The following is a 45,727-nucleotide window of genomic DNA, read 5'->3' on the forward strand; positions in this document are numbered from 1 at the left end:
TTTTGACTTTGTTTTTTGGGTTGGGGGGGGGGGGGGGGGCGGGGGGGGGGCCCCCCCCCCCCCCCACACCCGTTCACGCCCCGGTGTCCGGAAGGGCCGGGCCGACCGGGCCGCTACCCGCGCCCGTGCCCCGCAGCGCCGCCGCCAGCTCGGCCAGGTCCTCGGGGGTGAGGCTGAGCGATCCGGCCGGCAGCCAGCCGTCCACCTGCTCCGGGGTGCGGGCGCCGACGATCGCCGCCGTCACCCCCGGCCACGCCGTCGTCCAGGCCACCGCGACCGCGCCGACCGGCACCCCGTGGCGTTCGGCGACCGGCCGCAGCGCCTCCTGGAGCGCCAGGTTGCGGGACAGGGCGGGCTCCTGGAACTCGGCCTCGCGGGAGCGCCAGTCGTCGGACGGCAGGGCGGCGGCCCGGTCCTCGGTGAACGTGCCGGACAACAGGCCGGCCGCCATCGGGCTGTAGACGATCACCCCCGTGCCGTGCTCGGCGCACCACGGGATCACGTCGGCCGCCGCGTCCCGATGGATCAGCGACAGCGGCGGCTGGAGGGTGGCGACGGGGCCGACCGCCGCGCACCGGTCCAGCAGGTCGACATCGAAGTTGGACACCCCGGCGTGCCGGACCTTGCCCTCCTTCACCAGCTCCAGCACGGTGCCCCAGGACTCCTCGATGGGCGGGCCCGCCGGGTCAGGGGCGTGGATCTGGTACAGGTCGACGTGATCGACGCCCAGGCGGCGCAGCGAGGCGTCGCACTCGCGCCGGATCGACTCCGGCGTGAGGTTGTTGCTCTCCACACCGTTCTCGTCCCAGACCAGGCCGCACTTGGTGAACAACAGCGGCCGCTCTGCGGGCGGCAGTGTGGCCACGGCGCGGCCGACGACCTCCTCTGAGTGCCCGAAGCCGTACACCGCCGCCGTGTCGATCCAGTTCACGCCGCCGGCGACGGCGCGGTGGATGGCGGCGATCGAGTCCTCGTCGGACTGCGTGCCCCAGCCCATCAGCCCCGGGCCGCCGGTGACCCAGCTTCCGAAGCCAACCGAGCTGATACGCAGCCCGGTACGGCCGAGCTCGCGGAATTCGTTGACGGACATCAGTGCTACCTCCGGTAGGGGCGCGTCGCGTCCGGGTCGACGACCGGCAGCACGAGGCGGGAGAGATGGGGGCCGGCGTGGTGGATGTTCTGCAGCGCGCTGACCATCTCGGCGGACGTGCCGGGCTGCTCGCCGGTGTTGGGATTGCGGTCGAAGTGCGGGAAGTTGCTGCTGGAGATCTCCACCCGGATGCGGTGCCCCGGCTGGAACACGTTGCTGGTCGCGCCGAGGTCGAGGCGGTACTCCACCACCTCTCCCGGGGTGACCGGCAGCGGCCCGGACTCGGGGTCGCGGTGGCTGGCGCGCAGGATGCCGTCGGTGATGTTGCGGGCGTAGCCGCACGGGCCGACGTCGACCAGCTTGGCGGTCCAGTCGGTGTCCGGCGCGGAGGTGCTGGCGTGCAGCACCGCGGTGACCGGGCCCGTGACGTCCAGCGGCTCGGTGAGCGGCTCGCTGGTGTAGACGAGGACGTCCGTGCGCTCCTCGATCGGGCGCTGGTCGTACACGCCACCCTTGGTGTGCACCGGGCTGCAGCACAACGCGCCGCCCAGGGTGGGGACCGGGTTGCGCGGGTTGTACACGTAGCTGTCCGGCGGCTGGTCGCCGGGGGTGTCCCTGGACAGGCGCCCGTCGCCGTGCAGCGTGTTGGCCCGGCCGCCGCTGTGCAGGTACCAGTCCTGGTAGTCGGTGCCGGGCAGCGGCCACGAGTCGGCGACCCGCCACTGGCCCGCCCCCATGGCGTACAGCAGCACCGGCGGGTCCTCCCCGGCCGCATCACCGCCGTCGCGCAGCCACCGGTCGAACCAGCGCAGTTGCAGGCCGTCGGCGTCGAGGGCGCCCCCGGTCGAGCGCCCGCCGAAGTTCCACGAGCCGACCGGGTTGCCGCTGAACAGGCCCTCGTGCGGCCACGGCCCGACGAGCAGCCGCTGCCGGTCACGCACCCCCTGGGGACCCCTGGCGCGCATGCCGGCGAAGTTCTCCAGGGTGCCGCCGAGGAACGTGTCGTACCAGCCGCCCAGGTTGAACGCGGCGACGGTGATCTCCGGGTAGGCGCGGGAGACGTCCAGCCGCTCCCAGAACTCGTCATAGCGGGGGTGCTGCAGCCACTCCCGGTAGTACGGCGCGACGCCGTCCAGGTACGGGTGCCGGTCCAGGGGCAGCACCAGCGCGGTGTCGGGCAGGCCGTCGGAGGCGTCGGTCAGCGCCTCGCGCACCTCGGCGGAGACCGACGGGTCGCGGGCGGCGTTGTGCGCGGCGAGCGACAGCGTCCAGCCCAAGCTGAAGCTGAGCTGGAACGCTCCGCCCCGGTACACCCAGCCGTGGTGGTAGCTGGACGCGGTGACGTTCGGGGCGATCGCCTTCAGCGCCGGGTGCCCGGACATGGCGGCCTGCCACTGGGTCACCCCGTCGTACGAGCCGCCGAACATGCCGACGTTGCCGTCACACCACGGCTGGGACGCGATCCAGTCGATCGAGTCGTACCCGTCCTCTCGTTCGTGGACGAACGGCGTGAACCGGCCTCCGGAGGCGCCTCGTCCGCGGGTGTCCTGCATCACGACGGCGAAGCCGCTGGACGCGGCGCGCAACGCGAACGTGCCGTACATGCCGAGGCCGGTGCGGTCGTAGGGCGTGCGGAACACCAGGGTCGGGCAGCGCTGCCCGACCGGGCGATACACATCGGCGCGCAGGACGGTGCCGTCCCGCATGGGAATGGCGACCATCCGGTCGACCGTGAGCGACTCAATCATTCTTACCCAGCCAGTGGTCGAGGACGTTGCGGGTGATCTTGGACACCCCGTTGTCGTAGCCGTGGGCGGACAGCCCACCGCTGAAGGAGATCGAGCCCGTTGCGAACACCGACCCGCCGCCGCGGGTGCGGAAGTACACGAGGTCGGAGCGCACGTCGGGATCCTCGGAGGCGCCGTGTCCCGGGTGCGTGCCGGTCAGTTCCTCGACGGCGAACTGGTAGCCGTCGAGGAGCCCCTCCGAGGTGGCCAGCACGATCGCGTCCGGCGGGCTGCCCAGCGCGGGATCGTAGCGGTCGATCTCACCGCCCGCCGCGCCCCCGCCGTCCAGGCCCGCGTCGCCGAACACCTCGGGCACGCCGTCCAGCAGGGACTTCAGCGAGTCGGGGACGGTGTCGGGGCCGATCCGGTACCGGCCGGACGGGCCGCCGCCCTGAGCGCTGAAGCCCACCCCGAACACCTTCTGCGGGGGGCGGCTGCGGTTCGCCCACAGGCCGCCGCGCTCGCCCGTGGTGGCGTGGTGGTGCTCGCCGGGACGAGCCTGCCAGCTGCGGGTGCCGTTCTCGCCGCGGCGCAACTCCATCACGTGCGGCAACTCGGGGTGGAAGGAGACCACCCAGTAGTAGCCGTTGCCGCCCAGGTAGGCGAAGTTGCCGCCGCCGTCCACGTACGACTCGATGGCGTCGATCATCTGCTCGGAGGCGTACTCCGGGTGACTCCCGCTGAGCACCCCGCGGTAGCGGCGCAGCAGGTCGGCGCCCTCGGCGTGCAGGTCGTGGTCGGTGATGACGTCGAAGGAGTAGTCCAGTTCGGTGAGCCAGTCCAGGATGTACAGGTCCGACGCCAGCATGAACGGCGAGAGGTGGATCCGGAAGCCCGGCGCCAGGGTGAGGATCGGGCGGCGCCAGGAGATGTAGCTCACGCCGCTGCCGTCGGTGTGCTTGGCGTACGCGGAGTGTCCCAGGTCGTAGCGGTGCTCCAGGAACACCGTGCCCGGCGGGACGACCGACACGTGGCCGAGGCCGCGCTCGTTGGAGTAGGCCAGGTAGGTGGCGGTGGGCAGGAGCAGCGCGAGCTTGCCGGTGGCACCTCCCGCGGGCGCGCGCACCACGAACGGGACGGCCTGCTCGCACGAGCCGTCGCCCGCGACGACCCGCAGGGCGTACACGCCGCTCGGCAGGTCGTCCGGCACGGTGAACTCGTGGCTGGGCGCCCAGTCGGCGTCGGCGAGCGCGTCGTCGTGGAAGTGAATCGCGGCGTACCCGCGTGGATCGGCGGCGTAGTGCTCGATCCGGCCGGTGAAGTGGCGCCCGGTCACGCCGCGTACCGGCAGGTTCACCAGCCGGCCGTCCAGGCCGGGGCGGCCGGCGCATGGCACAACCAGCGACGCCGCGGTCTCCCCGGGCTCGAACGACCAGCGCATCGGGGCGTCGTGGTCGTCCGACGCCGCGACCAGCAGCCCGGCCAGGGGCAGCGGGTACGGCCAGACGCCTGGCCGTTCGATCTTGCCGTTGTAGTGGCCGTCCTCCGGAGTGCGCGCCGCGAACAGCAGGTCCCCGTGCTCGGCCGGGGCGAACGCGCCCTCGACGTGCCGTTCGGTCACCTGGGGCCGGTCGTCCACCACGATCGGGCTCACCCGGCTGTTCACACTGGTCACCAGCGGCCGGGCCACCAGCGTGGCACGCCCGGTTGCGGGGTCGTAGGAGGCGGCGACGCCGTACCAGCGGTGGGGGTCGAGCGGGGCGTCGGCGTGGACCGCGCTCTCGCGGGCGCCGTCGCCGAGCCAGAGGGTCAGCCGCCCCGTCTCGTCCAGGCCGAGCGCGTACCCGCGCGGCCCCTGCTCCCAGCGGGCCAGCACGACCTGCGGCCGTCCTGTCACGTGGGTCGGGTAGATGTACGCGGCGACGGCGAAGCCGTCCGCGCCTGCGGTCGCGCCGTGGGGGTCGCGGACGGCGATGTGCGAGCCGAGCCGGATGCGCTGGGTGTGACCGGCGTACCGGCCGTGCCAGGCATCCGCGACCTGCTCGATGCGGACGCCCGGGCTGTCCGGGTTGTCGTCGGAGTGCCGCAGCCGGATCAGTTCCGTGGTGTACTCGGCGACCTGCTCGGCACTGACCATGAACGTGATCCGCTCACCGGGGGCGGCGCTCACCCGGTCCGCGTAACCGAGCAGGACCGGCCCCTCCTGCCGTAGCTCCGGCCCGTCGATCGCGTCCGCGGACGGCTCGCCCCACCCGAACACGTCGAACAGCTCGCGTCGCAGAGCCGCCTCGCGCGCCTGGTCAAGGCTGGCGAACTCCCGCCGGTCGGCGAGCCGGTAGGTCTCGCCGCGCCGCGCCGGAGGACGGACCAGCCGCCAGAGTTCGCGTGGGGTCTGCTCGTAGACGGACAGGCGCTCGGCCGCCGGGCGCTGGCCGAGGAAGCGCGCCACGAGGCTCAACGGTTCCTGGTGCACCGCTTGTGGATCGTGGATCCATGCGGTCACCAGGTCATCGGTGATCAACGAACGGAGCTGCTCGACGCGGCGTTCGGCCAATCGCGCCCGAATGGCCACAACTGAGGATTCCATGACTCGACGCTAGGCAACCGGTCGCGGCACGGGTAGCTCGTCAGGTCGGAGGCAGTGTCACTGAACGGAGGTAATCCGCCGCCCCGGCGCGCCGGCGGAACTCTCCCGGGCTCGTCCCGGTCTCGCGCTTGAAGAACCGGCCGAAGTACGACGGGTTGTCGAACAGCAGCCGCTGGGAGACCTGGGCGACGGTCAGGTCGGTGTGCCTGAGCAGCCGCTTGGCCTCGACGGTCAGCGCAGCGCGGATGATCTCCGCGGGACGCTTGCCCGTGGTGCGTTTCACCACGTCCGCCAGGTACTTCGGGGTGACTCCGATCCGGCTGGCGTAGCCGCTGACGCTCTGCTCGTACGGCAGTTCCTCGCTCACCAGCCGCAGGTAGCGGCGGGCCAGCGCGGTACCGCTGTCCTCCTCAACGGTCCGGACGTCCGCGCCCCGGCTCAGCCTGCGCATCTCCACCAGCAGGACGTGCAGGTACGCCTGGAGCACCGAGACGTCCGCGCCGCTGGGGCGCCGGTACTCCCTGGCCAGCGCGACCAGCAGCTCGGTGATCGGCTTGACCTCCTCGGCGGCCAGGTGCAGGGCGTGCCCGGTGCCCAGCGGGTCGAGCGCCAGCGACTGGCGCGGCGAAACGCGGTCGCCGTACTGGGGGACCAGGAACTCCTCGACGAACGTGACGATGTACCCCTCCAGCGGGGCGTGGCCCTCCCAGAACTGCACCTGGCCGGGGGCGACGAAGTACATCGTCATTGGGGCCACCTGGTACGGCACGAAGTCGATCACGTGGGTGCCCGAGCCGCGGGTCACGCACACCAGCTCGTAGAACTCGTGCCGGTGCGGGTAGGGGGCGTACGACCAGGGCGCCAGGTCGGCGAACGACCCGATGGCGAAGCCGGGCGCGCCCTCGCCGATGAGCGGGTCGTCGAATCTGTGGGTCGGGAACGAGACGGGGGCGAGCGGGACGGACGACACAGATGGCACGGCGGCTCCCAATGTCACTGGCGCGAACCTTCGATGCGCGCGTCTCCCGGCGACGCCGTGGAGGGGGTGAGGCCCGGGTTCGCCGCCAGCAGGGTGCGGGTGTAGTCGTGCTGCGGGTCGGCGGCGATGGTCTCCGGGGTGGCCACCTCGATCAGCCGGCCGTCCTTCATCACGCCGACCCGGTCGGCGACCGAGAGGATCAGGCTCAGGTTGTGGGTGATGAACAGGTAGCTCAGGTTGTGTTCGCGGCGCAGGTCCAGCAGCAGGTTCATCACCTGCCCCTGCACCGACACGTCGAGTGCGGAGGTGGGCTCGTCGGCCACGATCAGCCGGGGCTCCGGGGCGATGGCGCGCGCGATGGCGACCCGCTGGCGCTGCCCGCCGGAGATCTGCGCCGGGAGCCTGTCGATGATCGTCTTCGGCAGGCCCACCTCGTCGATCAGGCGTTCCACCCGGCGGCGCAGGTCCGCGCCACGCAGGTCGGTCAGCTCGCGCAGCGGCTCGGCGATGATCCGGCCCACGGTGTGACGCGGGTCCAGGGAGCTCTGCGGGTCCTGGAAGACCAGCTGCACGGTACGGCGGAACGCGCGGACGTCACCCTCAAGACCGCGCGGGGTGTGCCGCTGGCCGTCCACGGTGACCGTCCCCTCGGTGGGGTGATCGAGCGCCGCGACGAGCTGCCCGAGCGTCGTCTTGCCGCTGCCGGACTCGCCGACCAGCCCGAAGAACTCTCCCGGCCGGATGGTCAGGCTCACCCCGTCCACCGCGGCCATGCGCTCGCGGCGACGCAGCCTCAGCAGGCCGTCGGCGCGCCCGCTGCGGGTGACGAAGTCCCGGCGCACGCTGTCGATCACGAGGAGCGGCTCCTCCCGCGCCGCGTCGGCCGTCGCCGGCGTGACCGCCGGGGCGGGCGAGGACAAGATGACCGGGCCCGCGCCGGGGTTCCAGCAGGCGACTTCGGCCTGCCGGTTCTCCTCGGCCGGATCGGACCGTTCCACCCGCTCGGTCCGTTCCGCCGGGGCGGTGACGAGGGCCAGCGGCGGCTCCTCGGTGTGGCAGCGGTCCCCGGCGTGCGTGCACCGCGGGGCGAACCGGCAGCCGGAGAACCGGGCGGCCGCCTCGGGAACCGAGCCGACGATGGACGGCATGCTCTCCGTGTGGCGTACCCCCACCTGCGGCACGCACTCGACCAGGGCTCGCGTGTAGCGGTGCCGGGGCGAGCCGAGCACCTCGGCCGCGGGCCCGACCTCCACCAGACGGCCCGCGTACATCACCGCGATCCGGTCGGCGATCTCCGCCGCCACGCCCATGTCGTGGGTGATGAACACGCACGCCATCTGGTGTTCCCGCTGCACGGTGCGAAACAGCCGCAGGATCTCGGCCTGGGTGGTCACGTCCAGCGCGGTCGTGGGCTCGTCGGCCAGCAGGAGATCGGGACTGGACATCAGCGCCATGGCGATCATCACCCGCTGCTGCATCCCGCCGGAGAGCTGGTGCGGGTACAGGTTCGCCACCCGCTCCGGGTCGGCGAATCCCACCTCCCGTAGCAGCTCCAGCGCCCGGGCCTGGCCTTGCGCGCGGAGGTCGCCACGGCGCGGCGCGGCGCCGGCCGGCCAGTACGCCTCGCCGAGCTGCGCGCCGATCCGCTGTGCCGGGTTGAGCGAGTCGAGCGCCTCCTGGAAGACCATGCCGATCCGCCGGCCGCGGAAGGAACGCATCTGCGCCGGGCTCAGGGAGGTGAGATCGACGTCGTCGAGCCGGACCGTGCCGGTGGTACGCACCGGGGCGGCGAACTCCAGCAGACGGATGATGGACAGCACGGTGACGGTCTTGCCGCTGCCGGACTCGCCGACGACGCACAGGGTCTGTCCGGAATCGAGGCTGAGCGTGAGCTCGTGGACCAGGTCGGTGGTCGTCTCGTCGGTGAGCACTCCGACAGAGAGGCGGTCTATCTCCAATAGTGACATGGGTGTCATCCTTTCCGTCGGCCAGCGTGACCTCGGGTCCGGTGATTCTGCACCTCAAAGTCCTCGGTTAACAAGGCTGTTCGCACAGTGTGCCGATCTCGGGCCGCGTCTGTCCACAGTCACGGGCGGAGGCGGGGTGAGTTCGCATCAGTGACAGAAAAGCCGACACCGACGCCTATCCCGGACGCGCAGGGCAGGTTACGTTCTCGGCCACCGACCCGCGGAAATAGGTGCGAGGAGCTGCAATGGATAGCACCCGACAACGTCGTAAGCCCAAGATCGTCGCCCTTGTCGCACTAGGGCTTCTGCTCTCGGCTTGTGGCACCGCCACAAAGTCCTCGTCAACCCCGGCAGCTTCGGCCGCCCAGAACAACGCAGGTCAGAGCGACGCAGGTCAGCCCGTACGGGGGGGCAACCTGACCGTTCGCCTCGCCCAGGACCCGGGCTCGCTGGACACGGTGCAGAACAGCAACGCCGGGACCAGCTACCTCGGCCATGAGATCTTCCAGTCGCTGGTCGCCATCGACGCCAACTACCAGCCACAGCCCGTACTGGCGGAATCATACAAGAAGGGCGACGACGGGCTGACCTACACCTTCACTCTGCGCAAAGGCGTCGTGTTCTCCGACGGCTCGCCGCTGACGGCGGCCGACGTGGTGGCCTCGATGCGTTACTGGGTGGAGAAGGGCAGCTACGCCGGCTCCCTCAAGCCGGTGCTCAAGGACATCACCGCCTCCGACGAGGGCACCGTGGTGTTCACCCTCAAGGCGCCGTTCAACCTCGTCGCGCTCATGGCGGCCAGCCACGGCAGCGGTATCCGCAAGGCGTCCGACGTGGCCGCCGCCGGTGCGACCGGGATCCCCCAGGATCACGCGATCGGCACCGGGCCGTACAAGCTGAAGTCCTGGACCGCAGGACAGGAGATCGTGCTGGAGCGTAACGACAAGTACCAGCCGCCGTCCGGCACATCCAGCGGGTACGCCGGGGCCAAGGGCGCCTACCTGGACACCATCACCTACAAGGTGGTCGCCGACCGCGACGCCGCGTTCAACGGCCTGCAGACCGGGCTGTTCGACGTCGCCGAGCCGTCGTACGACCAGTACGACCAGATCAAGCAGAACCCCAACCTCAAGGTGGGCGTCGAGGGCGCCGCGAACATCCAGTACGTCGCGCTCAACCACAACTCCGGCTCGATCTTCTCCAAGCAGGAGGCCAGAGACGCGATGAACATGCTCGTCGACAAGAAGGCGATCATGGACTCGCAGGGCGTGCCCGACCTGGTGCTGCCGAGCGACGGCGCGTTCGCCACGCAGACCAACAAGGCCATGTACTCCGACGCGGGCAAGGCCAAGTGGGACCAGCACGACCCACAGCAGGCCAAGAAGCTGTTCGAGGCCGCGGGCCTGCGCCCCGACCAGACCATCCGGATGATCACCACGGATGAGTTCCCGCAGTTCAAGGACGCACTGGTGATCATTCAGGACTCGCTGAAGAAGATCGGGATCAAGGCGACCATCGAGAGCTACGACTTCGCCACCCTGATCGGGCGCAAGAACAACCAGCCGAACAGCTGGGACGTGCTCGCGCTGATGGACGACGCCAACCCGCCCGTGCCGTCCTACAGCGACAACGTTCAGGGCATGGACAACATGGGCTACCCGAGGGACAAGCTCGCGCCGCTGCTGACCACCTACAACGCGGCCAAGACGCCGGAGGAGCAGAAGCAGGCGATCGACAAGATCCAGGAGTTCACCTCGGAGAACCTGCCCACGCTCACGCTGTACAACGCGAGGTCCTACGTGGCCTACAACCCGAAGGTGAACGGCTACGACGGATGGGGCCTGGAGTTCGCCAACGTGTGGCTGGCGAGGTAGCCCCTGATGCTGTTGGTCATCCTGCGCCGGTTGCGCGATCTGGTGGTCGTGCTGTTCGTGGTCGGCACCGTGCTGTTCTTCCTGTTGCGCTCGATCCCGGGCGACCCGGCCGCGGTGCTCCTGGGCACCAAGGCCAGCCCGGAGCAGCTCGAGCGGCTGCGCCACGACCTCGGACTGACCGGGCCGCTGTACGAGCAGTATCTGCACTGGCTGGGCAACGTGCTGACCGGTGACTTCGGCACGTCCATCAAGTACAACCTCCCGGTTCTGCAGATGATCTTCGACAACATCGCGCCCACGCTGACCCTGGCCGTCGCCAGCACGGTGATCAGTTTTCTGCTCACCGTGCTGATCGTCACCTGGGTCACCGTGGCGCCCCACAACCGGGTGGCCCGGCTCGTCAGCCGGGCCACCCAGTTCGGGCTCGCCCTGCCGGAGTTCTGGCTCGCTCTGCTCGCGGTCTACCTGTTCGCCCTCACCCTCGGCTGGTTCCCGCCCGGCGGCTACACCCCGCTGTTCACCGACCCGGCGGTCGCGATCACCCAGCTGGCGCTGCCGGTGGCGGTGCTCGTGATCGGGCAGACCGCGTTCCTCACCATCACCATGGAGGAGAGCGTGCTCGGCGAACTGACCCAGTTGTACCTGCGCACCGCGCGGGCCAAGGGGGTCGGCGAGCGGCGGATCATGCTGCGGCACGTGCTGCCCAACTCCATGCTGCCGGTCCTGACCACGGTTGGGTTGAACTTCGCCTCGCTGATCGGCGGCGTGGTGGTGATCGAGAGCATCTTCATCATCCCGGGCCTGGGCACCACACTGCTCGGTGCCGTCTACGCCCGGGACTTCCCGCTCATCCAGGGGGGTGTCATGTTCATCGCGTTCCTGTTCGTGCTGATGAACCTGCTGGTCGATCTGGCGTACGCGCTGATCGACCCGAAGGTGCGGGTGTCGTGACCGCCGACCTCGCCACTGCCCCGCCCGCACCGGTTCCCAGCCGGATCCGTTCGTTCGCCCGGCGCAACCCCACCCTGCTCGTGACGGGCGGGCTGCTGGTCGCGATCACCCTGCTGGTCCTGGTGCTCCCGCCGTTCCTGTCCGACCCGGACGCCGCCGATCCGGTGAACCGGCTGCTGCCACCGTCGGCGGAGCACCTGATGGGCACCGACAAGTACGGCCGCGACCTGTTCGCCAGGTGGGCGTCCGCCGGTCGGGTGTCGATCGGGATGACCATGCTGATCACCCTCTGCTCGGTCGGGCTGGGCACGTTCATCGGCCTGGTCGCGGGCTACTTCGCACGAGCGGGCAGGGTGATCATGCGGATCGTGGACGCCTGGATGGCGTTCCCTTCGATCATCCTGGCGATCGTGTTCGCGGTCGTGGTCGGCCCCGGCATGGCGAGCGAGCTGCTCGCGGTGACGATTATCTTCACCCCGTACACGGCCAGGATCATCCGCAGCCGTGTCCTCGGCCTGACCGCCCGCACCTATGTGAAGGCGGCGCGGGTTTCCGGCATGGGCCCGTGGAAGACCCTGGCCGTGCACATCCTGCCGAACACGCTGCCGCTCGCCGTGGTGCAGTGCGTGCTGCTGTCGGCAGGCGCCATGCTGATCGACGGGTCGCTCAGCTTCCTCGGCCTCGGCATCTCGCCGCCCACCGCCACCTGGGGGAACATGGTTGCCGACGGGCGCACCTACCTGCAGGGCCACCCGACCATGGTGGTGTTCCCCGGGCTGACCATCGCCCTGTTCGTGTTCCTGCTGAACCTCACCGGTTCCGCTCTGCGCGCGTTCGTCGATCCCCGGGCGAGGATGCTGCTCGACCAGCAGCGACGGCAGCGGCGGTCCCGCACGTGAGCGGAGCCGCGCGCAGGCGAGGGCACCCGGTGACCGCGCGCAGGCGGGGTCACCGGGTGGCACGCACGTGACCGCGGGCGGCCAGCCGGTCGGCCAGCCTCCGATCGCGCGGAACCGCAGGCTGCTCTTCACACTCGGGGCGCTGTCAACGTTCGGCCCGCTGTCGATCGACCTGTACCTGCCGGCGCTGCCCGCGCTCGCCCGCCAGCTCGGGGCCTCGGACGGCGCCGCCCAGTGGAGCATCTCGGCCTGCATGATCGGCCTGGCCGTCGGGCAGCTGTTCATCGGCCCGCTCAGCGACCGGATCGGCCGCAGGCGCCCGCTGTTCGTCGGCGTGGTGACGTACACGGTGGCGTCGCTGCTGTGCGCGGCGGCGCCGTCGATCGAGATGCTGATCGTGCTGCGCCTGGTGCAGGGGCTGGCCGGGTCGGCCGGGATGGTGGTGGTCGACGCCATGATCCGCGACCTGTACGAGGGGCGCCAGATGGCGCGCATTCTGTCGCTGCTGATGCTGATCGGCGGCCTCGCGCCGATCGTCGCACCCGTCCTCGGCGGGCAGCTGCTGTACCTCTTCGACTGGCGCGGCCTGTTCGTCCTCCTCGCCGTGATCTCCGCGCTGCTGATGCTCGTGGCGGTCACCCTGCCCGAGACGCTCCGCCCGGAACTGCGGCACGCGGGAGGCCTGCGCCGCGTGCGGGCAGGCTTCTCCGAGGTGGCCGGCGACCGGCTGTTCGTCGGCTGCACCCTGGGCTCCAGCATCGGCAGCATCGCGCTGTTCACCTACATCTCGGTCAGCTCGTTCGTGCTCCAAGACGGCTACGGGGTGAGCCCGCAGGCGTTCTCCCTGATCTTCGCGGTCAACTCGGTCGGCCTGATACTGGGCGGCTGGGTCAACGCCCTGCTCCTGCGCCGCTTCCAGCCGGAGCGGCTGCTCGTGCCGGAGTCGCTGGTCGCCGTCGTGGCCGGCGCAGGCGCGGCCGTCGCGGCGGCGCTGCACGCCCCGCTCGCGGTGTTCCTGCCGGCGCTGTTCGTCACGATCATGTCCGGCGGGCTGGCCTCGCCCAACGCGACCGCGCTCGCGCTGATCCGCCATCCGGCCAACGCGGGCACGGCCGCCGCACTGCTTGGCAGCACGGGCTTCCTGTTCGGCGCCCTGTTCGCCCCGCTCGCGTCGCTGGGCGGCGCCAGCGCCGTCGCGATGACCGGCGGAATCGCCGTCGCCCGCGTCGGCTCCTGGCTCGCGTACGCGCTGGTGGCCAGGCCGCGCGCGAACCACGCGCCCGAAGCCGTGCCTCGGACGCACGACTCGGATCACGACGTGCAGGCGTAGCGGCGTCCCATCGGCGTTGCCGAAGACGGCGTCCTGCGCAGCGGTGGCGATGGTGTGCCGGGCCGGGGCGATAGCGGCCAGGTGGCTGACAGCGTGCTGAATGCGATTTGTGAGCGGCGGGTTGGAGGGTGGGGTTGTCCGCGTCACCTGATAACCCGGAGGACGGCTCAATGTCCCATCGTGTTTTTTCGTCGGATCGTGCAGTGCGGCCCTATTGGACGCGCGCGGCAGCGGCTTCGGCGCTGGCCGCGAGTCTGACCGTGGCCGCGGCGTTCCCCGCTGCCGCCGCGGCCACGCCGTCCGTAGCCTGGAGCGACACCAAGGCGCAGCGCGCTCAGCTACAGCAGCTGGCGCGGAATCTGGTGAACGCCGGGGCGCCCGGCGTGATCGTGCGGGTCGACGACGGCAGCGGCCAGCCGATCGAGATCGCCGAGCAGGCCACCTGGACCAGGCAGGATCACCTGCTCAAGGCAGGGGATGAGTTCCGGGTGGGGTCCACCACCAAGACCATGGTGGCCACGCTTCTGCTGCAACTGGTCGCCGAGGGCAAGCTCGCCCTGACCGACCCGGTGGAGAAGTGGCTGCCGGGCAAGGTGCCCAACGGCAAGGCGATCACGTTGCGCATGCTGCTGAACCACACCAGCGGCCTGTTCGACTACACCCAGGACGCCGTGATCCGGCCGTCGATCCTCGGCACGGACCGGCGGCGGTGGACCTCGGCGAAACTGCTCGCCGTGGGGGTGAAGCACGATCCGCTGTTCGCGCCGGGTGCGAAATGGTCCTACAGCAACACCAACTACGCCGCGGTCGGCGCCGTCCTGGAGCAGGTCACCGGGGCGGGCTTGGCCGAACTGATTCGGGACCGGATCGCCCGGCCGCTCAACCTCAAGCACACCTACTACCCCACGGACTCCACCTGGCGCGGCTCCCACGCCCACGGCTACGAACTGGACGCCGCTCACATGCCACCGGCTGTGCCGGCCGAGTTCAGGCACTTCGCCGGGACCGCCCACCACGATCACGTGGACGTCTCCGACAACGATCCCGGGTGGGGCGGGGCGGCCGGAGCCGTGGTGTCCACCGCGCAGGACTGGTCCCGGTTCTACACCGCGTTGATGTCCGGCAAGCTACTGCCCGCCGCCCAGCTGGCACAGATGCGCACCACCGTGCCGGTGGACCCGCAGCAGCCGGACGGGCCCGGCTACGGGCTGGGCATCCAGACCGCCGCCACCCCGTGCGGCACGTTCTGGGGGCACGACGGCGGCATCCCCGGCTATCTCACCACCCACCTCACCGACCGCACCGGCGGCCGCACGGCGACCGTCCTCATCTCGACGGAGTACTGGGCCGAGTACGAGGCCGACCCGAAGATCGCCAAGGCCGCCCAGGCGCTCCAGAGCGCCGTGACCTGCACCATGTTCGGTAAGCCCGTACCGACCGCGGCTCACGCCGGCTGACCGACGCGGTCGGCCGCGGGCGCGGTGATGATCGCGGACACCAGGGCCTCGGCCTCGGCCCGTGACATCGCCGCACCCACGGCGTGCGCGGCCGCGAACCCGGCGGCGCCCAGGGCGGCCGTGGCCCGCTGTGTGATCATCCGCACATCGGCGTCGCCGAGATCGTCCCAGCCCCGCAGCACGCCGGCAGCCCCGAGCAATCGTCCCGCCCACTCCGGGCTATCACGGCCCAGTTCGATCGCGGCGACCACGACCGCGATCGACGCTGCGACCGGCGTATGCCAGGTCAGCGTCAGATGCACCGCCGGGTGGTCGAGCCGGCGTACCGCCTCGTCAGGGAAACCCTCCGCGACGTCCACCTGGGCGAGCACACCCAGCAGCAACGCGGTCAGGTGCGGCGTGGTCGACCGGCCGGATGGCGCCTCCGCCAGGCCACCCCTGGCGTGCTCCCTGGCCGGCTCCCACCGCCCGGCCCGCCACTCCAGCCGCGCCAAGCCCAGGCGCACCTGAACTCGCGACTCGGCCGACCCTGTCCGCCCGACCTGGTCGAGCAAGTCCGTCAGCTGCCGCCGCCCGCCGTCCACGTCGCCGGCTTGAGCCCGGTGCAGTGCGGCCGCCACCTCGTTCTCCATCGTGTGCTCGGGCATGCCGAGTTCCTGGAAGTATCGGGTGGCCCGCTCGGCCAGCGCGGGCGCACCCGCCGGTTCTCCGGCCCGCTGCAACGCCGAATTCAGGGCGCTCAGCGTGATCGCCAGACCCCACCGCTCGCCGAGTTCCTCAAAACCGGTCAGCGCGCGCGACAGCAGGTCCGTCGCCTCGGCGACGTGCCCGGTGTTCATGGCCAGCACGCCTCGAACCAGCAGAGCCAACGACCCGCTCCAGGGATCGGTCCGCTCGTCCGGGGGACCGAGCACGTCCGGTACGGTCCGATCGCCTCCCGAGCCTACGGCGAGCGCCAGCCAGGCCATCTCCAGAACGGGGTGGGTGCCGGGGGCGACACACTCCAGCGCCTTCCCGATCCGGTCGAAGGCCGCTTGCGCCTCGTCCGGTCGGCTGATGGCCTCGGTGGTGGCGAGCGCGTGCGCGGCGACCACCAGCGCGCGTGCCCGTGGCTCGGCCGAGCCACGGACCTGGAGCACCCGGCCGAGCAAGTCCAGCGACTCCGGCGGGTGGTCCCGCAGGAACCAGAACCAACACAGCGCGACACCGAACCGGACCGCCAAGTCGGCGTCGCCGCACTCGACCGCCCAGCGAATCGCGGCCGACAGGTTGTCCCGTTCCGCGGACAAGCGGACCAGCCAGCGCAGTTGATCGGACGTGCGCAAGTACGGGTCCGCGGTCTCGGCCAGCTGAAGGAAGAACCCGGCGTGCCGTCGACGTACGACGTCGACCTCGTCACGCCGGGCCAACTGCTCGAGGCCGTACTCCCGGATGGTCTCCAGCACGCGGTAGCGCGGCTCGACCGGGTCGGCAGGCTCCACCGGGTGCAGCAGGGACTTGTCGACCAACGCCGCCAGCAGCTCCCGGACGTCACCCAACCGGCCGATCGCCTCCGCCGCGTCCTCGGTGAAGGTGCCGGGCACGACCGACAGCCGTTCCAGCAGCGCTCGCTCGTCAGTGTCGAGTAAGTCCCAGCTCCAGGCCACCGCGGCGCTCAAGGTCCGGTGTCGCGGCAACGCGGTGCGGCTGCCCCCGGTGAGCAGCCGGAAGCGGTCGTCCAGTCGTGCCGCGACCGTCTCGACCGGCAGGGCGCGCAACCGTGCCGCGGCCAGCTCTATCGCCAGTGGCAGGCCGTCCAGGCGCCGGCAGATCTCGACCGCCGCCGTCAGCGCGCTGCCTTCCGGAGTAAAGCCCGGCCGCACCGCGGCGGCCCGGTCGTGAAACAGCCTGACCGCCGCGCAGGCACGGGCCCGCTCGACCGTCGCCCCCGGTTCGGGCAGCTCCAGGGGGAGCACCGGGTGTAAGGTCTCGCCGTCGATCCGCAGGGATTCCCGGCTGGTGGCCAGCACCCGCAGCCTCGGGCACCGGCCGAGCAGGGCCCCGGCAAGCGTCGCGGCGGCCTCGATCACGTGCTCGCAGTTGTCCAGCACCAGTACCAGGTCGTCGTCCGCGAGTGTCTCGACCAGGTGGTCCAGGACCTCGTCCGGAGTGACAAGCCGCGGAGCTGCACCCTCTTCGCGCACCCGCAACAGGTCGAGCATCACGCGGGGCACGTCGTCCGCGCCGACCGGGGCCAGCGGGACGAACCACACCCCGCCGGACGGCGTGAGCTGTTGGCCGATGGCGTTGGCCAGCCGGGTTTTGCCCGCTCCTCCAGGACCGACCAGGGTGACCAGCCGGACTCGACCGAGCAGTTCGACCACGCGGCGGACGTCGTCGTCGCGGCCCACGAAGCTGGTGAGTGGGACGTTCAGGTTGCCGTGCGATCGGCGGGACCGGGGGAGTTCACCACGCAACACGGCCAGGTGGGCCTCTTGAAGGTGCGGTCCGGGATCGCTGCCGAAACTGTCCGCCAGCAGGCCACGGATCCGCTGGTAGGCGGCCAGCGCCTCAGCGCCGCGGCCGTTCAGCGCCAGGGCCCGGATCAGCTGGGCGTGCAGTCGTTCGCGCAACGGGTGCGCGGCGGTCAGCGATTCGAGCTCGGCGACCAGGTCGAGGTCGGCGCCCAGCGCGAGCTCGGCTTCGACCCGGTCCTCCAGGGTGGCCAACCGGGCCCGCTCGAGCCGTTCGGCCTCGGCGGCGGCGAACGGTGCCTCGCGCACGTCCGCCAAGGCGGGGCCGCGCCACAGACTCAGGGCCTCGCGCAAGGTGGCGGCAGCCTCGGCGGGCCGGGACTGCGCGTACGAGTGCCGACCCGCGCGGGCCAGCCGCTCGAACCGGACGGCATCGACTGCGTCCGGCTCGATGGCCAGCCGGTACCCGGCCGGGCCCGAGGTGAGCAGCCCGGGGTCGCCTAGGACGCGCCGCAACCGGGACGCCAGCGATTGCAGCGCGCGCAGGGGGTCCTCCGGTGCCTCCTCACCCCACAGCGCCTCGACCAAGGTCGCCGGCCGGACGGCACGCCCGGCGTCCAGCACCAGCCGGGCCAGCAACGCCCGCAGCCGCGCGCCCCCGACCGGCGTCGGGCCGGTAGCGGTGTCCAGCACGAGGGGACCGAGGATGTCGACGCGCACCCGTCCGCTGTCGCCGCACGACTCGATCGCATTTGCCATGGCCAGCAGTCTGGCAGATAACGACGTATTGTCCGACAATCAAGGTGCGAGCCCCTGGCGAAACGCCCTGGACGGCGCTACCGAGGCCGACCTCCGGTCTTGAGGAACGCCGCGCCTTCCAGCGCCATCTCAAACCCGGGCAAAGACGGCACTCGCCGCCGCCTCGACGTCATTCAAAGATCGTTCTCAGTGCTGACAACCGTACGGTGTTCCTCGACCCCGGACTCGCCCTGCGGCGCCGAACCTTCCGCCCGGCTCGACGTCCCAGCCGGGCTCGATCTTCAGTTTGATCCGCAGGTAGCCCGCCTCCAGATACGCGGCGACCGCGTCGAGCAGCGCGGGGATCGACTCCATGATCCCTACCGAAACCCCGCACGGCACGGTGTCGCGAACAGCGCCGAGAGCGTGGCCGAGAGCAACGCCGCGGGCGCGAAGATCGGCGTCCAGAACCGCCATCTCCAGCGCGGCCTTGGCCGTACGGTGGCCCTTGAACGGGGCCAGGGCCGGGGCGACCTTGTGCGCGGCCGGGTCCGTCACCCCGGCCAGCGCCGGGACCAGGAAACGGCTCAGGACGTCGACGGCGGCGTGGGTGTACTCCGGGGAGTACAGGGGCGCCGTCCCTGCGCCGCATTCGCCCCACCCCTCGGCCTCGTCGGTGACGACGCGCAGCAGCACCGCCTCCCGCACGGTCTCCGTGCCGAACGACGTCCGGAAGGGTGACACGAGCGGCACCTCGACGGTGCGGATCTCAACCCCGGTGATCTTCACTTTGTCTCCTGCCTGTCCACGATGTACCAGCCCGCGCGGTCGAAGCCGCGTACCCGCGCGCCCTGCGCGAGCAGCTCGCCGAGGACGTCCCGTACCGCCCTGCGCCACTGCGCGGCGCGGTCCGGGTCGCTCTGCCGCAGGGTCTCGACGTCGGCGGGGACGCCGACGAGCACGGTGCGCGCGTCGGCGCGGCCGGCGACCGGCCCGCCCTCGGCGGAGACGCTCAACGCCACGGCCGCACCCCTCGCGCGGGCGGCCTTCGCATCGGCCGGTCTGGGCCGCCCTTCGCAGGCCGCCTCGGCGTCGGGTGACTCCAGCCGCCACCGGACCATGATCCGGTCAGTGTCGTCGCTGCGGTTGATGTCGTCGTCCATCGGACCGTAGAAATTCGGCAGGTACTCGTCCGGATCGGCGGCCAGCTTGGCGATGTTGAAGTAGGCGTTGCGACGTATCAAGGGGTCATACGTCCAGCAGATCTCGCCGACGCCGCGCGTCATCGCCCAGGCACGCTGGTGCAGCTTCAGCGCGAACCCGACGTTGCGTCCCTGCATACGCGCCGACACCCCGGCGATGTGACTGTACAGTGCCTCCCGCGCCGGCGGGGAGAAGAAGCCGAAGCAGGCGCCCACCAGCTCGCCCTCGTCGAAGGCACCGCTCACGTAGCCGCCCACCTTCGACATCGCGCGCAGCAGGTCGGCCGTCACCGGAGGGTTGTTCTCGCCCGTGCGCCAGATGCGCTCGTACAGGCGACGGACGGCCTCGAGCTCGCTGACACTGTCCAGAAGGCGGATGTCGATGCCCGCGGTGTGCGCGGCGGCCTCGGCCACGGCGCACGCCGCGTCGACGGCCCGGAACTCGCGGCGATCGCGGATGAGATCAGTCACGCCGGCCATGGTTTCAGCCGGTCCCGCCCCGTAGATGGTCCGACAGCATGGGACGACGGGGCCCGTTTCGTCCGGACGGACAACCCTCCGCCGCCAGCAGCTCGCAGACCAATGCGGTGAGCAGCCGCGTCCGCTTCGGCAGCTCCGCCGTGAACAGATGCTCGTCATCGGCGTGCGCACCGCCGCCAACCGCCCCCAGCCCGTCGAGGGTGGGCGTGCCGACCCCCGCGGTGAAGTTCCCGTCGGAGGCACCGCCGACGGCAACCGAGGCGAGCGGGCCGACCCCGAGGTCATCCGCGAGCCGGCGCGCCCGCCCGAACAGGTCCTTCGATGCCGTGGCCGGCAGTGGCGGCCGGTTCGGACCGCCCCTGACCTCCACTCCGGCGCCGGGCAGCTGCGGGCGCAGGCCACGCATCGCCCATGGCGCGGCGTTCTGTCACAGTGGGCACCTTGGGTCGACGCATCGCTCAAGCATCGCGAGCCGCACCGTGAGCGAACCTGTCCTGCCGGCCAACGTTGGCGCGCGAGATTGGGATGCGGCGATGAAACCACGCCTCGATCTTGGCCTGGGGGAGGCGGCCCGATTCCGCGGTGTGAGCCACTTCATCGTCGAAGCCTTCGCGCAGTCCCACGCTCCCGGGCACACCACCCGGCGTCAGAGGCCAGAAGAGGCCAGGTCAGCCGCCCGGGCCCGATATGGCCTGGACCGCGACAAAGACGGCCACGGCGAAGACGAGAGCGGCGAACCAGCGGCGCAGCCGCCCGGCGTCCAGCCGCCGGGCCAGCCGGGCCGCGGCCAGGGAACCGGCGACCGCCGCCACCGTGAAGGCCACGATGATTCCTTGACCGGCCCCCGCGCCATCGGTGTGAGCGGCCAGCCCCGCCGCCGCGTTGGCCGTCACGACGACCAGCGAGGTACCGACCGCCGCCTGCATCGGCAGGCCCAGAACCAGCACCAGGGCCGGGACGACCAGGAACCCTCCGCCGACGCCGAACAGGCCGGTGAGCACGCCGACCACCGCACCGGCGGCGACGGACTTCGGCAGGCAGCCGCGCCAGTGCACCCCGCCGCCGGGCAGCGCGCAGGCCCCGCCCCGCGAGACCTGCTCGGCCAGCATTCGCCAGCCCGCGACCACCATGAGCGCGGCGAACCCGAGCAGCACGACCCGCGCGGGCAGCAGCCGGTTCAGCGCGGCGCCGCCGAACGCGGCCACCGCACCGGCGCCGCCGAACACCGCGGCGATGCGCCAGCGCACCTGCCCGGCCCTGATCCGCGGCAGCGCGGCGGTGGCCGAGGAGATGCCGACCACCAGCAGCGACGCGGGCACCGCCGCGGCCAGCGACAGGCCCGCCCCGTACACCAGGGCGGGAACCGCCAGGATGGATCCGCCGCCGCCCAGCAGCCCGAGCAGAATGCCGATCACGGAGCCTAGGCCAAGCGCGGCTAGCATCGCCGTTCCCGCTCGCCTGATCCCGGAGCGCTCACGCGCCGGCCGGGCCCGCGGCCGTTCACCCGCGTTTGCCGTTCAGCGCGGCCACGGCCTCGGCCAGGCCGACACGCGGGCCGCGGTTGTAGGGCAGCCTGGCCAGCGCCATGCCCATCGCGCAGGTGTCGGTCAGCGCGGCGAAGGTGAGGCCACCGCCGATCGCGGCGGCGGCCCACTTGGCCTTCGGGACCACCGTGCTGGCCAGGACCGAGGCCGCCACGATCGACCCGGCGACCAGCCGGACCTGGCGTTCCAGTCCCCAGCGGGGCCGCCCGGTCAGGACCGGGCCGCCCTCCGCCCGCCAGGCGGTCATCCCTCCGGCGAGAATCCGCAGGCCGGGCAGTCCTGCCTCGGCCAGGACCCGCGCCGCCTGGGCGGCGCGCTGCCCCGAGTGGCAGATGATCACCGTCTGCTCGTCCAGGTGGCCGCGTAGTTCGGCGTGGTGTTCGCGCAGCAGGTCCAGCGGCACGTTGAGGGAGCCGGGGACGTGGGCGGCCTCGAACTCGCCGGGGGTGCGCACGTCGATCAGGCGGGGGCCGGTCCCGGCTTCCAGCAGCCCGCGCAGGGTCGCGGTGTCCAGGGGTGCGGGGGAGGGCGAGGTGGTCACGGGTTCTCCTTCTCGTCGGGGGTGGTGATGGTCAGGCCCGCGTCGCGGGCACGGTCGTAGGCGTCGTCGATGTGCACCACCCGGCGGTCGGCGCGCCGCAGCAGGCTCGCGGCCGCGGCGGCCCGGTAGCCGGAGCCGCAGTGCACCCACACCGTCCCGTCCGGCACCTCCGCCAGGCGGGCGGGCAGTTCGGGCAGCGGGATGTGCAGGGCGCCGTCGATGTGGCCCGCACGCCATTCGCCCGTCATCCGCACGTCCAGCACGACGTCGGCGGCGGGCAGGGCGCCCACGGTCAGGCCCGCCCTGACGGCGGCCAGATCGGTGAAGGCTGCCACGGGCAGCTCCGCCAGGCGGGTGTGGTCGTGGCCCGCCCACTGCTCGGGGGATCCGGTCGCGGTGGCGGCTGGGCGGTCGATGCCGATGCGCGCCAGCTCGCGCTGGGCGGCGGCGACCTGCTCGGCCGATTCGCCCAGCAGGGTGATGGGCGCGCCCCAGGGGATCATCCAGCCCAGCCAGGTCGACATCGGCCCGTCCAGGCCGAAGCTCAGCGTGCCGGTCAGATGCCGGTGGGCGAACGCCTTGCGCGAGCGCAGGTCGACCACCCACTCCCCGGCCTCGATCCGCGCCCGCAGCTGGGCGGCGTCGGCCCGTAGCGCGGGGGTCAGGTCGATCAGGGCCGCGCCCGCGGTGTTGCGCGCCCCCATGTGGGCGTAGTAGGCGGGGTAGGCGTCCAGACCGGCCAGGGTCAGGGTGACGAACTCCTCGGCCTCCAGCCGCAGCGCGGGGTTGGCCTCCCGCTCCCGCCCGACGGTCGAGGCGGACGCGTCGGACTGGGTGGCCGAGCAGAAGCTGCCGAACCCGTGGGTGGGCCAGATTCGCGCGCCGTCGGGCAGCAGATCGGCCAGCCTGCGCACCGAGGCATGCTGCCGGTGGGCCAAGGTCTGGGCGTGCTGGGCGCCCAGCAGATCGGTGCGCCCGGTGGTGCCGAACAGCAGGGAGCCGCCGGTGAAAACCCCCACGGGCCCGTCGGCGCCGCTCAGCACGTAGGACAGATGGTGGAAGGTGTGTCCCGGGGTCGCCACCACGCGAAGGCGCATCGCCGACGACAGGGTGAGCTCGGCGCCGTCGGCCACGGAAGTCCGGTCGAAGGCGACGTCGTCGGCGGCGGCCACCAGGTAGGCCGCACCGGTCACCTGAGCCAAGGCCAATCCGCCGGAGACGTAGTCGTTGTGCAGGTGGGTCTCCGCCACGTGCGTGATCCGCACCCCCAGCCGGCCCGCCAGGGCCAGGACGCGGTCGATGTCGCGCTGCGGGTCGACCACCAGCGCGACCCGTCCGTCATGGGCCAGATAGCTGCGGTCTCCCAGGGAGGAGGTCTCCACCACCTCGACGTGGATCGTCGTCATCACTGTGCTGCCTTTCGCGGTGTAGCCGTGTCGTCGGTGTCGTCTGTGGCAGGGTCGCGTGCCGGGCGTCGCTGCCGGCCGGGGCGGCTCTGGGCTCCCGCGGCCGGGGTACTCCCGTTCCGGTCTCGCGCAGCGTGTCCACGCGACCCCGCCATGCTCATACCCGGGGGGGTATCCGCCGGGCAGAAAATGCCCAGCCTCCTTCTTCGAGCGTTCTTTCCAGGCCCCTTTTCGGGCTCCGCCCGCACTACCGGCGGGCGGAGCCCGACGTCACGACAGGGACAGAAACAGCTTCTCCAGCCGCTCGGCGCTGATCGGCGGCTGCTCGCCGCGCTCACGCGCAGCCTGGCATTGCTGCAGCCCCGTCGATATGATCTTGAATCCGGCCCGGTCCAGCGCCTTGGACACCGCCGCGAGCTGGGTCAGCACCCGCTCACAGTCATCCCCGTTCTGGATCATCGCGATCACTCCGCCCAGCTGGCCATGGGCCCGCTTGAGCCGGGTAAGCGCCTCGGCCAGGACCGTCGCGTCCATCTCCACCGGCCACCTCCATGCCCCAATGTATACCCCCCGGGGTACACCTTCGTCCAGCTGACCTGGGCTAATGACAGTGATACCTGCCACAGCAGCCCACGATCGAGCACCACGAGGCGCCCACAGCGGCGTCTTTCGACCTCACCGATGACACGATCCACGCGAAACCGTCTCCCGCAGACAACCGCTCGATCGGCCTCAGCACCGCATCACACCCTCCGTAAAGACGGCCATGCTGGAAGACGTGAACGACGACCTACTGTCCATCGGGCAGTTCGCACGGCTGTGCCGGCTCAGCATCAAACAGCTCCGCCACTACGCCGATTCAGGCCTGCTGTCACCGGCATGGGTCGACCCCGACAGCGGCTACCGCTACTACCAGGCGGGCCAGGCGCGTGAGGCGCTGTCGATCGGGCTGCTGCGCTCACTGGATGTGCCGCTGAGCGCGATCGGCGAGGTACTTTCCGGTACGGCCGCCGCCCAGGCGCTGGGACGGGTCCGCGACGACCTGGAAGCCGAACTCGCACGGCGCCGCCGCACCCTGGCCACGCTGGAACAGCTGCTGTCGACGGGACTGCCCTCCACCGAGGTGGTCCTGGAACGCAAGCAGGCCCGCCGCGTCGCGCTAGCGCGTGACATGGCCGCCTCCCCGCAGGACATCGCCCGGGCCACCGGCGCGTGCATCGCCCTCCTGACGCGGGCCGTACGAGACAGCCACGCCGACGACGGCCGGGGGAGTACGGAGATGCGGCTGACCGGCCTGTTCCCAGTGGAGATGAACGAACCGATCCCCGTCGCCGTCACCGTCGAGATCGACGGCCCCCCACCACCGGGAACCCGGCCACACGTACTACCCGCGGGCCTTTTCGCCTGCGCCACCCACGTCGGCCCCTACGACCAGATCAACCTCACCACCCACGCCCTGCTGACCTGGTGCGCCGAACGCGGCCACGCACCGGACGGCCCGATCCGCGAGGTCTACCTGTCCGATCCGGCGCACACCCCGCCTGCACGACTGCTCACCCGGGTAATGATCCAGCTGGGGGAGCGGGCACCATGAAGACACCGCCCCGCCCGCAGCAGTAGCGCCGGCGAAAAGCCACAGCCCGGCGGACAAGCGGTGATGACGGCGAGCCGACGAGGGAGCGGGACCGTCACACCAGGGTGAGAACGCGCGGCCCGTCCTCGGTGACCGCCACCGTGTGCTCGACGTGGACGGCACGGCTGCCATCCGCGCTCGACAGGGCCCACCCGTCGGGCGCGGTCAGATAGGCGTCCCGGCCCCCGGAGACGAACATCGGCTCGATCGCCAGCACCAGCCCGGGACGCAGCACCATCCCCCGTCCCTGACGGCCTTGGTTGGACACATGCGGGTCCTCGTGCATGGCGCGTCCGATGCCGTGCCCGCCGAAGTCAGCGGGGATGCCGTACCCCGCCTGACGACCGACCCGCGCCACCGCGTGACCGATGTCGCCCAGCCGCCCGTCCGGCACGCACACGGCGATAGCCGCCTCGAGCGCGGCCTCGGCCGTGCCGATCAGTTCCAGATCCCGCGGGCTGGCCTCGCCGACGACGAAGCTGATCGCTGAGTCTCCGGCCCAGCCGTCCAGGTAGGCGCCGCAGTCGACACTCAGCAGGTCGCCCGGGCGCAGCCGATAACCGTCGGGGATGCCGTGCACGATCACGTCGTTGACCGACGCGCAGATCACCGCGGGAAACGGCGTCGGCGCGAAATGGGGCTTGTAGTGAAGGAAAGCGGATTTAGCACCCGCCTCAGAGATCACCGACGCGGCGACCTCATCCAGCTCCAGCAGGCAGACCCCGACGGCCGCGTGCCCGCGTACCGCCTCCAGCGCCCGCGCCACCACCCGCCCAGCCTCACGCATCGCCTCCAGCTCCGCCGCCGTCTTGATCTCCACCATGCGACACCTCCTAGCTCCAATACCTATACCGGTATTGTTATCACGTTTGCTAGGCTCCTCGCATGGTGCGACCTCCGCTGACCGAACTCGACCACGAACGCGGCCACCGCCTGGGCGCCCTCCTACGCCAGGCCCGCGGCACCCGCAGCATGGCCGAGGTGGCCACCGCGGCAGGCCTGTCCGCCGAAACCCTCCGCAAGATCGAAACCGGCAGGGTCCCCACCCCCGCCTTCTTCACCATCGCCGCCCTCGCCCACACCCTGGGCATCTCCCTCGACGTCCTGGCCGAAGTCTGCGCCGCGGAACGCGCCGCCTGACCCAGCCCACGGGGGAGCACCTCACCCGGACACCCCCGAACCGCACGCGGGCACCACCCGCCCGCACCACGCCCGCACCACGGCAAACGGCCGCCCTCAGCCCCCGCGCTGTTCCCGCAGCAACGGATGAGCCCGCATCGCCACCTCCAGCTCACCCGGCAACTCATCCCGGTAACGGCCCAGCGTCGCCAGATCACTGTGCCCCAGCACCCGCCGCACCGCGTCCATGTCCACCGCGTCGGCCAGCAGATGCGTAGCGGTCGTGTGCCGCAGGCCATGCGGAGTGACAGAACGCCGCCGATCCGGATCCACCCGCCGCTGCATCCGGTCGATCACCGCCTGCACATCCCCCCGCGCCAGGCGCTTACCCCGCCACGACAACAACAACGCCTTGTCCTGCGCCCCCTCGGGAACCCCGCCCCGCTCCTCCGACAGATACACCTCCAACACCCGGGCCACGTCACCCGGCAACGGCACATCACGCGTCTTCCCCCCCTTGCCGAAGATCCTCCAGTAACGCACCCCGTCGTTGGTGTAGAAATCCTCCACATCCGCCCGCACCAACTCCGACACCCTCGGCCCCACCGTCGACAACAACAACACGATCAGAGCGTCACGCAACTCCGTACGCTGATCACGCCGCCGCACCCGCCCCGCCTCCGCGACGCCACCCTCCGCCGCACCCCCCCTGTCACCACGGCCACCGCTCAGATCACGCGCCGCACCGATCAGCCCCTGAGCCTGCTCACGGGTCAGCGCCCGCCGCTGCGGCCGCAACCCGCCACGCTCCTTGGCCGTCACCGTCGCCAACGCCATCGGATTGACCTGCACCCACCCCACCAGCACCGCATGCTTGAACAACGCCGAAACCGACCGCCGAAACCGCGCCTGCGACGAGGCCGACTGCACCCCGCCCCCAGGCTCGGAACGCCGCCCATCAGGCTTGCGCGCGAACGCCAGCAAGATCGCGTCAACATCCTCACCGGTCAGATCGTCAAGAACCACCTCCTCACCCGCCAACCCCACGAACGTGGCCACATCACGCGCGTAGACCTCCGCCGTCGCCGGAGACAACGCCCCCGTCAGCGTCTTCGCCCGAATCAACTCCACATAACGATCGGCCGACTCGCACACGGTGAGACGATTCAGATCCGCTGGCCGCATGATTCCTCAGGACACCCTTCCTCGATGATCAGCCCGACCGTACCGGCAGACACCCACACCACCCGCGACACCGAACCCAGCGCCAACCCCGCAGACAGCCCTCATCGGCCACCGACGACCGCCCACACCCCTCACCTGCCTGCCCGCACCACGCTCGGACTCACCCCACGCACCCGCTTGAACGCCGCACTGAACCCGAACGCATCGGCATATCCCACATGACGCGCAGCCGCCGCCACCGTCGTCTCCGGACGCGCCAGCAGATCCGCGGCCAGCGTCATCCGCCACTCCGTCAGATACGTCAGCGGAGGCTGCCCGACCAACGCACTGAACCGCCGCGCGAACGCCGCCCGCGACATCCCCACCGCCTCCGCCAACGACACCACCGTCCAGGCCGCCGCAGGCATCTCATGGATCAACCGCAACGCCCGGCCAACCTGCGGATCACCCAGCGCCGCATACCAGCGCGGCGTATCCGCCTCCTCCCGCGCGAACCACGCCCGCAGCGCCACCACCAGCAACACATCCAGCAGCCGGTCCACCACCACCTGCCGCCCGGGAGCGGAACCGGCGATCTCCGCCCTGATCAGCTCCAACGCAGGCCCAAGCCGCGCATCGTCACCCGGCACCACCAGCAACTTCGGCAGCACGCCGAACAACCGCCTGCACCGATCCCCACCCACCTGATAACTGCCGATGACCATCAGCGAGTCACCGTCCACACTGCCGTAGGTACCCGGCCCCAACTCGTTGACCTCACCCATGCACGTCTCGCCATAGATGAACACCAGCGGCACCGTCTCCGGCGAATCAGCGATCACGAACGGCCGCTCGCCATGCGTCAGCGCCACATCACCAGGACGCAACAAACGCGCCTCACCGACATCCGGCACCATCCACGCCTCACCACGCACCATCGTCGTCAGCGTCATCGGAGCGGGGACCACAAACCGGATCGACCACGGGGGAGACGACAACGCCTGACAGAACATGCCGCCCTGCGCCCGAGCCCCATGCAACAGATCACCGATCACATCCACCCACCCAAGGTAGACGATCACACATGGCCGCGGGCGTCACACCTATAGAACAGTCTCACCATCGTTGGTTGGCTGGGACCCATGACCACCGGAAACCACATTCTCGTCATCGGCGGCACCGGCAAGACCGGCCGCCGCGTCGTCACCGGACTGCGCGCCCTCGGCCACTCCGTCCGCGCCGGCTCCCGAACGGCACCGACCACCTTCGACTGGAACGACCCCACCACCTGGGACACCGCCCTCGACGACGTCGGCGCGATCTACCTCATCCCGCCCCCCTACGACCTCGACCCCGCCACGCAGATCACCGACCTGCTCTCACGCACCACCGCCCGCGTCGTACTGCTGTCGGCACGCGGCGTCCCCGACGACTACAGCAGCGAAAAAGCCGTACGGGCAGCCACCGACAACTGGACCATCCTGCGCCCCACCTGGTTCAACCAGAACTTCAGCGAAAGCTACTTCGCCGACTCCATCGCCACAGGACAGCTCACACTGCCCGCAGACCACGGCCTGGAACCCTTCATCGACGCCGACGACATCGCCGACGTCGCCATCACCACCCTCACCACCGACGGCCACACCGGCCAGACCTACGACCTGTCCGGACCCGAACTACTCACCTTCGCCGATGCCGTCGCCCAGATCTCCGCCGCATCCGCGCGCCCCATCACCTACGCCCCCGTCCCCGCAGCCGACTACGTCACCACTCTCACCACGGTCGGCGTCCCCCAGGACTACGCGGCCATGCTCACCGGCCTGCTGCGACGCATCGCCGAGGGCGGCGACGCCTACCTCAGCGACGGCGTCCAACGCGTCCTCGGCCGCCCGGCACGCACCTTCGCCGACTACGTCACCACCACCTGGCCCTGACCTGCACAAACCCGCCCTAACCGGCATTTAAAACAACACAGCTGACACCCAGCCGCCTCGCCGGCCGTCACACCAAACCCCGGCGAGGCCACCCCCACCCGCACACCCGGCAACCACCACCCGACGGTCCCACCAAAGCCCACAAACAGACCTCGCAGCGAACCTCACAAATAAGACCGAGTGACCGCGACCAGCTCAGGAACAGCATCAGCAGTCCTGACAAAAACCGCCGACGGGGGAGTGCGCTCCCGCACATCCACAGCCCGAACAGCCATCACCGCAGGAGGACTCCCCAAATCGCCATACCGCGCAGCGACCGCCCCCGTAATAGCCCTGCCCGCATCACCCACCACATCCTTAACCGACCCATGCTCACCACAAACAGACAGATAACCAATCAACGCGGCAAACCGCAGCTCCTCAACCACCCCAAACCGCCCCCGCGGCTCACCCCCAGACAACGACTGCGACGCCACCCGCGGCGGATCCAACCAGAACACCCCGCCATACAAAAACCCCTCATAGGACACCCCGCCCCGCCCCGGCGCCCGCACCGCATCCGCCAGCACCCGCCCGAACTCAGCCAGATCGGCATCCGGCGGCAGATCCGTGGTCACCAGCAACGGCACTACGAGCGAATCCAGCATCGGCAAGCATCCCCCTCCGTGAGTCGGCTCATCGTAGGACCCGGCACCGACAATCCCACGAGTTCACCACCACACGGCGCGTCGCGTACCCGCTCGCCACACCGACGACCTGGCCCCAACCATCCAACAGCCACGAACCCCACCGAAGTCCTCCCCGCACCAACCGAGAACCACGGAATTGCCTCCAGGCATCCACAGCACTAAAGTCAAAACCGTGACTGCCGGGTCGGCCATGGGCCAGAAACGAGTAGGGCACCCGGCCACCACGTGAGCACCAGGCGGGCCAGAGGCCCGCCTTTCCTCATTCCCGCACATTCACGCGGTCACCACACACCTGGCGGTGTCAGCCCCCGCCAACCCACAAGCCGCCGCGAACCAACCGGGTCGGTAAACCGCCAACCCGGTCGAACACCCGGCTCACCCTCCCGCGTTTCCCGCACCGCGACCGAGGACGCCCCACGGCGATTCCCTCCCGTCCACCGTGCGGCTCTTCGCCATGCCCACAAACACCTGCAAAACCACCAAACCCAGAAGAGAAAAAGAGAATGACCATCGATTTCAACCAACAGATCATCAAAGAGTTCCGCGCCAACGGCGGAAAAGTCGGCGGCCCCTTCGAAGGAGCTCGACTACTCCTGCTGACCACCACCGGAGCACGATCCGGCACCCCACACACGACCCCGCTCGGCTACCTTCCCGACGGCGGCGCACGAGTCCTCGTCATCGCCTCCGCCGGCGGCGCACCACACCATCCAGCCTGGTTTCACAACCTGCTGGCCAACCCCCGCGCCACGGTCGAGAACGGCCTCTTCACCTACGACGCGCAAGCCACCATTCTGAAAGGAGCCGAACGCGACCACATCTTCACCCGCGCGGTCGAAACCGACCCCGGATGGGCCACCTACCAGGCCAAGACAACCCGGATCATCCCTGTGATCGCCCTCACCCCGATCAACGGCGGCCCACCAGCAGGCCCGCTGGGCGACTCCCTCAAAACGATCCACGACGCCTTCCGCAGGGAACTGGCACTGATCCGCAAAGAGATCGCCGAATCCGGCCCCGGCCTCGGCACACAACTGCGCATCAACTGCCTGACCCTGTGCCAGGGACTGGGAAACCACCATGCCGGGGAGGACGGCCAACTGTTCCCCTTCCTCGAGCAGAAGCACCCCGAACTCGCCACAGCCCTGACCCGGCTACGCCAGGAACACCAGACGATCAAACGACTCCTGGACGACCTACGGGCCCTCCTCACGGCCGACAGTCCAGACCACGCGGCCCTCGTTTCCGAGGTGGAACGACTCACCACCGACCTGGAGGCCCACCTGGACCACGAGGAAGAACAACTCGTCCCGATCCTCAACACCGTGACGACCTGAACACCACGCCCCGCGCCCGCTCCTGGGCGCGGGGCCCGCCCATCAATCACTCTACAAATCCGACATGTTGCTTAAAGTCGCCATATAGAGCATGGGTGCCCGGCCCGGGGGAGTGGTTCGTACGACGACCGTCGGCCGGACCCGTTTCGTGTGCCCGGACGGGCACCGGACACGCGAAACACACGAATTGTGCTGCCACGGCGATCGCCGAGCACCGAACATCTGCCGCTCGGGCGCATTCGGGAACCCAGGCGAACCCAGGACGCAGTTCGAGTGAAATGTCCGGATATCGCGGCGCGTTTTCCCGTGGAGGCCAACGGTGCGCGAAACGTCCATCCGTACGGCACGCCCGCCGACTCCGCCGGGGAGATCTGGAGAATGAAAGCCCTGAGAGGCGCCGGCATAGGCATGAAGCGCGAACTTTGCCCTCGACCATCCTGTTTTTCCTATACCAGACAGAATGAGGTTTCTGTCTGGTATAGGAAAAAACAGGATAAAGAGCGATGATCATCTCCAGGTCGCTCTGGATCCGATTCAACGAGGCGAGCTGTGTCTCGAGGTCCAGCATCGGCTTCGTGGTCGATCGACCAGGTCTCTTTGGGTGGCCCGGGGTCGGGGAGACTCTTGCGATGGTCGCGGTCGTCCTCGGCGTCCAGGACAGTCGTCGCGTCACGGCCAGTCCGACTTGTCGTCGACGAGCAGGTCGGGATGGCGAGCGGAAATCCCGATACAACTGGTTTTGCGAAGATCGCACAGATGTTCCGCCAAGGGCCTGCGATCGTGCCGCTCGCGGTCATCGGCTGCCGCTGGGGCCGCCTTGGAGGTGGTGTGTGGTGCGGTCCGCGACGATCGGCGGTTGCCGTGCTGGCGATCGTGGCGCTGTGGGGTGTCTTCCGAGTGTTTGCTGCATAATTTTACTTATACATCATTTGTGATCCTCTCCTCCGTGGACAAGGAAGGCCTCCCCTCCCGGGCCTGGAGAGGCGTTCCCGCGTCGTCACGGGTTTGCTGGCGACGAAGGGGGGCGCCGACGGGAAAGGATCGTGGGTGCCGTGTCGGTGCGAGAGCCGTACGGAGCTTGCGGGGGCGGACTCGTCTGCGGGATGCGGAGAGGTGGGCCACTCCCCTGCCGGGTGTTGGCGATTTGTGTGGCTGTGTCCTTTTTCGGGTCGGTGCTGTTGACAGTGCCACTTGGTATCGCTGGCCTCGGTACCGAGGTTGGTGACGGTTCAGGTGCGTACCTATGGGGTTTTCATACGGGGTCCCAACGAGTGTGCACACCGGGTGGTGAGTCATTGTCCGCCGGATGGCGTCCTGCCGGAGAAGGACATGCTCCGCGGCGGGTGGTGCTGGCCTCTCCCCCGGTCTCCGGGTGTCGGGGTTTGGTGAGGTGTGTTTTCTCTTCTCCCCTGCCTGGGCGGGTTGTGATTGTTGGCTGGGTGTTTGATGCATAATCGCATATGCGTCAGTTGTGGTTGATCCTTTCCTGTGGGCGGGAGGGGCGCGATGAACGATCATGATCCGTTGGTGATCATGTGTCTGCCTGAGGCGGCCGGAGAGTTTCTGTTGTCGTTGCGGGCCAAGAAGCTCTCGCCGAACACTCTCACCGGGTATGACAGTGACCTGCGGATCGTGGCGGAGTTCGCGGCGCGGCGTGATGGGGTCGCGGTAGCCGATCTGGAGGTTCGTCGTCTGACGGGGCGTCTGATCAGGGGGGCTTTCGCTGATTTCGCCGGTGCTCGTTCCGCGGCCAGTATCAACAGGGCGTGGAGTGCGTGGAACCAGTTTCTGACGTTCTGTGTGGCGGAGGGGTTGCTTGAGGGTAATCCCATGGCGGCGGTTCCCCGGCCCAAGCAGCCTGCGAAGGCGCCGAAGCCGTTGCTGGGTGATGGGTCGGCGTCGGCGACGTTGCTGGAGCGGGTCGCGGCTGGTGCTCGTAGGGCTCGTGATCCGTGGGTTGAGCGTGATCTGGTGGTTCTGGCGCTGGCGTTGGTCACGGGTATGCGGTCGGCTGAGCTGCTGGGGCTGACGCTGGGGTCTTTCGGGGGTTCCCGGGATGATCGGCGGGTGCAGGTGGTCGGTAAGGGGGGCAAGACGCGGTCGTTGCCGATCGAGCCGCCGATCGAGCGGCTTGTGGAGCGGTATTTACGGAGTCGTCTGGAGCGTTTCGGGCTGGCGGTGCTCCCCCGTTCGGCGGCGTTGCTGGTTGATACGGGTAATGAGCCGTTGCGGCGGGGTGGGCTGCAGTATTTGGTGCGGCAGTGTTATCGCTATGCGGGGGTTCATGATCGGGTGCAGAAGGGGACGTTGGTGCACGCGCTGCGTCACGAGTTCGCGACCAGGCTGGCTGAGCGGGGGGCTTCGGCGCATGAGTTGATGGAGTTGCTGGGGCATTCGTCGATCGTGACGGGTCAGGCGTATGTCGCTTCGACGGCGCGTGAGGTGCGTCAGGCGGCGCTGGGTAATCCGGCGTATGGGGTGCTTGATCGGCTGGTCGGTTCCGGTGAGGACGGGGGGCCGCCGGTGGGGGGTGGTGTTCTGTAGTCAGCTGGCGGGGGGTGTGCGGAGTTTTCTGACCAGGCGTGAGGCTGCGCGGTGACTCATGCCGGTCTCACCGCGGACCAGGAAGACGGCTTGGTCGAACTGGCCGTCGGCTTTGAGTTCGAGGGCTTGTTCGATGGTCTCAGGGCCGAGGCCGCCGCCGATGAGGGTGTTGCGGGGGCGTTGTGTCAGCCGTACGGCGAGCAGGATCAGGCCGATGACCGCTGCCACGAGGATCGCCGTCAGGAGGATGGTGACGATCAGGTTCATCATGGGGTGAGCGTACTCCTTTGATCATCCTCCCCCGCCTGAAGGCAATCGCGGTCGTGGTTCGGGGCCGGCTTCGGGAGTCGCGGCGTAGTCGGCCGTGGCCTGTCACGTGTCGGGGAAGCCCGTCCAGCGCCGTACGGCGAATCGGGAGCCGTCCCTTTCGATCTCCACCGCTCCCGCGCCGCCGAAATGCGCTGGGATCACGAGTGCCTTGTGGTCGGCGGCCCATGCGAGGGTCGACGCGCGTGTGCGGGCCGCCCCCACCGGGTCGTGGCAGAAGCAACTCGACACCTCGGGCGCCAGGACCTGCACGGGTGAATGCAGGAGGTCTCCCGCGAAGACCGCCCTGTCGCCGTCTGATTCGAGCGTCAGCACGCCGTGGCCGGGAGTGTGGCCGGGCGCGAGGGTGAGCCGCAGGTTCTCGTCGATGGTGTACGAGTCGTCCCAGATCTGGGCCTGTCCTGACCGGAGGATGGGGGCGATCGACTGCTCGTAAACGGCGGCGCTGCGGCCGGGCTCCTCGGTGAGCGTATGCGGGTCGAAGAAGTCGAGGTCGGGACGCGAGAACAGGTAGCGGGCGTGGGGGAACGCCGGGGTCCACTCTCCGTTGTCGTGCAGTGAGGTGTTGCCTCCGACGTGGTCGGCGTGCAGGTGGGTGCAGATGACGAGATCGATGTCCGCCGGCGTCACTCCGGCGGCGGTGAGCGAGGCCGTCAGCGGGACGCCGCCCGGGTGGACGGTCCCGGCGGCGAGGCCGGTGTCGATGACGATGGTGCGGCCCGCGCTGTGCAGCAGCCAGGTCCGCACCTTCACCTGTACCCGGTCCGCGTCCTCATCCCAGTGGTGCGGGACGAGCCAGGTCCGGTTCGTCTGCCACAAGTCCGGGTCGGTGCCTGGGAAGAACTCGGCGGGCGGCAGTGGCCCGTTGCCGAAGTGTGGGATGCGGGTCACCGAGACCCGGCCCAGCTCGATCGTGTGCATATGCTGATCCTTGGGCACCTCGCCGAGGGCCGGAAGAAGGCACATTCATGTCCACTGACGAGTCGGCCTCGCCCGTCGTCACGACGGTCGTCTACGAGGCGTGCCCGGTGACGGGTGTGCTGCGTGCGATCGGCGATAAATGGAGCCCGGCCGTCCTGCGCCTGCTCGCCGAGCGCGGTCACGGCTTCAACGAACTGGATCGTTCGATCGAGGGCATCAGCCGTCGGATGCTGACCCGAACGCTTCGGTCCCTGGAAGAGGCGGGATACGTCCGCCGCACGTCGTACGGCCCGGTCCCGGCGCGTGTGGAGTACACGCTGACTGTGCGGGGTCGTTCCCTGCGCGAGCAGCTTCGCGCGCTCGGCGGATGGGCGGCGGCCCACGACGCCGGGCCTACTTCCGGGGTCTGACGCGCGTCATTTGCGTCCGGCGGGGCGGTGTGGTGGTGCCGATAATGGTTTGCGGAAGTGTCGCAGGCCTCTGTTACGGTCCAGGGCGTGTCTGAAGAACCTCTTATTCGTGCGCGTCGCCTGGTCAAACGGTTCGGTGACTTCACCGCGGTCGATGGGATCGACGTGGAGGTGGCGCCGGGCGAGGCTTTCGGGTTCCTGGGGCCGAACGGGGCAGGTAAGTCCTCGACGATGCGCATGATCAGTTGTGTGTCGATGCCGACCTCGGGTGAGTTGCGGATTCTGGGGATGGATCCGGTGCGTGACGGCGCGAGGATCCGGGCGCGGCTTGGTGTGTGTCCGCAGTTGGACAATCTCGACCCGGATTTGAATGTGCGGGAGAATCTGATGATCTACGCGCGGTATTTCGGGTTGTCGAGGGCGCAGGCGCGGCAGCGGGCCGAGGAGCTGTTGGAGTTCGTGCAGCTGAAGGATAAGGCCACCAGCAAGGTTGAGCCGTTGTCCGGGGGGATGAAGCGGCGGTTGACGATCGCCAGGGCGATGGTGAACGAGCCTGATCTGGTGTTGTTGGACGAGCCGACGACGGGGTTGGATCCGCAGGCGCGGCATCTGTTGTGGGAGCGGTTGTTCCGGTTGAAGCAGCAGGGCACGACGTTGGTGCTGACCACGCACTATATGGACGAGGCCGAGCAGTTGTGTGATCGGCTGGTGGTGATGGACGGCGGGCGGATCGTGGCGGAGGGGTCGCCGCGTTCGCTGATCGAGACGTATTCGACGCCTGAGGTGGTGGAGTTGCGGTTCGCCGACGGGGTGGATTACAGCGGAAAGCTGGAGGGGATCGGGCGGGTTGATCCGCTGCCGGATCGGGTTTTGCTGTATGCCGAGGATGGGGATGCGGCGGTGGCGGAGGTGCATCGGCGGGGTTTGGTGCCTTCGAGTGTGCTGGTGCGTCGTTCCTCGCTTGAGGATGTGTTTCTACAGTTGACCGGCCGGACGTTGGTGGACTGAGATGGCTCATCCGACGGTTGCGGTGCTTGAGCGGCACCTTTCCTTGTATCGGCGGTTGTGGCGGGCGTCGGTGTTCTCTTCTTTCGTGCTGCCGGTGTTGTTTTTGGTCAGTATCGGGATTGGGGTTGGCCGGCATGTCGGGGAGGTCGGCGGGGTTGACTACCTGGCGTGGATCGTGCCGGGTGTGATGGCTTCGACGGCGTTTCAGATGGCGGTTAGCGAGTCGACGTATTCGATTCTGGGTGACTTTCAGTGGGTGCGTGGCTATCACACGATGCGTGCCGCGCCGATCGGGATCCGGAATATGGTGGCGGGCTGGTTGCTGTACGTCCTGTTTCGGGTGGAGGTCGCGGCGCTGGTGTTTTTGGGGGTCACGAGTTTGTTCGGCGCGTTGCGTTCGCCGTGGGCGGTGGTGACTCCGCTGGTGACGGCGTTGGTGGCGTTGGCGGCGGCGGCGCCGGTGATGGCGTTTTCGGCGAGCATCAGTCACGATAGTTATTTCGCGTTGTTGTTTCGGTTCGTGATGATTCCCTCGACGTTGTTCGCGGGGGTGTTCTTCCCGGTGGAGCAGTTGCCGCAGGTGGTGCGTCCGCTGGCGTATCTGTCGCCGCTGTGGCATGGGGTTGAGCTGAGCAGGGCGGCGACGTTGGGGGTGTCTCCCCCGTGGCCGGTGTGGGGGCATGTGGGGTGTCTGCTGGTGTTCGTTGTGGGTGGTGTGGTCTGGGCGGCTGCCGCCTTCCGTAAGCGACTTCAGGACTGAGGCATGGTTTCTGCGATGCTGCTTGCCCGGGTTTCTCCTTCTCGGGTGGGTGCGGTGATGAGCCGTAATGTGGGGGCGCTGCGGTCGGGGCCGTCGTACTGGCTGGTGCTGGTTTCGGGGTTTTTCGAGCCGGTGCTGTATTTGCTGTCGATCGGTGTGGGTGTGGGGGCGCTGGTCGGTGATCTGCGGTTGGCAGATGGCCGGGTGGTGGAGTATGCCGTGTTCGTCGCTCCGGCGATGCTGGCGGTCTCGGCGATGTCGGGGGCGTTGTCGGAGACGACGTTCAACTTCTTTTTCAAGATGAAGTACGCCAAGACGTTTGAGGCGATTCTGGCGACGCCGGTGAAGCCGTTTGAGATCGCGCTGGGTGAGCTGGCGTGGGCGATGGTGCGTAGTTCGGTCTACACGGGTGCGTTTCTGGTGGTGATGGTGGCGCTGGGCCTGACGCAGGCGGGGTGGGCGCTGCTGGCTTTTCCCGCGACGTTGCTGGTGGGGCTGGCGTTCGGCGGGGTCGGGATGGCGATCAGCACGTTGATGCGGGGGTGGCAGGACTTCGACATGCTGACCACGGGTCAGTTCGCGTTGTTCCTGTTCTCGGGGACGTTTTCGCCGGTGCAGGAGTATCCGCCGGTGCTGGAGGTCGTGGTTGAGCTGACTCCGCTGTATCACGCGGTGGAGCTGGTGCGGGGGGTGGCGGTCGGGCAGCTTGGCTGGGGATTGCTGGGGCATGCGGTGTATCTGCTGGTGATGTTGGTCGCGGGGTTGTCGTTCGCGGCGCGGCGGCTTCAGCGGACGTTGTGTGTTTAGGGCTGGCCGGGGGCGTTCGTGCGGCGGTGGGTCAGGCGGGGGTGAAGGGTGTGGTGGAGATGACGGCGGTGACCGGTAGCGGGCCGTAGATGTGGGGGAAGGCCTCTGTGGAGTCGGTGGGGGTTTCCAGGCGGACGTCCAGGCCGGTGGGGTCGATGGTGAGGATGACGAGCGGGTCGGTGACGTCGCGGTAGAAGCGCTGGGCGACGCCGTGGAGTTGGGTGTGGTCGGCGCAGGCGTGGATGAAGCCCTCCTGTTCGAGGGTGCGGCCCAGGGTTGAGACGCGGTACTCCCCCGCGGTCTGGGCGGCGTTCCAGTCGGTGGTGAGGGCCAGGTGCAGGATGGTCATCGGGTGGGTGCCTTTTCGGGGTTGGCGGCGTCGGGGTGAGCGCTGCGGGGTGGCCGGAGGGATCAGAGGGGTTGTGAGGGGGTGCTGCGCATGATTGTCAGGGCACGGGTGAGCAGGGTGCGGCCTTCTTGGATTGATTCTGGGCGGTCTTCGACCAGGTGTTCCAGCCATAGGCCGTTGATGAGGACGGCTGTGAGGCGGGCGTCGGCCGGGGGCAGGTCGTGGCCGGCTGTGCGCAGGGTCTGGGTCAGGATCGTGTTCCAGCCGTCGGTCCAGTCGCGGGCCACCTGTTGCAGTGCGGGGTCGCGTCCGGCGTGCAGGTAGAGCTCCCACAGGCTGAGCCGGCGGGGGCGGTCGGCGGTTAGTTCGGTCAGCAGGTTGCCGAGTGGGTCGGTGCCGGTGGCGGCGGCGCGCAGTGTGGCTAGTTCTTCGGTGACCAGCAGGGCGAAGGCCTCGGTGAGGAGTTCTTCGCGGCAGGAGAAGTAGTAGGTGGTCGCGGCCAGGGGCAGGCGGGCGTGCCGGGCGACGGCGCGGTGGGTGACGGCGACGAAGCCGCCTTCGTGGAGGAGGTGCACCGCTGCTGAGAGGAGTTTCTGGCGGCGTCGTCTGCCGCGTTCCTGTGCCGGTTGCCGTCCGGTGGGGTTGTCGGTTTTCCGCTCGGCGCCGGTTGTGTCTGGGCGGGGGTGCTCCGGGCTGGTTGTGCGGTGGGTGGTGTCGTCTGTGGTGGTGCCGTTCGCGGTGCCGCCTGCCGGGGGTGTGCCGGTCGAGGGCGTGTGCAGGCCGCGAGGGCGGGTCAATGGGTGCTGCCTGCCAGGTTGAGCAGTACCACTCCGCCGATGATGAGCGCGATGCCGCCGATCTTGATCAGGTTGAGTGTCTCGCCGAGGAACAGCATGCCGATGACGGTGATGATGGCGGTTCCGGCGCCGGACCAGACGGCGTAGGCCGTACCGATCTCGAGTTGCAGTTTGAGTGCCTGGCCCAGCAGGGCGAATGCCGCTGCGTAGCCGACCACGACGGCGATGGCCCAGCCTTTGTGGGTGAAGCCGTCGCTCAGTTTGAGTGCGGTGGTTGCGATGATCTCGGCGATGATGGCTCCTGCCAGGAGCAGCCATGCCATGTCACTCCCCCAAACCCCTCTTACATCCCCTCCTAAACTAGTACGAACGTACCATTTCTAACGGGTGGGTGCGTCGTAATCGGCCGCTGGTCTTGCCGGAGGCAGCGGCCTTGGAGAGCGGTGCGGGTGCCCGGGGGTGGTTCCAGCGGTTCCACTTGCGAGAGGTGTCGAAAGCGTGTTCCACTGATCGGCATGCGATGGGAGGCGCCCGCCCTGCTCGCCGAGCCCACCGAGGCCAGGCCCAGGATCGAGCGCACTGCGGTGATCCGGGTTCACGGTGCGCTGACCTGCTACGAGGTGCAGGCGCGTGCCGCGCTTGAGCGCACCGCCGAGGGCTGGTCGGTCAGTCCTTACCGTGGGTGTGCCGAGGGATGCCGCTACTGCTCGGTGCGGCGAAGCCACCGTTACCTCGGGCTGGACTCCGGCACCGACTTCGACTCCCGGATCGTGGTGCGCACCAACATCGTGCAGCGGCTGCGTGCCGATCTGGCCTCCCGGTGGGACGGTGAGCATGTCACCGTCGGGGTCGCGGGTGACTGCTACCAGGGGGCCGAGGAGGTCTATCGGCTGATGCCCGGTGTCGTGGCGGCGTTGCGTGAGGCGGGGGCGCCTTTCACCGTGTACACCAAGAGCACGCTGATCCTGCGCGATGTGGAGTTGCTGGCGGCGGCTCCCGGTGCGGGCGTGGTGGTTTCGATCGCGTTTGTCGACGATCGGATTCGCCGGAGCGTGGAGCCGGGCGCGCCGAGTGCGCAGAAGCGGCTGGAGTTGGTGGCCGAGCTGAACGAGCGTGGTGTGCCCAGCGGGGTGGCGATGGCTCCCATCCTGCCGTTGCTCACCGACTCCCCCGACCAGCTCGCCGCGACCGTGCGGCGTGTCGCCGCGGCGGGGGCCGTCAGTCTCGCCCCGCAGGTGCTGCGGCTGCCGCCCGGTGCGCGGGAGTGGTATCTGGCGTGGGTGGATGAGCACCATCCCGCGCTGGCCGCGCGGTATGGCGAGCTGTACGGCAGGGGGCCCGACGCCGATCCCGGTTATGTGCGGGGTGTCACGGGGCAGGTTCTGCAGCTGGCCGCCCGGTACGGCATGGGCCCGACCCGGCCGGAGCAGCCCCTGCCACTGGCGTTGCCCGCCCCTCCTCAGCTGACGCTGCTGTGACGGCTGGAGCCGGGGATGCCGGTCGGTGGGCTCTGAGCTTTGTTTCCCCGGCCAGGGGCAATCCCGGGGCAGGGGTTGTGTCCTGGAGGGGCCGGGGGGGAACGTTCCCGCGCCGCGGGCTCACGCCTTGATGGCGCTGCCCTTCTTCCACTGCTTGAACGGCATCTGCCAGAAGCCCCAGCCGTTGTTCCACTCCAGTTCCCTGGTGGTGCCGGTGATGGTGATCACGTCGCCGCGCTGGACCTGGTCGTAGAACCACTTGGCCTGGTCGGGGCGGGCGTTGACGCAGCCGTGGCTGACGTTCTGGCGGCCCTGGGCCCAGACGTTGTTGAGGGCGTGGACGTACTCGCCGCTGTTGGAGAAGCGCACGGCGTGGCCGATCATCAGGTCGTAGTAGCCGGGGTCGCCCTTCTTGCGGCCTGGGGAGATCATCCGCTCGGGGTTGGCCTTGCCCATGGCCAGGTGGATGCCGCTGGTGGTGGTGTATTCGCGGGTGTCGGCCTTGCCCGCGCTGATCAGCATGGTCTGCACGATCTTGCCGTCGCGCTTGACGATCATTTTGTGCTTGCGGGTGTCGACGGTGGCGATCTGGGCGGCGCCGATGCGGATGACCTTGGTCAGGTCCTTGACGCCGTACATGTCCTTGCCGCCCTGCACGCCCTTGATGCGGGCGGTGAAGGTCACCTTCTGGTGGGCGGGCCAGAGTTTGGCGGTGCGGTAGATCACGGTGCTGTCGTTGATCCATCGCCAGGCTCCGGGGACCGGTTTTTCGGCCTGGACCTCCAAGGCCTTCTCCACCCCGGCCTTGTTGGCGACCTGCTGGTTGAAGGTGACGATGATCGGCGCCCCCACGCCGACCTTCTCCCCCTTGATCGACGGGGTGACGTCTGCGACCGCGAGCTCGAGCTTCGGCTTGAGTGTGGTGAAGGTGCTGCTGGCGGTGGTGCCGTCCACGGCGCGGACCGAGACGGTGTACGTGCTGGAGGGCTTCATCGGCACCGTGGAGACCCACTTGGTGCGGCGGGCGTCGAAGTCGCCTTCCAGCTGCTGGCCGCCGCTTTCCACGGTGACCTCTTCGAGGGCGCCGCCCGCGGCGGTGACGACGACTTTCTTGTCCGGGCGTACGGCTGCGCCGCCCTCCGCGGGGCTGATTTTGATCGTCGGTGTCGCGGGGGCGGCGGAGGGGCCCGAGCTGCTGGAGTCCGCGCCGCCTGCCAGGGGTTCCGTTGAGGGTGTCCCGCTGGAGCAGGAGGTGGCCAGCATGGCGGCGGCCAGGGCCAGCCCGGCCAGTGGTGTCTTGAGACCACGACGTTCCACGTTCAGCACAGCTTTCTCCCCCACAACCACAAAGTGCGTCTAAAAACTTTAATAGGTGATGCATAAGGACTGCGCACGGTTCGTGAGACTTGAGTCACATTTAGATCACTTCTGGTGGCTGCCTGCTGGTTTTTTCGCCACCGCGAGCGGGGAAACCGGCAGACGGCGCGGACAGCGGCGGACAGTGCGGGGGCGGGGCGCACGGGAAAAGCGGTGTCTTTCCCGGCGCGTGAGGCGTCAAAGGTCCCGGCCCGGGCATGCAGGGCGCGAGACCGCCTGCCGCCCTACGGCCCTGCTCCGGCGGGATCGCCGTGCCACACGCAGAAAGATAGGCTCGGCTGGAGGGCTTGAAACGGAGGGGGTGGATGATGATCGCAGCACAACCCGCCGACGAGACCACCCGCCTCGGAGGTGACCACCTCGAGGAAACCACCCGGGCACCGGACCGGGAGTCAGGCGGGCGGGAGCCCGGCCGGGAACTCCTGCGCGCCATCGTCGAGGCCTCCGGCGAAGGCATGGTGCTGTGCGGTCCCGACGACGTCGTGGTGATGCTCAACGCCGCCGCGGCCCGCCTGGTCCCCGAGGTCGTCCCCGGCCGCCCGGTCGGCTCCGGCGGAGCCGGGGCGCTCTTCGACCTCGGCCATCCCGAGGGTGAGAGCCGGGAGAGCGGCCACGGGGCCCAGCGGCTGCGGGTGCGCCGCGAGTCTTTCGGCCTCTCCCACCGCGCCTGGTATTTGCGCGACGTCACCGACGAGTCCGCCAGGACCGACGCGCTGCTGGCCGAGCGAAGGCGCACCCGGTTCCTGATGGAGGCCGGGCCACGCCTTTCGGCCTCGCTCAACACCCGCCGCTGCGCCCGCGCCGCGGTCGAGCTCGCCGTTCCCTTCCTGGCCGACGCCGCGATGGTCGTGCTGCCGCTCGCGGGGCTGCGCCAGACGAGCTGGCTGCGCGCCACCGCCCGGCGCAGGGCTCTGGAGGAGGGCACGGTCAGCGCGGCCGCCGCCGCCCAGGTGCCCGGCCTGGCCGAGGCCCTCGCGGGCTTCCCGCCGGCGCCCAGCCGGTGGCTGGATCCCGCCCAGGTGCCCGGGTGGCTGTTGCCCGAAGGGTTCGGCCAGGCGGGGCACCTGCTGGTGACGCCGCTGCCCGGCAACGGGGTGCCCGCAGGAGCGCTGGTGCTGGCCCGCCATGAGGACGGCGCGCCTTTCGACGAGGAGACCGAAACCCTGGTGCGGATGTTCGCGGCCAGGGCGGGCACGGCGATTTCCGCCGCAACCCTGTACCAGGAGCAGAGCGAGACCAACGCGATCCTGACCGGGGGCCTGCTGCCGCCCGAACTGCCCGCCCTGGCCGGGGTGCGGCTGGCGGGCTCGTTGCGCGCCGCCCAGCAGACGGGGCTGATCGGCGGCGACTTCTACGATCTTTGCCTGCCCTCCCCCGGCACGCCGGGCGAGCCGCTGGTCGTCCTGGGCGACGTCTGCGGCAAGGGCGCCCGCGCCGCCGTACTGGCCGGGCAGGTCCGCCAGTCGCTGCGCACGCTGCTGCTGCTGGAGAGCAGCCCCGAGCGGCTCGTGCCGCTGCTGAACCGCTCCCTGCTGGCCTGTCCCTCTCCCCGTTCCTACGTCACCCTCGTGCTGGGCGCGCTGCGGACCGGCCAGGACGGTCACGTGCGCATGAATCTGGCCGTCGCCGGTCATCCCGCGCCGCTGATTCTGCGTGGCGACGGCACCGTGCAGGAGGCCGGTGCCCGCGGCTCGCTGCTGGGGGCGTTGAAGGACACCGTCCTGACTCCCGCCGTCGTCGACTTGGCGCCGGGCGAGGTGTGCCTGTTCTACAGCGACGGCATCACCGAGGCGTTCGGCGGCCCCAGCGGCAGGGAGATGTACGGCCTGCAGCGGCTGAAGAACGCCCTGTCGACGTGCGCGGGCATGCCGGTCTCCGCCGTGGTCGAGCGGCTGGAGCAGATCAGCACCGACTGGCTGGCGGGCACGACCCAGGACGATCGGGCGCTGCTGGCCGTACAGGCGGCGGGGCCGGTGGGATGAGCCGTCTCACCCTGGCCGCCGGAGGCCTGCTCTCCGCCGGGGAACGCTACCTCGAGCGCATCGGCGAGACCGACGAGTTCGGTGCCGTCGACCTGGTCCTCGGCCTGCTCGATGACGGCGTGCCCGCGGAAAGCCTGCTGCTGGAGCTCATCGCGCCCGCCCAGCGGCGCATCGGCGAGCTGTGGGCGGCCAACCGGTGGTCGGTGGCCCGTGAGCACGGTGCCACGGCCATCAGTGAACGCGCCGTCGCCGCGATCGTGGCCAGGGTCAGGCCCGAGCCTGTCCTGGGCAGGATCACGGTCGCCTGCACCGACGGCGAGTACCACGCGCTGCCCACCCGGCTGGTGGCCGAGGTGCTGCGCCTGCGCGGCTGGCGGGTCGACTTTCTGGGCGCCAGCGTGCCCGGCCCCCACCTGATCACCCACCTGCACCAGACCGGTCCGGACGCGGTCGCGCTGGGCTGCGCGCTGCCGACTCGCCTGCCCCGCGCGCACGCCACGCTCACCGCCTGCCAGGCCGTCGGGGTGCCGGTCCTGGCCGGTGGCTCTGGTTTCGGGGCCGATGGTCGCTTCGCCGGGCTGCTGGGCGCCGACGGGTGGGCCCCCACCGCGGACGTGGCCGCCGATCACCTGGCCGCTGGAGGGCTGCCGGCCTTTCCCGTCCCTCGGGACCCGCTGGCCCACCTGTCGGATGAGGAGTACACCCAGCTGACGTGCCGCCGCGGCGCCCTGCTCACCGGCGCGATGACCACCCTCGCCGCCGCCTATCCGCCGATGGCGGCCTACACCGCCCGGCAGTTGGAGTCCACCGCCGAAGACCTTGGGCACATCCTCGACTTTCTGGGTGCGGCGCTGTACGTCGACGATGCCCGGCTGTTCACCGACTTCATCTCCTGGACCACCGGCGTGCTGCTGGCGCGCGGGGTGCCGGTCAGGGCGGTCGAGGCGGGATTACGGGTTTTCCACGGTGAGCTGCGAGACTTCCCCCGTGCCCGTCACCTGCTACTCCAGGCGATCGAGGCGGCGCACACAGCCGGTGCCGAGTTGGAGATCTGACAATAGATGCTGGAAAAGACCCCGTTCCGTACCGAGGCGCGGAACACCGCTTCGGACACCGTGCTGCTGGTGCTCACCGGTGATCTGGACTACGACACGGCCGCCGAGCTCTTTACCCAGGCGCAGGGCCTGTTCCCCGGGGACGTGCGCCACCTGCATCTGGACCTGTCCGGCCTGAACTTCGTCGACTCCTCCGGGGTGGCGGCGCTGATCAACGTCTACAACGCCGCTCACGAGCACGGCGCCGTCATGCGCATCGTCGCCCTGACCTCCTACCTGCGCCACCTGTTCCGGGTCACCGCCCTGGACCAGGTGTTCGATCTGCCCGGATAGGCGGTGCCGAGGGCCGATCCACGTCTGTGGCGCGGCCGTTTCGGCTCCCCGGTTGTCCGAAGGTTGATTGTTAAACGACGCACCGCACCTTTGAACAACCGGCGTCGGCTATAACGAGCCCAGGGCAACTCACCGGCGGGTCTCGAAGCATCCGGTGACGGCCCGGCGGCTCCCCGGGGCCGCTCCTTGCTCGTTGTCGACAGCGAAGGACGCACTCCCCCATGCGCATCTCCACATTCGCCGAAGAAACCGCCTCGCCGTTCGCCGTACTGCCCTCTCGGCTCCGCCAGGAGGTCAAGGCGGGGGTACGGCAGAGCTCGTACGGCAGGCGGCGGCTCGGAGAAGGACTTGACCGAATCCGGAAGCAGGCGCTTCAGGCGTTCGCGCGCGGCGTGCGCGTGACCGCCCAAGGACAATGACCAAGCCGGTGACGAGATCCCGGACCGCTGCCCGCTCCGGCCTGCTTGCCGGAGCGGGC

Annotated in this window: 41 protein-coding genes and 1 pseudogene; 19 read left to right on the forward strand and 23 right to left on the reverse strand. The window is 69.7% G+C overall.

Going from position 1 to position 45,727, the window contains the following annotated elements; genetic code table 11:
• Window positions 1-73: 73 nt before the first annotated feature.
• Genes AB0395_RS36125 through AB0395_RS36145 form a run of 5 tightly spaced genes read right to left on the reverse strand, consistent with a single transcriptional unit; the run spans window position 74 to window position 8,350 of the window.
• Window positions 74-1,090 carry an aldo/keto reductase gene (locus AB0395_RS36125; RefSeq protein ID WP_366288785.1) on the reverse strand — a complete coding sequence of 339 codons (1,017 nt, stop codon included), beginning with the start codon at window positions 1,088-1,090 and terminating at the stop codon, window positions 74-76.
• A gap of 5 nt (window positions 1,091-1,095) precedes the next feature.
• The gene (locus AB0395_RS36130) at window positions 1,096-2,838 is read right to left on the reverse strand and encodes a CocE/NonD family hydrolase (protein ID WP_366288787.1); all 1,743 of its coding nucleotides are present in this window, start codon (window positions 2,836-2,838) and stop codon (window positions 1,096-1,098) included.
• The gene (locus AB0395_RS36135) at window positions 2,831-5,404 is read right to left on the reverse strand and encodes a N,N-dimethylformamidase beta subunit family domain-containing protein (RefSeq protein WP_366288789.1); all 2,574 of its coding nucleotides are present in this window, start codon (window positions 5,402-5,404) and stop codon (window positions 2,831-2,833) included. The genes AB0395_RS36130 and AB0395_RS36135 overlap by 8 nt, the downstream gene beginning before the upstream one ends.
• 40 nt (window positions 5,405-5,444) lie before the next feature.
• The gene (locus AB0395_RS36140) at window positions 5,445-6,383 is read right to left on the reverse strand and encodes a helix-turn-helix transcriptional regulator (RefSeq protein WP_366288791.1); all 939 of its coding nucleotides are present in this window, start codon (window positions 6,381-6,383) and stop codon (window positions 5,445-5,447) included.
• A gap of 14 nt (window positions 6,384-6,397) precedes the next feature.
• Entirely contained in the window at window positions 6,398-8,350 is a 1,953-nt protein-coding gene (locus AB0395_RS36145) for an ABC transporter ATP-binding protein (protein WP_366288794.1), read from the reverse strand.
• 245 nt (window positions 8,351-8,595) lie between these two features.
• On the opposite strand from AB0395_RS36145, the gene AB0395_RS36150 reads away from it, so the two are divergent.
• The 5 genes from AB0395_RS36150 (at window position 8,596) to AB0395_RS36170 (ending at window position 14,861) form a co-directional block, all read left to right on the forward strand.
• Window positions 8,596-10,224 carry an ABC transporter substrate-binding protein gene (locus AB0395_RS36150; protein ID WP_366288796.1) on the forward strand — a complete coding sequence of 543 codons (1,629 nt, stop codon included), beginning with the start codon at window positions 8,596-8,598 and terminating at the stop codon, window positions 10,222-10,224.
• A 6-nt stretch (window positions 10,225-10,230) separates the two neighbouring features.
• Window positions 10,231-11,175 (forward strand): ABC transporter permease, encoded by a 945-nt coding sequence (locus AB0395_RS36155; protein WP_366288799.1) that lies wholly within the window; start codon window positions 10,231-10,233, stop codon window positions 11,173-11,175.
• On the forward strand, window positions 11,172-12,074 hold the full coding sequence (locus tag AB0395_RS36160; protein WP_366288801.1) for an ABC transporter permease: 903 nt from the start codon (window positions 11,172-11,174) through the stop codon (window positions 12,072-12,074). The genes AB0395_RS36155 and AB0395_RS36160 overlap by 4 nt, the downstream gene beginning before the upstream one ends.
• Window positions 12,075-12,141: 67 nt before the next feature.
• Complete coding sequence (locus AB0395_RS36165; protein WP_366288803.1) at window positions 12,142-13,404, forward strand: multidrug effflux MFS transporter; 1,263 nt, start codon at window positions 12,142-12,144, stop codon at window positions 13,402-13,404.
• Window positions 13,405-13,607: 203 nt separating this feature from the next.
• On the forward strand, window positions 13,608-14,861 hold the full coding sequence (locus AB0395_RS36170) for a serine hydrolase domain-containing protein (RefSeq protein ID WP_366288805.1): 1,254 nt from the start codon (window positions 13,608-13,610) through the stop codon (window positions 14,859-14,861).
• On the opposite strand, the gene AB0395_RS36175 is transcribed toward AB0395_RS36170, so the two are convergent.
• The 8 genes and pseudogenes from AB0395_RS36175 to AB0395_RS36210 form a co-directional block, all read right to left on the reverse strand.
• Window positions 14,849-18,073, reverse strand: coding sequence for a BTAD domain-containing putative transcriptional regulator (locus AB0395_RS36175; protein WP_366288807.1), 3,225 nt, complete (start codon window positions 18,071-18,073; stop codon window positions 14,849-14,851). The genes AB0395_RS36170 and AB0395_RS36175 overlap by 13 nt on opposite strands.
• 252 nt (window positions 18,074-18,325) lie before the next feature.
• Window positions 18,326-18,841 (reverse strand): annotated as a pseudogene (locus AB0395_RS36180) (o-succinylbenzoate synthase); the annotation flags it as partial.
• Entirely contained in the window at window positions 18,838-19,725 is an 888-nt protein-coding gene (locus tag AB0395_RS36185) for a GNAT family N-acetyltransferase (RefSeq protein ID WP_366288809.1), read from the reverse strand. The gene AB0395_RS36185 and the pseudogene AB0395_RS36180, both read right to left, overlap by 4 nt.
• 13 nt (window positions 19,726-19,738) lie before the next feature.
• On the reverse strand, window positions 19,739-20,140 hold the full coding sequence (locus tag AB0395_RS36190) for a M20/M25/M40 family metallo-hydrolase (RefSeq protein WP_366288811.1): 402 nt from the start codon (window positions 20,138-20,140) through the stop codon (window positions 19,739-19,741).
• Between the two features lie 262 nt (window positions 20,141-20,402).
• On the reverse strand, window positions 20,403-21,176 hold the full coding sequence (locus AB0395_RS36195; RefSeq protein ID WP_366288813.1) for a sulfite exporter TauE/SafE family protein: 774 nt from the start codon (window positions 21,174-21,176) through the stop codon (window positions 20,403-20,405).
• A gap of 58 nt (window positions 21,177-21,234) precedes the next feature.
• Window positions 21,235-21,819 carry a rhodanese-like domain-containing protein gene (locus AB0395_RS36200; protein ID WP_366288815.1) on the reverse strand — a complete coding sequence of 195 codons (585 nt, stop codon included), beginning with the start codon at window positions 21,817-21,819 and terminating at the stop codon, window positions 21,235-21,237.
• Window positions 21,816-23,225: a rhodanese-like domain-containing protein gene (locus AB0395_RS36205; RefSeq protein ID WP_366288818.1), complete on the reverse strand. Its 1,410-nt coding sequence runs from the start codon at window positions 23,223-23,225 to the stop codon at window positions 21,816-21,818. The genes AB0395_RS36200 and AB0395_RS36205 overlap by 4 nt, the downstream gene beginning before the upstream one ends.
• A gap of 270 nt (window positions 23,226-23,495) precedes the next feature.
• Complete coding sequence (locus tag AB0395_RS36210) at window positions 23,496-23,765, reverse strand: metal-sensitive transcriptional regulator (protein ID WP_366288821.1); 270 nt, start codon at window positions 23,763-23,765, stop codon at window positions 23,496-23,498.
• Between the two features lie 238 nt (window positions 23,766-24,003).
• On the opposite strand from AB0395_RS36210, the gene AB0395_RS36215 reads away from it, so the two are divergent.
• On the forward strand, window positions 24,004-24,819 hold the full coding sequence (locus AB0395_RS36215) for a MerR family transcriptional regulator (RefSeq protein WP_366288824.1): 816 nt from the start codon (window positions 24,004-24,006) through the stop codon (window positions 24,817-24,819).
• A 94-nt stretch (window positions 24,820-24,913) separates the two neighbouring features.
• Here the strand turns inward: AB0395_RS36215 and map are convergent, their stop codons facing one another.
• On the reverse strand, window positions 24,914-25,681 hold the full coding sequence (map, locus tag AB0395_RS36220) for a type I methionyl aminopeptidase (protein ID WP_366288827.1): 768 nt from the start codon (window positions 25,679-25,681) through the stop codon (window positions 24,914-24,916).
• 62 nt (window positions 25,682-25,743) lie between these two features.
• Here map and AB0395_RS36225 point away from each other — a divergent pair, with 62 nt between their 5' ends.
• Window positions 25,744-25,998 carry a helix-turn-helix transcriptional regulator gene (locus AB0395_RS36225; RefSeq protein ID WP_366288830.1) on the forward strand — a complete coding sequence of 85 codons (255 nt, stop codon included), beginning with the start codon at window positions 25,744-25,746 and terminating at the stop codon, window positions 25,996-25,998.
• A gap of 96 nt (window positions 25,999-26,094) precedes the next feature.
• Here the strand turns inward: AB0395_RS36225 and AB0395_RS36230 are convergent, their stop codons facing one another.
• Both AB0395_RS36230 and AB0395_RS36235 read right to left on the reverse strand, forming a co-directional pair.
• Window positions 26,095-27,162, reverse strand: a complete 1,068-nt coding sequence (locus AB0395_RS36230) for a tyrosine-type recombinase/integrase (protein WP_366288832.1) — start codon at window positions 27,160-27,162, stop codon at window positions 26,095-26,097.
• Between the two features lie 131 nt (window positions 27,163-27,293).
• On the reverse strand, window positions 27,294-28,202 hold the full coding sequence (locus AB0395_RS36235) for an AraC family transcriptional regulator (RefSeq protein WP_366288835.1): 909 nt from the start codon (window positions 28,200-28,202) through the stop codon (window positions 27,294-27,296).
• Between the two features lie 81 nt (window positions 28,203-28,283).
• Here AB0395_RS36235 and AB0395_RS36240 point away from each other — a divergent pair, with 81 nt between their 5' ends.
• A complete protein-coding gene (locus AB0395_RS36240; RefSeq protein WP_366288838.1) occupies window positions 28,284-29,075 on the forward strand; it encodes an NmrA family transcriptional regulator in 792 nt (263 codons plus the stop codon).
• A gap of 164 nt (window positions 29,076-29,239) precedes the next feature.
• On the opposite strand, the gene AB0395_RS36245 is transcribed toward AB0395_RS36240, so the two are convergent.
• Window positions 29,240-29,722 carry a hypothetical protein gene (locus tag AB0395_RS36245; RefSeq protein WP_366288840.1) on the reverse strand — a complete coding sequence of 161 codons (483 nt, stop codon included), beginning with the start codon at window positions 29,720-29,722 and terminating at the stop codon, window positions 29,240-29,242.
• 545 nt (window positions 29,723-30,267) lie between these two features.
• Here AB0395_RS36245 and AB0395_RS36250 point away from each other — a divergent pair.
• Both AB0395_RS36250 and AB0395_RS36255 read left to right on the forward strand, forming a co-directional pair.
• On the forward strand, window positions 30,268-31,101 hold the full coding sequence (locus tag AB0395_RS36250) for a nitroreductase/quinone reductase family protein (protein ID WP_366288842.1): 834 nt from the start codon (window positions 30,268-30,270) through the stop codon (window positions 31,099-31,101).
• 1,506 nt (window positions 31,102-32,607) lie between these two features.
• The gene (locus AB0395_RS36255; RefSeq protein ID WP_366288844.1) at window positions 32,608-33,645 is read left to right on the forward strand and encodes a tyrosine-type recombinase/integrase; all 1,038 of its coding nucleotides are present in this window, start codon (window positions 32,608-32,610) and stop codon (window positions 33,643-33,645) included.
• Here AB0395_RS36255 and AB0395_RS36260 read toward each other — a convergent pair whose 3' ends face one another.
• The gene (locus tag AB0395_RS36260; protein WP_366288846.1) at window positions 33,646-33,915 is read right to left on the reverse strand and encodes a hypothetical protein; all 270 of its coding nucleotides are present in this window, start codon (window positions 33,913-33,915) and stop codon (window positions 33,646-33,648) included.
• 102 nt (window positions 33,916-34,017) lie between these two features.
• The gene (locus AB0395_RS36265) at window positions 34,018-34,893 is read right to left on the reverse strand and encodes an MBL fold metallo-hydrolase (protein ID WP_366288849.1); all 876 of its coding nucleotides are present in this window, start codon (window positions 34,891-34,893) and stop codon (window positions 34,018-34,020) included.
• A gap of 47 nt (window positions 34,894-34,940) precedes the next feature.
• Between AB0395_RS36265 and AB0395_RS36270 the strand changes: the two genes are divergently transcribed.
• The 4 genes from AB0395_RS36270 to AB0395_RS36285 all read left to right on the forward strand — a co-directional run bounded on the left by AB0395_RS36270 (window position 34,941) and on the right by AB0395_RS36285 (window position 37,878).
• Window positions 34,941-35,303, forward strand: a complete 363-nt coding sequence (locus AB0395_RS36270; RefSeq protein ID WP_366288852.1) for a helix-turn-helix domain-containing protein — start codon at window positions 34,941-34,943, stop codon at window positions 35,301-35,303.
• Window positions 35,304-35,390: 87 nt separating this feature from the next.
• Window positions 35,391-36,311, forward strand: coding sequence for an ABC transporter ATP-binding protein (locus AB0395_RS36275; RefSeq protein WP_366288854.1), 921 nt, complete (start codon window positions 35,391-35,393; stop codon window positions 36,309-36,311).
• A 1-nt stretch (window position 36,312) separates the two neighbouring features.
• Window positions 36,313-37,071 carry an ABC transporter permease gene (locus AB0395_RS36280; protein WP_366288856.1) on the forward strand — a complete coding sequence of 253 codons (759 nt, stop codon included), beginning with the start codon at window positions 36,313-36,315 and terminating at the stop codon, window positions 37,069-37,071.
• A gap of 3 nt (window positions 37,072-37,074) precedes the next feature.
• A complete protein-coding gene (locus AB0395_RS36285) occupies window positions 37,075-37,878 on the forward strand; it encodes an ABC transporter permease (RefSeq protein ID WP_366288858.1) in 804 nt (267 codons plus the stop codon).
• 31 nt (window positions 37,879-37,909) lie between these two features.
• Here the strand turns inward: AB0395_RS36285 and AB0395_RS36290 are convergent, their stop codons facing one another.
• The 3 genes from AB0395_RS36290 to AB0395_RS36300 form a co-directional block, all read right to left on the reverse strand.
• Window positions 37,910-38,227, reverse strand: coding sequence for a DUF952 domain-containing protein (locus tag AB0395_RS36290; protein ID WP_366288860.1), 318 nt, complete (start codon window positions 38,225-38,227; stop codon window positions 37,910-37,912).
• A gap of 62 nt (window positions 38,228-38,289) precedes the next feature.
• Window positions 38,290-39,024: a TetR family transcriptional regulator C-terminal domain-containing protein gene (locus tag AB0395_RS36295; RefSeq protein WP_366288862.1), complete on the reverse strand. Its 735-nt coding sequence runs from the start codon at window positions 39,022-39,024 to the stop codon at window positions 38,290-38,292.
• Entirely contained in the window at window positions 39,021-39,347 is a 327-nt protein-coding gene (locus AB0395_RS36300; protein ID WP_366288865.1) for an SMR family transporter, read from the reverse strand. The genes AB0395_RS36295 and AB0395_RS36300 overlap by 4 nt, the downstream gene beginning before the upstream one ends.
• Before the next feature lie 192 nt (window positions 39,348-39,539).
• On the opposite strand from AB0395_RS36300, the gene AB0395_RS36305 reads away from it, so the two are divergent.
• Window positions 39,540-40,502, forward strand: a complete 963-nt coding sequence (locus tag AB0395_RS36305; RefSeq protein ID WP_366288868.1) for a radical SAM protein — start codon at window positions 39,540-39,542, stop codon at window positions 40,500-40,502.
• A 120-nt stretch (window positions 40,503-40,622) separates the two neighbouring features.
• On the opposite strand, the gene AB0395_RS36310 is transcribed toward AB0395_RS36305, so the two are convergent.
• Entirely contained in the window at window positions 40,623-41,828 is a 1,206-nt protein-coding gene (locus AB0395_RS36310; protein ID WP_366288870.1) for an Ig-like domain-containing protein, read from the reverse strand.
• A gap of 356 nt (window positions 41,829-42,184) precedes the next feature.
• Between AB0395_RS36310 and AB0395_RS36315 the strand changes: the two genes are divergently transcribed.
• The 4 genes from AB0395_RS36315 (at window position 42,185) to AB0395_RS36330 (ending at window position 45,668) form a co-directional block, all read left to right on the forward strand.
• Window positions 42,185-43,861: a SpoIIE family protein phosphatase gene (locus tag AB0395_RS36315; RefSeq protein WP_366288872.1), complete on the forward strand. Its 1,677-nt coding sequence runs from the start codon at window positions 42,185-42,187 to the stop codon at window positions 43,859-43,861.
• Entirely contained in the window at window positions 43,858-44,916 is a 1,059-nt protein-coding gene (locus tag AB0395_RS36320) for a cobalamin-dependent protein (RefSeq protein ID WP_366288875.1), read from the forward strand. Before AB0395_RS36315 ends, AB0395_RS36320 begins: the two co-directional genes overlap by 4 nt.
• Window positions 44,917-44,922: 6 nt before the next feature.
• Window positions 44,923-45,249, forward strand: coding sequence for an STAS domain-containing protein (locus AB0395_RS36325; protein WP_366288877.1), 327 nt, complete (start codon window positions 44,923-44,925; stop codon window positions 45,247-45,249).
• A gap of 221 nt (window positions 45,250-45,470) precedes the next feature.
• Window positions 45,471-45,668, forward strand: a complete 198-nt coding sequence (locus AB0395_RS36330; RefSeq protein ID WP_366288879.1) for a hypothetical protein — start codon at window positions 45,471-45,473, stop codon at window positions 45,666-45,668.
• The last annotated feature ends 59 nt before the right edge of the window (window positions 45,669-45,727 follow it).

The organism is Streptosporangium sp. NPDC051023, assembly GCF_040689595.1.
GTDB lineage: Bacteria > Actinomycetota > Actinomycetes > Streptosporangiales > Streptosporangiaceae > Streptosporangium.

What these genes read in the sequence shown, in the direction of transcription:
- AB0395_RS36240 (WP_366288838.1), top strand. Translation starts at nt 28,284, where the DNA reads ATGACCACCGGAAACCACATTCTCGTCATCGGCGGCACCGGCAAGACC.
- AB0395_RS36290 (WP_366288860.1), bottom strand. Translation starts at nt 38,227, where the DNA reads ATGACCATCCTGCACCTGGCCCTCACCACCGACTGGAACGCCGCCCAG.
- AB0395_RS36205 (WP_366288818.1), bottom strand. Translation starts at nt 23,225, where the DNA reads ATGACGACGATCCACGTCGAGGTGGTGGAGACCTCCTCCCTGGGAGAC.
- AB0395_RS36255 (WP_366288844.1), top strand. Translation starts at nt 32,608, where the DNA reads ATGAACGATCATGATCCGTTGGTGATCATGTGTCTGCCTGAGGCGGCC.
- AB0395_RS36225 (WP_366288830.1), top strand. Translation starts at nt 25,744, where the DNA reads ATGGTGCGACCTCCGCTGACCGAACTCGACCACGAACGCGGCCACCGC.
- AB0395_RS36320 (WP_366288875.1), top strand. Translation starts at nt 43,858, where the DNA reads ATGAGCCGTCTCACCCTGGCCGCCGGAGGCCTGCTCTCCGCCGGGGAA.
- AB0395_RS36315 (WP_366288872.1), top strand. Translation starts at nt 42,185, where the DNA reads ATGATGATCGCAGCACAACCCGCCGACGAGACCACCCGCCTCGGAGGT.
- AB0395_RS36305 (WP_366288868.1), top strand. Translation starts at nt 39,540, where the DNA reads ATGCGATGGGAGGCGCCCGCCCTGCTCGCCGAGCCCACCGAGGCCAGG.
- AB0395_RS36230 (WP_366288832.1), bottom strand. Translation starts at nt 27,162, where the DNA reads ATGCGGCCAGCGGATCTGAATCGTCTCACCGTGTGCGAGTCGGCCGAT.
- AB0395_RS36330 (WP_366288879.1), top strand. Translation starts at nt 45,471, where the DNA reads ATGCGCATCTCCACATTCGCCGAAGAAACCGCCTCGCCGTTCGCCGTA.
- AB0395_RS36260 (WP_366288846.1), bottom strand. Translation starts at nt 33,915, where the DNA reads ATGATGAACCTGATCGTCACCATCCTCCTGACGGCGATCCTCGTGGCA.
- AB0395_RS36135 (WP_366288789.1), bottom strand. Translation starts at nt 5,404, where the DNA reads ATGGAATCCTCAGTTGTGGCCATTCGGGCGCGATTGGCCGAACGCCGC.
- AB0395_RS36245 (WP_366288840.1), bottom strand. Translation starts at nt 29,722, where the DNA reads ATGCTGGATTCGCTCGTAGTGCCGTTGCTGGTGACCACGGATCTGCCG.
- AB0395_RS36130 (WP_366288787.1), bottom strand. Translation starts at nt 2,838, where the DNA reads ATGATTGAGTCGCTCACGGTCGACCGGATGGTCGCCATTCCCATGCGG.
- AB0395_RS36270 (WP_366288852.1), top strand. Translation starts at nt 34,941, where the DNA reads ATGTCCACTGACGAGTCGGCCTCGCCCGTCGTCACGACGGTCGTCTAC.
- AB0395_RS36280 (WP_366288856.1), top strand. Translation starts at nt 36,313, where the DNA reads ATGGCTCATCCGACGGTTGCGGTGCTTGAGCGGCACCTTTCCTTGTAT.
- AB0395_RS36175 (WP_366288807.1), bottom strand. Translation starts at nt 18,073, where the DNA reads ATGGCAAATGCGATCGAGTCGTGCGGCGACAGCGGACGGGTGCGCGTC.
- AB0395_RS36195 (WP_366288813.1), bottom strand. Translation starts at nt 21,176, where the DNA reads ATGCTAGCCGCGCTTGGCCTAGGCTCCGTGATCGGCATTCTGCTCGGG.
- AB0395_RS36265 (WP_366288849.1), bottom strand. Translation starts at nt 34,893, where the DNA reads ATGCACACGATCGAGCTGGGCCGGGTCTCGGTGACCCGCATCCCACAC.
- AB0395_RS36325 (WP_366288877.1), top strand. Translation starts at nt 44,923, where the DNA reads ATGCTGGAAAAGACCCCGTTCCGTACCGAGGCGCGGAACACCGCTTCG.
- AB0395_RS36155 (WP_366288799.1), top strand. Translation starts at nt 10,231, where the DNA reads ATGCTGTTGGTCATCCTGCGCCGGTTGCGCGATCTGGTGGTCGTGCTG.
- AB0395_RS36125 (WP_366288785.1), bottom strand. Translation starts at nt 1,090, where the DNA reads ATGTCCGTCAACGAATTCCGCGAGCTCGGCCGTACCGGGCTGCGTATC.
- AB0395_RS36285 (WP_366288858.1), top strand. Translation starts at nt 37,075, where the DNA reads ATGGTTTCTGCGATGCTGCTTGCCCGGGTTTCTCCTTCTCGGGTGGGT.
- map (WP_366288827.1), bottom strand. Translation starts at nt 25,681, where the DNA reads ATGGTGGAGATCAAGACGGCGGCGGAGCTGGAGGCGATGCGTGAGGCT.
- AB0395_RS36145 (WP_366288794.1), bottom strand. Translation starts at nt 8,350, where the DNA reads ATGTCACTATTGGAGATAGACCGCCTCTCTGTCGGAGTGCTCACCGAC.
- AB0395_RS36300 (WP_366288865.1), bottom strand. Translation starts at nt 39,347, where the DNA reads ATGGCATGGCTGCTCCTGGCAGGAGCCATCATCGCCGAGATCATCGCA.
- AB0395_RS36150 (WP_366288796.1), top strand. Translation starts at nt 8,596, where the DNA reads ATGGATAGCACCCGACAACGTCGTAAGCCCAAGATCGTCGCCCTTGTC.
- AB0395_RS36190 (WP_366288811.1), bottom strand. Translation starts at nt 20,140, where the DNA reads ATGCGTGGCCTGCGCCCGCAGCTGCCCGGCGCCGGAGTGGAGGTCAGG.
- AB0395_RS36250 (WP_366288842.1), top strand. Translation starts at nt 30,268, where the DNA reads ATGACCATCGATTTCAACCAACAGATCATCAAAGAGTTCCGCGCCAAC.